Raw genomic sequence first — 57,671 nt, forward strand, 5'->3', positions numbered from 1 at the left:
TGAAAATTTGCGAGCCGCTTTTGCGGCTACGGCGGATTTATTTTGCTGGCTCTATCCTGATCTCTGCGTCTTTCGCGACCAAGCCTACATCGCCCTCGATCACGCCCAAGCGCACGATGCCATCGTAATAGGGCTGATAGCCGTAGTAGATGACGAAGTTATTCCACGGAGCAAAGTACGAGATCTCGCCCTTTTTGCCATCGCGTCCTTTTGGCTCGCCGCTTACGTCAAGCGGTTTTGGCAGTTTGGCGACCTTTTCGTGTCCGCCGTAGTCGCTTAAATTTAGCGTTAGCGGTAGCTGTGCGGCAAAGCTCCTAGCCACTGCCGTGTCGTCTAAGACAGCAGTGGCTTCGCCGCTAGAGCTTTTTAGGACTATCTTCAAATTTTGCATTTTCTCCCCAGCCACTAAATTTAGCCCAACAAAAAGCATAAAGATGGCTAAAATTTTTCTCATTTTTACCTTCCTTATCTCTCGAATTTACCCCCGCAAGGTACAGGGGTAGCGGTTTATTTCAAATTCGCTTTGAAAAATTCCTCAAATTTATCGTATGGGATCTTGTTGTTTTTGTTATCGTATAGATCGGTATGCACGGCACCCGGAACGATAACTAGCTCTTTATTTTTGTTGCCAAGCGATTTAAAAGCATCCTCGCTAAAGTATCTTGAGTGCGCCTTTTCGCCGGCTACGATAAGAGTCGGAGTTCTCATCTCGCTTGCGTAAGCAAGGATCGGCATATTTGTAAACGAGATAAGATTTGTAACGATCCAGCCGCTCTCTCCGCTGTTTGAATTTACAGAGCGTTTGTGATATCCGCGCGGCGTGCGGTAAAAGTCCGCATATTCAGCTATAAACTGCGGCGTGCTTGCGTCTATCTTTTTTGGATCAACGTTTATCGCACCAGTAAGTGCCGGTTTGCCATTTTTAGCATCGACCCAGCGTTGCTCGGCTAGCTTCTTTTTATTTTCATGTCTCTCATCCACGCCTATGCTATCGTTGTAGCCTTTTGCTGCCACTCGCGTTATATCATACATCGTGCTGGTTGCAACTGCCTTTATGCGAGGATCGCTAAGAGCTGCATTTAGAGCAAAACCGCCAAAGCCGCATACGCCTAAAATGCCGATACGCTCGCGATCTACATTGTCTTGAAGCCCTAGAAAATCAACCGCCGCGCTAAAATCATCGGTATTTATCTCTGGGCTTGCTAAATTCCTCGGCACGCCACCGCTCTCGCCTGTGTAGCTTGGATCAAAGGCAAGCGTGATAAAGCTGCGCTCGGCTAAAGTTTGGGCGTAAAGACCGCTTGATTGCTCTTTGACTGCGCCAAAAGGTCCGCTAACTGCGATCGCAGCAGCTTTACCATGCAAATTTTTAGGCGTATAAAGATCGCCTACTAGCTCCACGCCGTAACGATTTTTAAATTTGACTTTCTTGTGATCTACCTTATCGCTTTTGGCAAAAATTTTATCCCACTCGCTAACCATAGAAACCGCCTCTAGCGGTGATTTTGCCACGTTTGCACCTGCCATTGCATTGCCTCCTAAAATAAAACTTGACGTCATAAGCGCCGCCGCAAATTTCTTAAGATACATCTTTGTCTTTTCGGTTTTGATTTAGCTTTACAAGCTGTTTTGTAATGTGCATTCTAGCAGGATTTTAAATTTTACGTTAGAACGATCCTCCAAATTTCATGCCTAATTCTGCAAAATTTCTAAAAAGGAGTATAATTTCATAAAATTTGAGGCGGAGAGCAAGATGAGTGAGCTAAATTTACTAAAAGAGCAGACAAAAGAGTTTTTACTAAATAGATACGGCGTAAACGGCCTTGTTCAAAGCGACATCGACTCGCTTGATTTTTACATCAGCGAAAAGACGCATGATTTTATCAATGTCATCTACAATCCATCTTTGTGCATTATACTTCAAGGGGCAAAGTCGGTGGGCTTTGGCGATGAGATGAGCGGATACAACGAGCAAAGGTATCTGCTCACATCGACCTATATGCCTCTAAGAGTGAGCCTAACCGACGCCTCAAAAGAGAGGCCATATATCTCGCTTACCCTTAATTTTAGCATGGATGAAATTTATGAAGTGCTAAAAAACGTCGAGATAAAAAAAGAAGATAACATGCAAAAGAGCCAAAAGGGGGTATTTTTCGGCGATCTTACGGAAGAGATACTAGAGCCTGTTTTGAGGTTTGTTTGGTTGCTAGAAAAGCCGAAAGAGAAGATCAAATTTCTCTCAGACCTCGCTAAAAAAGAGATACTTTACATGCTCACAACAAATGACAAAAGCGGCTATTTTTTAAGTAAATTTGCGATGCAAGGAAGCGTCTCGAATAAAATTTCAAAAGCCGTAGCAAAGATAAAAAACGAATTTTCACAAAAGCTAAATATGAAAGAGGTCGCGCGCGAATGCGATATGAGCGAATCGTCGTTCTATCATAACTTCAAAATCGTAACCTCGCTAAGCCCCATAGCTTTTCAAAAAAAGATCCGCCTTGAAGAGGCTAAAAACCTGCTCGCGACCAAAAATATCGGCGTAGCGCAGGCTGCCTTTGACGTAGGATACGAGAGCGCATCGCAGTTTAGCCGGAATACGCAAGGATGTTTGGCATGCCACCTAAAATTCACAGCGAAATTCTACGCTCCGGCGTGGCATGAGTTTAAATTTAGATCAAATTTAACGGCACAAAGGGCAGGGTAAAATTTCTACTGTCTAGCTTATAAATTTGCGCTAAAGTCTGCTTAAATTTAGCCGAAAACCCTTTTTAGATGCGCTTCGTAATCTTTCATAAAACGCTCTACGTTCGGGTTTTTAACGACGTCGTTACACATAAAAGTAGGCAGCCTTTTCGTGCCTAAAAACTCATTTGCCTTATGAAAATGCAGATAAACGCCGTCCACGCCCGCGCCCTCGAAAAAATCGCCCGGCTTGTTAAACGCCTGAAGCGGCGCATTCCAAGTAACGCTTAGCATGTGAGATTTGCCCTTTATCAGTCCACCCGTGCCGTAGCCGTCGTTTGGGCTCGCGCTGTGCCGTCCGTCGTTTGCCACTATCTTGCCTATGCCGCCCATAAACACCTCGTCCACGTACTTTTTGACTAGCCAAGGCTCGCCCATCCACCACGCGGGCATCTGCCAGATCACAGCATCCATCCATAGAAATTTTTCTACCTCAGCATCTATATCGTAGCCCTCAAATATCGTAGTTTCGCGCGTTTCATGCCCTAGGGCTTGTAGCGTTTTTTTGGCTAGCTCGTGCAGCGTCTTGCTTAGCTTGCCGCCTTTGCCGTTAAACGGCGCCCCACCATTGATAAGTAGTATTTTCATTTTGATCCTTTGATTAAATTTATTCGTTAGCGACTCACCGCGCCTAAGTTAAAATTTCACCTCGCAGCCCTATGCAAAAATATAAGTGTAAATTTTACGAAGCGTTTAATTACTAAATTTTACTTTTACGCTGCAGTTACCGCCCTAAAATTTCAAATTTATCGCCGTACACCGCGATCGCTTCGGCGTTATTTATCGGCACCAATTTTAACTTGCCGCCGTAAATTTTTAAAATTTCAGCCGCGCTTTGCACGAACGGCTCCTCGCCGTAGTGCGGTACGGGGTAAAATTTCACCAGATCAAGCCCTGTTTGCGCCGCAGCCCCGTAGTCGCCCGCATTGTCCATCGCGCTCGCATACTCCACGCTGGGTGCAGCGATCATCGCGCCTGCCGACTCGCCCACGTATACGAGCTCGCCGCTTCGGACGCGACTAGCGATGAGGCCTGCGAGATCCTTCTTTTTAAGCTCGCGCAAAAGATAAAAGGTGTTGCCGCCGCTTACGTAAAGCACCTGCGCTGCGCCGATTTTTGCCTTCGCTTCGGCCTCGCTCGCTTTGGAAACGTCTAAAATTTGAACCTCAAAACCCATTTTGGCAAACGCCTCTTTCGCCTCGTCCACGTAGTCTCGGTACTCCTCTACGTTTGCGGCGGTCGGGATAAAAAGCACCTCTTTAGCGCGGATATTTTGTCTCGCATAGTCCTCAAAAAGCGTCGCCGCACCCGCAAAATAGGAGCATAAAAACATCTCTATCATTGTTTTTCCTTTAATTAAATTTGCGCTGATTTAAAAGCGCTCGTAAAGCTTTGCCGCAATGACTGCGAGCAATGCGACCCAAACTAGCAGAGTAAATTCTACCGCGCCCACAAAGCAAGCGCACGATGAAAAATAGCGCGGACGGAATTTCGCCGATAAAAGGGCAAAATTTACCGCCGCAGCGATTACAAAATACGCCAAAACCCAAACGGCAACGCAAACCACTCTACAATCACCAACTGCCTGGCGATTTCAAACTTCACTGAAACGACGCGAGCCTGTTAGATTAAGCTAGCTAGAGGAGTCGATCAGAGCGAACGATCGAATCGATCAAGGCAAGTCAGCCAAGGCAAAACGGCTAGTGCTTTTTATCTTTAAAAAATCTAACGATCTTGGCCTGCAGCTTGAACCACTCACTAAGCTCCATTATAGGATGCCCTGCGTAGTTTTTGCCGCCCGCTAGATCCTTGCTTATGCCGCCGCGCGCCGCGATCTGAGTGAAATCGCCCACGCTTACGTGCCCGCCGCTGCCGCTCTGTCCGCCCATCACGACGTTACGCCCAAGCGTCGTCGAGCCCGCAAGTCCAACTTGAGAGACGATGAGGCAGTTTTGCCCAAGCTCGCAGTTGTGCCCGATTTGAACGAGATTGTCGATCTTGCTGCCCCGCCCAATTATCGTCGAGCCGAATACCGCGCGATCGATCGTCGTGCATGCGCCGATTTCGACCTCGTTTTGCAGCACGACGTTGCCGTTGTGATAAATTTTAACGTGCTCGCCCGTTTTGGTGTGCGCGTAGCCGAAGCCGTCGCTTCCGATGACGGCGTTTGCGTGGATAACGCAGCGCTCGCCGATGATCGCGTCGTTGTAGATGACGGCGTTTGCGTGGATCACGCAGCCGCTTCCGATATGCACGTCATCGCCGATATACGCGCCGCTTAAAATGACGCAATCCTCACCGATCGTGGAATTTACGCCGATATGCACGTTCTGCCCGATCTGCGCGCTAGCGGCAATTTTTGCGGGCGCGCCGCTGCGAATGAGTGGCTTAGCAAAATGCGCACTTAGGATCGCAAAGGCTAGGTGCGGATTTTCGCACTCCAGCGCTCGCACGCCGCTTGGGGCTGCGGTGCCGCACTTTAGCAACACGGCGGCTGCCTTGGTGGCGGATAAAAATTTCTCGTTTTTGTCGCTATCGCAGTAGCTTAGCTCGCTTTGCCTTGCGTTTTGAAGCGAATTTATCGCGGTGATCTCCGCGTCCGCTCCGTTAAGCTCTATGTTTAAAATTTCGGCAATTTTGGATAATTTCATTTGCGCTCCTTTGATTAAATTTTATCGCCGCTTACATATCCAGTGCGACGCTGCCGCCGCGTACGATGTCGATCGGATTGTATTTTTTTATCGTCTTTAAAAAGCCGTCGATGCGGTCTGCGTCGTCGCACGCCATGATGACGATCTTGCTGTCGTCGCTGTTTGCGATGCTGCCGTTGTAGGCTTTTAAAACTGCATCAAGCCCCGCTAAATTTTCGCCCAGCGCGATCTTTACCAAAACCATCTCCTTTTCGACGAATTTTGCATCATCGATGACCTTGTAGACGGGGATCAGCTTATGAAGCTGCTTAGTGATCTGCTCTATGACGCGCTCGTCGCCCGAAGTGACGATGCTAAGGCGCGATAGACCGGTATTTGGGATCGGCGCAACGGTGAGGCTGTCGATATTATAGCCGCGACCCGCAAAAAGCCCCGAGATCCGCGACAAAACGCCGTGCTCATCGGTAACGACGACCGAGATTACTCTTCTTATGCTATTCATCCTAAGACTCCTGCTCAAAAATCATATTATAAAGCGCGCCGCCTGCGGGCACCATCGGCCAGACGTTTTCGAAGCGATCGATCTTAGCCTCGATGACGCTCACCTTTTTGCTCGCAAGAGCCTGCTTCAGCGCGTCTTCAAATTCCGCTTTGGTGCTAACGCTAAAACCCACGCCGCCGAAGCCCCCCGCAATTTTTACGAAATCGGGCTGCGAGCTAAGATCGGTCGATGAGAAACGCTGCCCGTAAAATAGGCTCTGCCACTGCCGCACCATGCCTAAGAAATTGTTATTTAATACGATATTTACGACGTTTAGACCGCTCTCGCTCGCAGTCATCAGCTCTTGGATATTCATCAAAATCGAGCCGTCGCCGCTGAAATTTATAACCGGTCTATCTCCCGCATAGGCCTTCGCGCCCAATGCCGCAGGAAGGCCGTATCCCATCGTGCCCTGCCCGCCGCTACTTAGCAGAGTGCGTGGCTTGCAAAACGGATAAAACTGCGCGACCCACATCTGATGCTGTCCCACGTCCGTAGCGATGATAGCGTCCTCGCCCGCAATTTTCGCAGTACTTTGGATAACCCACTGCGGCTTTAAAATTTCATCGCTGTCGTTAAATTTAAGCGGGTGAATTTCATCGTATTTGCGGATGAGCTCGCGCCACTGCTCGAAATTTTGAGGGCTGACCTCGTTTTTAATGCGCGGCAGCATCTCCTCTAGCACCGATTTCACATCGCCCACGATCGGATAATCCGCGTTTATGATCTTTGAGATAGAGCTGGGATCGATATCTACGTGGATGATCTTTGCGTTTTTGCCGAATTCGCTAAGCTTGCCGGTGACGCGATCGTCAAATCTCGCGCCCAGGCAGATTATCAGATCCGACTCGCTAAGCGCCATATTTGCGGCGTAGCTGCCATGCATTCCTACCATACCGAGGCGGTTTTTATCATCGCTTCGCATAGCCCCCAGCGCCATAAGGGTTTCAACGACAGGGATCTGCGCAAACTCGCTAAGCTCGCGTACCAGCTCGCTTGCGCCCGCGCTGATGACGCCGCCTCCGATGTAGAGGATAGGCTTTTTGCAGCTTGCGATTAGCTCGACGGCTTTTTTGATCTGCTTAGCGTTGCCCTTATAATTCGGCTTGTAAGTCTGCATCTTGATTTCGCTAGGATATTCAAAAACGCCAAGCTTCGCCGTTACGTCCTTCGGCACATCGACATGCACGGGCCCAGGTCTGCCGCTGCGAGCGATATAGAAGGCTTCTTTTAAAATTCTAGGCAGCTCTTCGATCGTCTTAACTAGATAGTTGTGCTTGACGCAGGGGCGCGAAATTCCGATCGCATCGATCTCTTGAAAGGCGTCGGTACCGATAAGCGATGTCGCCACCTGCCCGCTGATAAGCACGATCGGGATGCTATCGCTATACGCCGTAGCAAGCCCCGTAAGCGCGTTAGTAAATCCAGGACCGCTCGTGACGACGGCCACGCCGACCTTGCCGCTAGCGCGCGCGTATCCGTCCGCAGCCATAGCCGCAGCCTGCTCGTGGCGCACCAAAATGTGTCTGAAGTATTTTTGTTTGTAAATTTCATCGTATATGTTAAGCGCCGCGCCGCCCGGGTAGCCGAAAACCACCTCGACCCCCTCCTGCCGCAACGCCTCCACGATCATCTGCGATCCGCTAATTTCTTTCATACGCCCATCCTGTTTCGTTGGAATAATTTTGTGATTATATTATTTTGTAAATTAAATTTTACGAATTTAAGGCAGTATATCGAGTAAAATTTTAAATTTAATAACGGCATAGACCAAGCAAAATTTCTAAATTTAACAATGGTAGAAAAGTAAAATTTTAAAATTTAGCCATAAATTTAAAACGGACGGGATGTTCGGATTTAAAATTTTAAAGTACAGATTTTATCTTGACCAAACGCGGCGCATAAGTTTGAACGTAAAATTTTGGCTTGAAATTTTACCACGCGAGGCTCGATTAAATTTATAAAATTCTTTGAAATTTTATCGTAGCGCAGAGCAACTCCTGTGTAAATTTTAAATTCTACACTACCAAAATTTTAAAATTTAGCTGTAAATTTAGGGCGGGCGGAATCTCGATTATAAAATTCTAAAATCCCGCCCGCATAAAATTAAATTTTAAAACCCTCTATCTACCTGCACGCCTACGCCCACGCTAGCGCAGTTACCGCTTTGCGGATCGCAGTCGCCGAAGCTTGTGACGTTACTGGATCTTTTCGAGCGGATCGTTCCCATATGCATAGGCACCGGCATGTTACGGCGCGAGCTTCCGCCGATTTCGCTATCGCTCATACTATTAGAACTTCTCCTGCGAGAATAATCATCGCGCGGAGGTGGCGGTGGCGGAGGAGGTGGTTTTATACCTCCCGGAGGTGGTGGCATACCGCCAGGAGGTGGGGGAGGCGGCGGCATCATGCCGCCGTGCCTACCATATCCTCGCGGAGGAGGCGGAGGCAAAGTACCGGTCTCGGTGATCGTGATGCCGTTTCCGTAATTTTCAACGCGTTTGTAAGTAGAGCCTCCGTAAACCGTGCGGGTGCGGGTCTTTTCGACCACGACTATGTCGCGATCAGGCTGCACCGGCTGCTGCACGTTAGCTCTAGGCGATATTTCAAAGCTCTTCTGCAGTTTAGCGGTATCGTAACTTGCAAAGCCGTTGATACCCTTTAGCTCATCTGCACTTGAAATTTCGCGCTTTTGGCGGTATTGCATAAGCATATCCGCCCTACCCGCATCAAGCCCGCCGATCGTCATCAGCTCGTAGCGACTAGCTTCGTTTATGTTGATTTTAGCCGCGGCGAGGCTCACTAAAAGAGCCAAAATCACTAAATTTTTCATGTGTGCTCCTTTGTTGGAAGTTATCAAATTCTAAACCCTCACGATAAATCTTTGATTAACACGCAAGCAAAATTTTGCTACAATTGCCTATCTTATTTCAAAGGATCAACCGATGAACGGAATTTTGCTCCTATGCGACGAACCCGCCGCTTACCAATCCGAGCTAAAAAAACTAGATAAAATTTTATCCATGGGCTTTCACAACGTTTTGCAACTTTGCATCGCTGGCGACAATGCCCTTTTTAGCAGGAGCGAGCTTGAAAAAGCGCTTGCAAACGGGCAGGATGAGCGCGTGCGAAAGACGGCGATAGAGCGCTTTGCACAAATTTTAGAGCAGTGTAATTTTGTGCTGGTTCGCGGCGTAGCGGGAGCCGATCTGCGCGAGCTAAATTTACAAATCGCAAAGGATCTAAATATCCCCGTTTGCGGATTTTATCCTAATGAAGTTGCCGCGCGCATCGGCGCACGCTTGATCACCGCAGCAAAAGCGATAAGCTTTGCCAGCGTATATGAGGATAAAATTTCATTTTCCGCGCTAAGACCTGCACAAGATGGCGCAAATTCTAAAAAATCGGAGCTTTGCGGCAAAAATTCCGCCTGCGAAAAGGGCGCAAAATTTCACGACGAAAATTCCGCTTGCCAAAGCGGCGCGATAGAGCTTGATAAAGTCATTGCCGACAAAAGCTACTTCACGGACGCCGCAAACTCCACGCGCTGTGAAATTCTAACCCCATTGAAATTTGAAAGCAAGCTCTACGCCAAGGCTCGCGCGAACGTTAAAACCGTCGTGCTTCCAGAAAGCGACGACGAGAGAATTCTGCGCGCGGCTGCAATTATAAAGCAAAGCGGTGCGGCGAATTTAATCCTTCTGGGGCAGCAAGACGAAGTGCAAAAAAGCGCAAGCAAGCTAGGTCTCGATCTAGCGGGCGTTAAAATTTTAGATCCGCAGACGGATGCGAGCTTGGAAAAATTTGCGCGCGATCTTTATGAGCTTCGCAAGGCAAAGGGTATGAGCGAGGCACAGGCGCGCGATTTAGTGCGCGATCGCACCTATTTCGGCACGATGCTCGTGTATGAAGGGCTAGCCGATGCGATGGTAAGCGGTGCCGGCACGACTACTGCGGAGACGATCCGCCCTGCGCTTCAGATCATCAAGACAAAGCCGGGCATCGCTACCGTTAGCGGCGCGTTTATAATGTGCCTGGATACTCAGGCTCTGCTTTTTGCCGACTGCGCCGTAGCGCCTAGCCCTAGCGCGGAGTATCTGGCAGGTATCGCGATCTCAAGCGCCGCGACCGCAAAGGCGTTCGGGTTTGAGCCGCGTGTGGCGATGCTAAGCTACTCCAGCGGCGATAGCGGCAGCGGCGATAGCGTAGAATTCATAAAAACTGCAACGCAAAAAGCGCGCGAAAAGGCGCCTGATCTCACAATCGACGGGCCGCTGCAATTCGATGCCGCAGTCGATGCGGCGGTTGCTAAGAAAAAAATGCCGGGCTCTTCGGTCGCAGGGCGTGCGAACGTATTTATCTTCCCTGATCTTAACTGCGGAAATATCTGTTATAAGGCCGTTCAGCGCACCGCAGGCGCTGTGGCGATCGGACCGATTTTACAGGGCTTAAAAAAGCCGGTAAACGATCTAAGTCGCGGCTGCGAGGTTGCAGACGTCGTAAACACCATCCTAATAAGCGCAATTCAAGCAGGAGATAATTAAATGGATATCCTGGTCATAAATTCCGGCTCGAGCTCGGTTAAATTTAAATTCCACGATATGCTAAATCACGCCTGCATCGCAAGTGGGCTCATCGAGGAGATCGGCTCGACGCACGCAAGCGGAAGCATCAATTGCGCCAACGGACGAAGCATAAAGGTTGAAAATGAGCAAATTCCAAATCACGAAACCGCGATCGCAATCGCGATTGATCTTTTAAAACAAAGCGGAGTAATCAAAGATCTAACTCAAGTAGGCGGCATCGGGCATAGAATAGTCCAAGGTGCGGATTATTTCGACGCTCCTGCGCTCATAGATGAAGACGTAATGGCTAAAATCGCCGAGCTTGCGCCGCTTGCACCACTACACAATCCCGCAAATTTAGCGGGCATCAAATCCTGCCTAAAAATCGCTCCTAAAATTCCAAACGTCGCGGTTTTCGATACGATCTTTCATCAAAGCATCCCGCCTTATGCGTATATGTACGCGCTGCCGTATGAATTCTACGAAAAATATAAGGTTCGCCGCTACGGCGCGCACGGCACATCGCATTGGTTTGTCTCGACGATGGGGGCGAAATTTTTACGTAAGAAATACGAAAACTTCAATGCCATTACGCTACATCTTGGCAACGGCTCGAGCGTGAGCGCCATAGAAAACGGCAAATGCATCGACACCTCAATGGGGCTAACGCCGCTTGAGGGGATCATCATGGGCACCAGATGCGGCTCGATCGATCCTGCGATCATCCCATACATCGAGCGAGTCGCGGGCTACAACGCGCAGGATATGGACGTCATAATGAACAAAAAAAGCGGACTGCTCGGCATCTGCGGCGCAAGCGATCTGCGAAAAGTATATGAAAAGATGGAAGGCGGCGAGCCGCGCGCGAAACTCGCGTTTGAGATGCTCGTGTACAGCGTCGTTAAGATGATCGGAGCGTATTATGCCGTGCTTGGGCGCGTGGACGCTTTGATCTTTACCGGCGGTATCGGCGAGAATGCGCCGCATTTTAGACAAAATGTTTGCGAGAAGCTCGCTCATATCGGCATCGAAATCGATGCGACAAAAAACGCAAAAAATACCGGCTCGATTAGAAATTTAAGCGCGGTAGATAGCAAAATCAAAACGCTCGTAATCCCTACCAACGAGGAGCTGGCGATCGCCGAAGCTACGGTCGATACGATCAACAAAAACTCCGCGCAGATCGACTATCAGAAATACTCGGAATTTTAAATTTGATCTAGTGGGATTCCGCGGTTATTTTGCGAGTAGCGATACCAACTGCCTTTTTCGTTAGGCAATTAAATTTTGGGTCTTGGCTGCAAGTCTACGCTAAATGAAAGAGCCTTTTATTTTAGAGGCTTTCTGGCTAAGACGATACGAGAAATTGCTACGCTACGCGCGGGTTTAAATTTTATTTGTCGCTTCCGATAAGGCTTAAATTCTTGCTCGGAAGAGGCGGAGCGGAAGGGGCTATACTTGTGAAGCGCCCTTTTACTTTGCCTCGGCTAGCAACCGCAAGCAGGTCTACCGCCCAAACCCCGCCTAGATCACTACGCGTTAGAAGCGGCGAGATTTTATTTTTAAACAAAGCTTTGCTGGTTAAATTTAATAAATTTGGTTTCAAATTAGACCGTAAAAATTCCAAAACAGGTCCTTATTGTGAAATTTACCGAACGATAAGGCATAAAATTTTAAAATTTAGCGCAAGCTGGGTTTTGACACGCAAACTTTATAAAAGGAGCGAACGATGAGCGATTTGCCGAATTCACAAGTCACGCAAGAGCAAGAGGCGCCGTATCCCGATACGAAATTTACTAAATTTTTCGGGCGACTTTACGCGGCGGTTTTTGTGCTGTTTGCGATCACGGCGCTTAGCGTATTCGTGCTACCCGAAAATATTTTAGACGTAAGCGCAGCATGCGCGGACTTCGTTGGATTTATGAAGCGGTTTTTTCCAAACATCGCCGCAATTGGCAAAATAAGCCCACATACGCAACTTGCGGAATTTTACGTCGCGGCGATGTGGATGCCTATTTTAACGGCTTTCGCGCTAAGCTGCGTGTATTGTCCGATCGCCGCATTCTTATACAAAAAAGAGCTTCCCGCCGTCAAAACGCAGATATTTGTGCTTATCGGCATACCTTTCGCTTACTGGGCATTAAACAATTATTTCTACGCCGATTTCGCCGTAAACGGCATCCCACACAGAGTGGGCAACGGGCGGACATTTCCAACTTTTGCGAGCAGAGAGAGCCTGTTTGGTTGGCTATCGTTTTTTGGAGGCGGCTCAATGTTTTTTGGTATGTCTGTTCCGATTTTATTCAGTAATATAGTCCACTGGATATATCTATCGAGAAATAAAAGCTAAATTTTATGAAATCGCGGACGAATAAAATTCCGCACCAATAACTTTCAGGGTCATTTTACGAGCGCAAAGCGGACGACCGATAAAATTCCGCGCTCCGTTTTAGAACAAAAACAAGCGACGATTAAATTTAAACGCTCCGGTAATTAGAGCTTTTTTGCGCGGAATTTAAGCGACCGAGCGACGATTAAATTTAAACCGCAGGCGGTCGCTTTTAAATTTTAAATTTCACTAAATTTTAAAATTTTATTCGCGCCACGTAAGGCGGAAGGTCGTTATCTCGCCCGGCACGCTGTCGTAAGAAATAGAAAAGGAGTATTTTTTGCAGACCTCGCTTACGATGCTAAGCCCGATTCCAAAGCCGCCCTCGCTTGAGTTAAAACGCGCAAAGCGCCTGAAAATTTCGTCGCCTTTTTTCCTGTCGATCCCCTCGCCGCTGTTTGAGATCGCTAGCTCGCCGTGCCTTAGCCGCACATCCACGTAGCCGCCTGCATCGGCGTATTTTACGGCATTACTTAGCAGATTGTCGATCAGGCGCGAAATTTCATAGACGTTTGCGTTCATGCTCGCATCCGCAAGATCGGTTTTAAGGCTTAGTCTACGCTTTTGAATAAACGGCGCGAAGTATTCGCAGCGCGAAGCGACGAGGCTTTTTAGATCGATCGAGCTAATCTCGCCGTCCTTATTCATACCGAAGGTCAAAAACACGAGATCCTCGTAGATGCGCGAAAGCGTCTTAGCGGCAAGATCGATATTAGCGACGCGCTTGGCGTTGTATTCTCCAAGCTCTGCGTGCCGCATCGTCTCGACGCTCATGGAGATAATGCTAAGCGGAGTATTGATCTCGTGGGTGCTATCCTTGATGAAGCGATTTAGCGTGTCGATCTTATCGTAAAGCGGCTTGGTGCCTAGCCGAACCAGATAAAACGCCACGGCTAATATCACGCCTAAAAGCGCTATCATCATCGCTGCGGTTTTGATACGAAGCGTTAAAATTTCGCCCTGCACGCTACTTCCAAGCAGAATGATTTTAGCCTTGGAAAAGGCGTTTCGCTCCTCCATATTTTGCAGATTCTCATAAATTCCCAGCCTTCCGCCACTTATAAATTCCGCCTTTAGCTTTGCTTTATCAAGAGCGCCAAGTTCGCCGTCGCAGCCGTAAATTTCATCAGAGTTTGGCTTAAATATACACGCATTCACACCCTTTTCGCGCTCGAAGTCCGCTAGCGATTCCAGCCCGTCCATACTTGCTTTCATATAGATCATCATTTTGATCTCTTTTAGCTCTTTTATCCTGTGCGAAAGTAGCGCGGCTTCGTTCATCCTGTAATTTATCTTGAAAAAATATCCTAAAAACAACGCACTTGAAATGAGATATAAAGATAGAATTTTAAGCGTTAAAGCAGTCTTTTCAGACATACAGATACCCTGCGTTGCGGCGGTTTATGATGTGTTCTTCGCCTAGGACGTGGCGCAAATTTTTGATATAAGTTCGCAGCGCTTCCTCGCTCGGAGTTTCGTCAAAAGCGTAGATCGCGGAGAAAATTTCATCCTTGCTTAAAAGCCTATTTTTATTTTGCAAAAAAAGCGCCAGCAGCTCGCGCTCTTTGTTTGAAAGCGCGACGGGTACGCCCGATCTGCGAAGCTCCTTGCTTGCAAAATAAAATTTAAACTCGTCGTCAATAGTTACAAAATCATCAAAATTGTGACTGAAGTTTCGCTTTATGAGTGAATTAACGCGCAGCATCAGCTCTTTTAGTTCATACGGTTTTTTGAGATAGTCGTCGCAGCCGCTTTTAAAACCAACCTCAAGATCATCAAGCGTATTTAGCGACGTGGCGAATATCGCGGGGGTGCGATCGCCGCTCTTGCGAAGCTCTTTTAAAAGTGAAAAACCGTCGCCTTTGGGGATTTTTACGTCAAAGATAAAAAGATCAAATTTTTGCTCATAAGCAAGATCCGCGGCGCTTTGAGCGTCGCTGCAAACGCATACGTCAAAGCCCGCGTCTTTTAGATATTCACCGATGAGATCGCAAAGGGTCTCATCGTCCTCTACGAGTAAAATTTTACTCACTACATCTCTTTTTTCATCTCTTTTTTCATCTCGCCTTTCATCTCATCCTTCATATGTTTACCCTCTTTCATAGCATCCTTGTGCATATCTTTCATGTCGCCCTTCATCTCTTTCGCACCATTATGCATTGATGTATTGGCGTCCTTCATCTCATCTTTCATGCCCATGTCGGCAGCTACGGCAAAAGTGCCAGCAAATAGCGCACTAAGCGCAAACAAAGTAAGTTTTTTCATTACGTACTCCTTAAAAGAAATTAGCGGAATTATACTTCCGTAAAAGTGAAGTATGTGTGAAATTCCGAAAAAATTCAAATTTAAATTTAAACGCCTGTAAATTCAAATGCGGCGCGGTTTAAATGCGCTCGGTCGCCAGTGATCCCTGAAATTTAGACCATCTCGCTATGGCTAGTCGAATTCTAAACGCGAATCAAAGCTAGCCAGAGCGCACGCCAACAGTGCATCGCCGAGCTTACTTTACCGCGGCGAGATAAAAATTTAAACCGCCGGCGAAACTGATTAAATTTTATAATGCCACGGCTCGGTCGTCAAATCAAAAATGCCGAGCCAGCCTTTGAGTTCGCGACCTCGCGTGAGCTTTTAAATTCGCCATGCCGCGTAAGCCCTTAAATTTAGTGCGGCGCGAGCGCACAGGGCACGAAATCGCACCTAGATCGCGGCGCAGCTTTTGATCTCGTCCTCGCTTACGATCTCATAGATCACGCCCGCGTTTTTGATAAACTCCTCCACGCGCGCGACGTGTGCGGGCTCTACGTTGATCACGAGGCTTCCGACGACGTTTTTATCGAGGCGCTCGAGCTTGCCCCAGACGATGTTAAAATTTATCTCCAAAGCGCGCGCCATATGCGTGATCACGCTGTCAAACGCGACCGCGGGCGGGAAAAAGAGCCTGATATTCACGCCGCTTGCGGGCAGCACCTCCTCCTCGCCCAAAAACTCCTTCATATTCTCATCCGGATGCAAAAACAGCGAGACGATATCGCCCGAGCTGCTCACGCGCCCGCCCTTAAGCAGGATTGCACGCTGCGCGATGCCCTTTACGACCTCCATCTCATGCGTGACGAGCACGATCGTGATGCCTAGCGTATTGTTTATGCGGCGCAGAAGCGATAAAATTTGCGCGGTGGTATTTGGATCAAGCGCCGAGGTCGCCTCGTCGGAAAGCAAAATTTTAGGGCTTAATGCAAGCGCGCGCGCAATCGCCACGCGCTGCTTCTGTCCGCCGCTAAGCTCGCTAGGATAGGCGTTTGCTTTATCCGCAAGCCCCACGAGCTCCAAAAGCTCGGCTACGCGGCGCTTCGTGCGATCCTCGGGATGACCCCAAAACGCAAGCGGCGTGGCGACGTTTTGCGCGACGCTGCGGCGGCTCATCAGTGCAAAGTGCTGAAAAATCATACCGATATTTTTGCGCAGCTCGCGGATCTGAGTGGCGCTTAGCTCTCTTACCTCCCTGCCCTCTACCTTAAGGCTTCCTTCTTGATAGTCCTCAAGGCCGTTTATGCAGCGCAGCAGAGTGCTTTTACCCGCGCCGCTGCGACCGACGATGGCAAAAATTTCGCCCTGTTTCACCTCCAGGCTCACATCGTCGATCACGCAGGTTTTTCCGTAAAATTTCTTTAAATTTTCTATCTTTATCACTCAGATTTCCTCGTTCATAATTCCGCCGAAACGCCCCAGAAATTTATAAAATTTCGCGCCTTAGCTCATCTGCGCTCTTTGGCGAAAGAAGCGCCGGAGCGATGTCAAACACGCTAAATGCGCCGCGCTCGCCCTTTTGCGCCAAGCGATACACTGCGCGGGCGTAGGCTACGAGCACGCTTGCGGTAAATTCGGGATTTGAATCAAGCTTTAGCGAAAACTCGATCAAGTGTTTATTTTCGCCGTGCTCGCCAGTCGCTCCGCTTCGCAGGACGAATCCTCCGTGAGGGATGCCGCCGTGCTCTTTTTTAAGCGTTGCAAGACCCACGAAATGCACGCTCGTGTCGTAGTCGGCGAAGTAGTTTGGCATCGTTTTTATCTCGTGCTCGATGCGCGCTTTATCGGCGCCCTCTTCGGCCACGACGTAGCACTCGCGCAGATGTTTTTCACGCGTAGTTAAATTTGGATTTTCGCCCGCGCGAACTCGCTCCAAGGCGCTTTCTATCGGCACGGTATATTGGCGCGCATCCACGACGCCCTCGATCCTGCGGATGGCGTCTGAGTGGCCTTGGCTTACGCCTTTACCCCAAAACGTATAACTGCTGCCGTTTTCTAGCACGCTCTCGCCAAATAATCTATTTAGCGAAAACAGTCCCGGATCCCAGCCCACGGCGATGATGCCTACGTTTCCGCCCGCTTTGGCTGCGGCGTCTACCGCGGCGAAGTGCTCAGGGATTTTTGCGTGCGTATCAAAGCTATCGACGACGTTAAAATCTTTTGCAAACTCCGGCGTCTGCGTCGGAAGATCCGTCGCGCTGCCGCCGCAAAGCACCAAAACGTCAAATTTGCCCTTGTGCGATAAAATTTCATCTGCGCTAAATACCGGCGCGCCGCACGTTTTCACGCTGTGCGGCTCGCGGCGAGAAAACACCGCCGAAAGCTGCAAATCCTTGCTATTTCGCACGGCAAGCTCTACGCCGCGACCTAAATTTCCATATCCCAAAACCGCTATTTTTATTTTTTCGCTCATTTTTTATCCTTCAAATTTTAAAATTTAGCGCGTAAAACGGCGCGCCGCCGATGAAATTTTACCTCAGTAAGAAATAATAAATCACGTATAACCAACTTAAAAATCCGTGGATTATCGCCCACATTATGCTTTTATTGACTCCCCATGATAGTGCGACGGCTATGACCGTGCCTAACGTAAATCCACCGATACTACCTTTTGACATATTTTTCTCCTTAATTTAAAATTTAAGCTCAAACTAGCGGGCTACTCGCCAAACGCCTTTAGCTCGTCGCATACTTTGGCGAATTTTTCCTGCGCGCTTTGCAACCCTTCGCGGTTTGCGGCGACGACGGCGGCAGGCGCGGAGGAAATAAATTTTTCATTGCCAAGCATTGCAGAGAGCTTTTCGATCTCTTTTTGCAGCTTTGCTTTTTGCGCGTTAAGGCGCGAAATCACGCCGCTAAGATCGACCCCCTCAAGCGGCACGAAGCTTTCTAAATTCTCGCTTACGTCGCGGGCGGAATTTGCGATATTTTGCTGCGTAAATTCCACTTCATTTACCTTGGCAAGCGTTTTGATATAATCCGCGGCGGCGCTTAGATCGACTGCGGATTTGACGTAGGCTTTGGCTACGCGCACATTGCCGAGCTCGATCGTCGCCTTTGCGCGGCGAATGCTAACGATCGCTTCGATAAGAAGCGAAAATAACTCTTCGATCCGCTCGTCGCGCTCGCCTGGCCGCGGGTATCTCATCACCATGATGGAGCGCGCGTCTTGCAGCTTCGTGCCGCTTAGCTCCTGATACAGATACTCGCTTAGAAACGGCATAAACGGGCTTAGCAGCTTCATCGCTTCTTTAAAAATCATCCCTAGCTCGCCTATCGCGGCCTTGTCCGCCTTGCTAAGCTCAATGCCCCAGTCGCAAAACTCGTCCCAAAAAAACTTATAAAGCTCGGTCGCAGCGTCGTTGAAGCGGTATTCGTCCAAATTTTCCCGCACCGCGCCCACGCAGCAGTTAAAGCGCGAAAGCATATATTTGCCGAGGCTCGTTTTGATCCGCGCCGCGTCTAAATCGTCAAATTTAGAAGCGTTTAAAAGCAAAAATTTGCTCGCGTTATAAAGCTTATTCGTAAAATTTCGATATATCAAAAGCTTATCGTCGCTAAGGCGCAGATCGCGCCCCTGCACGCACAAAATCGTAAGCGTAAAGCGCAAAATATCGGCGCTAAATTCATCGATTTTTAGCAGCGGATCGACTACGTTTTTGCTCGATTTGCTCATCTTTTTGCCGTCTTTGTCCTTAACTAAGGCGTGCAGATAGATGTCGCGAAACGGCAGCTCGCCCATGGCGTTTTGGCACTGAAACATCATGCGCGCGACCCAGAAAAACAAAATGTCAAAGCCCGTAATCAGCATGGTATTCGGATAAAATTCGCTCAAATCCTCCTCAAACCACTTCTCGTTTTTTAGCGCCTCGCCGTTGCCCCAGCCAAGCGTGCTGATCGGCCAAAGACCGCTTGAAAACCACGTGTCGAGCACGTCGGGATCTTGGGTAAAATTTTTACCGCCGCATTTCGGGCAGACATCGGGATATTCTCGCTCATCCGCCCACTGATGACCACAGTCGCAGTAAAACACGGGAATTCTATGCCCCCACCACAGCTGGCGACTGATGCACCAGTCCTTCAGCTCGCGCATCCAGGCGTTGAAGCTGTTGATCCAGTGCTTCGGGAAAAATTCCGCCTCGCCCGCATTTACTCTGGCGATCGCATCTTTTGCGATATCTGCGCGCACGAACCACTGCTGCGAGATGTACGGCTCGACAACGTTTTTGCAGCGGTAGCAATAGCCGACTTGATTTTCGTAATCCTCGATTTTTTCGATAAAGCCCAGCCTATCAAGCTCTGCTACGATCTGATCGCGCGCGGCAAGTCGCTCTAAGCCTTTGAATTTACCGCACTGCTCGTTTAAAACTCCTTTTTCGTCAAAAACGGTGATAAACTCCAGCTCGTGGCGCTTGCCGACCTCGTAGTCGTTGGTATCGTGCGCCGGCGTGACCTTCACGGCGCCCGTTCCAAAGCTCATATCGACGTATTCGTCGGCGATGATCTCGATCTCGCGGCCGATTAGCGGCAACACGACTTTTTTGCCGATCAAATTTTTATAGCGCTCGTCCGCAGGATTTACCATTACGGCGGTATCACCGAAGTAGGTCTCAGGGCGCGTAGTAGCGACCACGATAAATTTATCTTGTCCGTCCGCAAAGTAATAACGCAAATGATAGAGTTTACCCTTGTTCTCCTTATGCTCTACCTCCACGTCGCTTAGCGCGCCGTCGTGCGTGCACCAATTTACCATGTAGTTTCCGCGCACGATGAGCCCCGCGTCGTATAAGCTTACGAAGGCTTTGCGAACGGCGTTTTTAAGCCCTTCGTCCATCGTGAAGCGCTGTCTGCTCCACGCGGGCGTGACGCCCAGGCGCTTCATCTGCTTTACGATCTGCCCGCCGCTTTGCTCTTTCCAGTGCCAAACGTGCTTTAAAAACTCCTCGCGCCCTATCTCTTCTTTTTTAATCCCTTGCGTCAAAAGCTCGCGCTCGACGACGTTTTGCGTCGCGATGCCTGCGTGGTCTAACCCCGGTTGCCAAAGCGTACGGTAGCCGTCCATTCGCTTGTATCGCGTCATAATGTCTTGCAGCGTATAAGTGAGCGAGTGCCCGATATGAAGCACTCCGGTGACGTTTGGAGGGGGCATCATAATGCAAAAGTTTTTGCCTTTTTGCTGGATATCTTTATTGCCGTCGATCTCGAAGTAGCCGCGCTGCTCCCAAATTTTATAAAAGCTCTCCTCTACGGCTTTCGCGTCGTAAAAATCTGCCATTTTCAGCCTTTTTTTAAAATTTTAAATTTTGCGATTTTAGCGGAATTTATGTAAAGCGCTCATTAAAGCGTGCCAATTCTGCATTATACAATAAAATGTAGTATTTAAATATATATATAAATATCGAATTTTAGAATATTTTAGATAAAATTTTAAAAAATCATATAAAAACACTTGACATTAAAAATTCTACCTGCTATAATACCGCGAAATTTTAACCAAAAGGATTAAATATGAAGAAATTTCTTCTCGCTTCGCTTCTTAGCGCCAGCGTCGTCAGCTTCGCTCTTGCCGAAAAAATCGTAGTCGCCGCTACTCCGATACCGCATGCCGAAATTTTAGAGCAGATCAAGCCTGATCTAAAAGCCCAAGGTTACGATCTTGAGGTCAAGGTTTTTAACGACTACGTAACCCCGAACCTCGCTACCGATAGCGGCGACGTGGATGCCGGATTTTTCCAGCACGTGCCGTATATGGAGGAATTTAACGCCAACAAAGGCACGAAGTTAAAAGCGACCGTGGGCGTACATTTAGAGCCGATGGGCATCTACAGCCATAAGATTAAAAATTTAAAAGATCTTAAAAACGGTGCCAAAGTTGCCGTGCCGAACGATCCGACTAACGAAAGCCGCGCTCTTGATCTGCTCGTAGCCGCAGGGCTCATCGAAGTTGATCAAAACGCCAAGCTTCGCACGCCGTTAGATGTCACGAAAAACCCTAAAAATTTAGAAATTTTAGAGCTTGAAGGCGCCGCGCTTCCACGCACCCTGGGCGATGTCGATATTGCAGTCATCAACTCAAATTTTGCCTTTAACGCAAATTTAAACCCGATCAAAGATTCGCTATTTTTAGAAAAGGCTGAGGGCAACCCTTATACAAATGTTATTAGCGTTAAAGAAGGCAACGAAAACAGCCCTAAAATCAAGGCGCTAGATAAAGCGATTCAAAGCGAGAAAGTGAAAAAATTTATCGAGACGCAATATAAAGGCGCAATCATCCCGTCGTTTTAACTCCCCTCTTTTTAAAATTCGGCGCAGGATTCGCGCCGAATTTGCTAGCATTCGCTATTTTGTTTACTATCTTTTTTTATAATTGCGCGAAATTTACCGAATAAAGGAAAAATAATGAAAAGAATTTTATCTTTCAGCTTTGTTGCCGCTATGGCTATATCTTCGCTTAATGCAGGCGTTTTAGCTACTGCAAAAGACGCAAATATCACTATTACGGATGAGGATGTCGCACCGTTTTTAGCTCAAGGTATGCAGCACGGCGGACAGGAACCGACCGCCGATGAGAAGAAAAAACTAATCGATGATCTAATCAAATACAAACTTCTAATCGCAGAGGCGAAAAAATCAGGTATTGAAAACAGCGACGAATATAAACATCAGCTAGAGCTTGCTAAAGATGGCATTGCATTTAATCTATGGCAACGCGAGCAAGCTAAAGACGTAAGCGTCAGCGACGAGGAAGCTAAAAAAATTTATGATGAAAATAAACAGAATTTCATGCAACCAGATTCCGTTACCGCAAGTCATATCTTAGTAGCAGACGAAAAGGCTGCTAAAAACGCGATTGCGAAGCTATCAAAAGTCAAAAAAGAGAATTTAAAAGAGGAATTTAATAAGCTAGCCAAAGAAATTTCAATCGATCCAAGTGCGAAAGAAAACGGTGGCGATTTGGGCTCTTTTGGCAAAGGGATGATGGTGCCGGAGTTTGAAAAAGCAGCGTTTGCACTAAAAGATGGTGAGATGAGCAAAACGCCGGTAAAGACACAATTCGGATATCATGTAATCTACAAAGAAAGCAGCAAAAAGGCCGAGACTATGCCGTTTGAAAAGGTAAAAGATCTCATCAAAAATCAGCTACTTCCAAGCAAAGTAAACAAAAAAATCGATGACAAGGCTAATGAGCTATTCGGCAAACTAAACATCGAATACGCAAAATAGTTTAATTTTAAGGCGCGAGGCTATTAAATTTATATGCAAGTTCGCTGCGGCGCAACTTGCAGGGATAAATTTTAGCCCGCGCCTTTGTTTTATATACGCTAAATTTCGCGAAATTTTAAGCTCACTCTTGTATCGCCGGATTGTTAAATTCTAAACTTATTCGCTCTGCCGATGTTAAATTTTGCGGAATTTTAAGCGCAGCTGGTTTTTACACATTAAATCAAGGAATTCAAATGCTTTCTAATATCGTAAATTTTATCGTAGAATTTGTCGCGGGCTGGGGATACCTTGGCGTTTTTGTGATGATGTTTTTAGAAAGCAGCTTCTTTCCTTTCCCAAGTGAAGTCGTGATGATCCCTGCGGGCTATCTGGCCTCAAAATCGCAGATGAGCTTTGTTGCGGCATTTGTTTGTGGGCTTGGTGGTAGCATTACCGGCGCGCTGTTTAATTACTATCTATGCTACTTTTTTGGACGTAAGATTATCGCTAAATACGGCAAATACGTAGGCATCACCGAGGAGAAATTTGCAAAATTCGAAGCGTTTTTTAACCGCCATGGCGAAATTTCAACGTTTAACTGCCGCCTAATCCCTGGCATCCGTCAATACATCAGCCTTCCTGCGGGGCTTGCAAAGATGAATGTCGCGCGCTTCGTGCTATTTACCGGGCTTGGAGCTGCGATTTGGACATTAATACTGATGAGCTTAGGATATTTCATCGGCGAAAACGAGGAGCTAATCAAGCAAGATCTGCATCTAATTACGATCGCTTTGTTCGCCATCGTCATTATAATCTCGCTTCTATATGTTTATTTTATAAAACGCAAAAAATAGTTCCACGCCAGTAAATACAAATACAATGAAAAATTCCGCCTTTACCTCCTTTAACTTCAAATTTTTCAAATTATAATTTAAGCTAAACAAGAATTTTTATAATTTCACTTTCATAATCTGCGTGCGATACGATATTTCTGTTAAAGTGCAATTATGCCTTAGTATCGAATTCCAAAATATTTTTTAAGTAAAATTCTATTTAAAGTCTTAAACAATCATACTAATTTCTAAATTTTAATTTTTCGTTACGTTTTAAGCTGCTTTTAATACTAAAAGCTTTAAAATTCCATTAACAATTTCAACGAAAGGACTTATTATGGCAAAGACCAGAAAAGAACACGATTTCATCGGTGAATTAGAAATTTCCGACGATTTTTACTACGGTGTGCAAACATTTAGGGCACTAGAGAACTTCCATCTAAGCGGACGAGCGCTCAAAGACTATCCGTTTTTTATCAAAGCATTTGCGCAAATCAAAAAAGCAGCTGCACTAGCCAATAAAGAGGTCGGCGTCCTAGACGCACAAAAAGCCGATGCGATCGCAAAAGCTTGCGACAGGCTCATCGCAGGAGAGTTCAGAGATCAATTTGTAGTCGATATGATCCAAGGCGGCGCCGGAACTTCGACGAATATGAATACCAACGAGGTCATCACCAACATAGCTTTGGAGAGTATGGGACATAAAAAGGGCGAATACCAATTCCTTCATCCAAACGACCACACAAATTTGGGTCAAAGCACCAACGATACCTATCCTAGCTCGATCAAAGTCGCCGCTTACGCCAAGCTAACCGATCTACTAAAAGCTATGGAAAATTTGAAAAAAGAGCTTGAAGTTAAAGCCAAAGAATACAAAGATGTCATCAAAATGGGAAGGACGGAGCTTGAGGACGCCGTTCCTACTACTCTTGGAAACACTTTCAACGCTTTTGCTACTTACATCAAAACCGATATCGCGCTTATCAAAGCCGCTAGAGAGTCGATGACTTACCTAAATATGGGCGCTACGGCGATTGGTACGGGCATCAACTGCCACCCTGATTACAAAAACGTAGTCGAGAAAAAACTAGGCGAAATCACCGGCGTTAAATTTAAAGCCGCAGAGGATTTCATCGCCGCTACGCAAGACACTGCGGACTTCGTCCACGTTAGTGGCGCATTAAAAACAGCAGCCGTCCGCCTAAGTAAAATCGCAAACGACCTACGTCTTATGAACTCCGGTCCTAGATGCGGACTAGGCGAAATCGAGCTTCCTAAGATGCAACCAGGCAGCTCCATCATGCCGGGCAAAGTAAACCCAGTCATCGCCGAGGTCGTAGGCGAGGCTTGCTACGAGGTTATCGGCAACGACGTTACGATTATGCTTTGCTCAGAGCGCGGAGAATTCGAGCTTAATGCGTTTGAGCCTGGCATCGCATATGCGTTATTTAACTCGATCGTGCTTTTGGAAAATGCGATGAATACACTAGCTGAAAAAGCTATCAAACACCTAAAAGCAAACCCTGAAGCTTGCCTAAAATCGGTGTTAAATTCCGTCGGTATCGTTACGGCGTTTAATCCTTACATTGGCTACGAGAAATCCGCAAGTATCGCCAAAGAGGCACTTCAGACCGGAAAATCTGTCGGCGAAATCTGCCTAGAGCGCGGATATTTGAAAAAAGAGGAGATCGATAAGATCCTAGAGCCTAAATCTATGCTCAACCCACATATGAGCAAAAAATAGTTCCAAACTAGGTGCGGCGCGGAATTTCGTCGGTTAATTTAATAGGCGAAATTCCACAAAGTAGAATTCTATTATAATATAGATAAGATTGATCGTGCAGAATTCCGTAGATGCAGAATTTCATCAAGTTAGATTTAGCTTCCGTGGAGTAAAATTCCACTTGCGAAATTTTAGGATAAAATTCCGCATAGAATTCCGACCACTGAATTATAAAGATAATTCGGATTTTACCTGCTGAAATCTTTAGAATTCTGCGCGCCGTTAAAAAAATTACTTTATAAGGAGTTTTGCAATGGACTTTATGGTGATATTGCAATTTATCGTTTTGCTAGGCGGCATCTACCTAGGCGTTAAGCTAGGCGGCATGGGCGTCGGTTATGCAGGCGGCTTGGGCGTTGTCATCCTAGCCATTTTGGGTATGAAGGTCGATATGAAGGATATCCCGATTGACGTTATTCTAATTATCGCATCGGTAATCTCCGCGATTACGGCGCTGCAAGTCGCAGGCGGACTTGATTATTTGGTTCAGGTAGCATCTAAAATTTTAAGGAAAAATCCTAAGCAGATCAACTTCCTAGCGCCTATCGTTACCTATCTACTTACGATACTTGCGGGCACCGGACATACTGCATTTTCTATGATCCCGGTTATCGTCGAGGTCGCAAAGACGCAGAACATCAAACCTTCCGCTCCTCTTGCGCTCTCGGTCGTTTCATCTCAGGTAGCGATCACTGCGAGCCCTATTTCAGCGGCGTTCGTCGCCATGAGCGGCTTGTGCGAGAAGCTAGGCGTTAGCTATCCTAAACTTTTGTTTATCTGCATCTCTACTACCTTCGTAGCTATGATCATCACGGCTTTCATCGTAAATAAATTCTACGATCTTGATCTTTCAAAAGACCCTGTTTACAAAGAGAGGCTTTCAAAAGGTCTTGTAGCCGAGATCAAAGCCGAGGAGTATAAAGAGCCGAAGCCTTATGCGAAAAGATCGGTTGCGATATTTGCTGTCGGCGTTTTGATCGTCGTTTGCTATGCGCTTGCGATCTCAAAGAGCGTCGGTTTGGTGGAAAAACCAATCCTTTCAAGAGATAGCGCGATCATCAGCTTTATGCTAACTATCGGCTTTCTTATCGCTGTTTTGTGCAAGATCGATACGGGCAAACTGCTCTCTACCAGCACTTTCCAAAGCGGTATGAATGCGTGCATCTGCGTCATCGGTATCGCGTGGCTCGGTACTACTTTCGTAAACGGTCACATCGACAGCATCAAAGAGGTAGCTAAAAACGTCGTTACGCAGTATCCTTTCGTACTAGCCGTCGCGCTATACTTCCTAAGCTGCTTGCTATACTCACAGGCTGCGACCACAAAGGTTATGATGCCTGCTGTTGCCGCCGCGCTTGGAATGACTAGCCCTGAAAATTCCGGTCAAATTTGGATCTTGGTCGCATCGTTCGCAGCCGTTTCGGGCTTGTTCGTGCTCCCTACCTATCCTACGACGCTCGGCGCGATCGCAATGGACGATACCGGAACAACTAGAGTCGGTAAATTTGTATTTAACCACTCATTCTTCCTTCCGGGAACCATTATGGTTGCGCTTTCGGTTGCTCTAGGATTTATCGTAGCTCCTGCGCTAATCTAAGATTAGTATTCCTTTCATTTGCGCCGAATTTTTCGGCGCATTTTTCATACCATTTAAAATTTTTAATACAATTTAATAGATAAAATTCTATCGATTTTGGGGCCTGCCGTATTTGCTTATAAATTTAACTTCTAATCGCATGCAAAAAACTACAAGTCTTCCGGTAGTATTTGAGTGGAAGTAAAAATTTTATTTGAAATTTCATATCCATATTATGCTAGATGATAAATCAAAATTTCAGCCAAAAAACATATAATGTAAGAAATTTAAAACAAGGATAAAATATGAAAAATCTCATCATCATCGCTCATCCCGATATGGCAAGCTCGCACGCAAACAAGGCGTGGCGCGAGGTAGCCAAAAAGCAAGCGGATAAATTTGATATTCACGAAATTTACGCCGCTTATCCGAACGGCAAAATAAACGTAGCGCGCGAGCAGGAGTTACTTTTAAGCCACGATAAAATTATCATTCAGTTTCCACTTTATTGGTACAGCTATCCGCCGCTTTTAAAGCAATGGTTCGACGATGTATTTGCCTACGGCTGGGCTTACGGCAGCACCGGCGACAAGCTAAAAGGTAAAGAATTCGCCCTAGCGATCACTATCGGCGACGAGCGAAACAACTATAAAAAAGACGGCACGATCGGATTTAACATAGAGGAAGTTATCACGCCTTTTAAATGCGCTATGAATTTTACAGGCGCCAAGCTGCTGCCGTGCCACTTTGGCTATGGATTTTCATTTCATCCAGATAGCGAATATATCGCAAAAAGTGCAGAAAAATACGAAGAATTTTTAGCAAAATTTTAAAATTTACAAAGGCAAAATCGCTTTTTTAGTCGCGAAATTTTATTTTAAAAAGTGGCGGATGAAGATCATCTTTTCATCCACACTACTCGATACGCTTCCTGCATCGATATTTTTGTGTTGCACACGCAACCTGCTGACATAATCTCCCATCCTTTTGATCGTAAAATTTTATTCCCTTCTCCTCTCCCCCTAAATGGGCAAAGTTTACGTTAAAAATTTATACGAAATTTTTCCGTATAGAGCATGCTTTAGTGCAGCCATATAAAAATCAATGAGCATAAAATTTTACCTAAAAATTTGCACCCGCTCGCAATAATACTCGTCTTAAATTTACATAAGACGTTAAAAAACTATGCATGTCCCGTCGTAGCTACTGCTTCAAACTCTCCGTTAAAATTATATTAAACTCGTAAAGTCGCGCGTTCACTATACGCTACCGGGCTTGTATTGCACTCACCAAGCTCATCCTCATCAATGTCAAAACAACAATCACTCATCTTGCTAGAAAGTGCGTCAGCTGGCAGGTATCAAGGAGAGTTACTGCGAAAGCGGTGCAAAATACGATACTTCCGCGCCGAGCTGCTTAGCGCTTGCTACTCTGCGCGCGTGCAAGCCCAAGATCCAAAAAGAGATTTAAAGTAAAGTAGCGCCTGCCACCCTACGCGCGTGCAGATAGCTTAAAGCTGCCAAAAAGTTTGCGCTCACTTCGCCACTGAGCGCAATTTGCCTATTGCGCGCCTATTAATGCTTTCAGATTTCAACCTGTTCGCTTTTACTTTCCGTCTTTAAATGCCTGCATACAGCTAGCTGCAAAGACGTATTAGCTGGATATGCCTTGTAGCTCGCCCCCCTCATACCCTAGATAAAAATCCGCCGTAATTTATGTAGATATTTGACAGCAGGATCGTTTGAATACGATCTTTCATATGAAGCCCAAAAACGCTACGCCGATACAGATGCGCACCATTTTTTTGCTCTGCGCGCGCTGCCTGCGTCGCTGCGGTCACAATTTTTCTGATACGACACTTAAAGACAACCTATCGCCAAAACTACCGAAAAGCTTTTAGCCTTGTTTTTTGCTTTAGAATTTAGTCTCAATCAGTTCTTTGCTAATAAACCGACAGAACTTCCATGCGTTTGGTATATCAGCTCATCCACGCGGAATTTAGCTAAATTTTTATTTGGATTCTTAAAAACGTGCCAACTTTTCTATCGCGTCTTATTTCGGATAACAGCAAAATTCTACCCCCACACTGTAAAGAGTTAAATTCTATCGAGCAAATTTATTAAAAATTTTAAGAGTAGCAGAAGTAGTAATAGATGATTAATGCTTTTCTATATAGATACCGACGCCAAATTTTAATAAAAAGATATCCATTAAATTTGCGCTTTTTAAATTAGCCAGCAAAAGCTTAAATTTCAAGGTTTCCAGCAAAAGCAAACCCCGCAATACTTCATTAAGCGGCGCAAAAGCCGCTTTAAATTTTACTCTGCGACGCGATTTACCCAGATCAAAAACTCATCGCTTGGGTTCTCGTCGTCCAAATGCGCGGGCGTGACGAGCTCAAGCGCGGTTTGTGGGATCGTCGTTTTAAACCTGTCCTTGAGCCACTGCTGAAATTCTACGTTTGGATGCACGATAAAGTCGTCGCTGTTTGGCGGCGCGCTAAAATCCTCATCCCAGCAGATCTCATCGTATCCGACCGCGAGCAATCGCAAAAAATCAAGCCCGCTGCGAGCCAAAACGCAGGTCATGCTCGAGCCTGAGCCAGAGCCCATGTGCGGGGTCTAGTCTCGCCCGCATCGTCCAGCCACAGCGCGCACATCGAGCCTTCCGAGCCGCTGCCTGCGAACACGCAAAGCCGCTGCTTGATCTCCGCGGCAAGCTCGCGATCCTCGCCGTAAAACCAATACCTTAGCTCTTCGTCGCGATTTTTCGGCTCATCCGTGAAAAATACGATGTCCGTGCCGCCCTCGCGCTCATCGTCGCTCCAGCTCTGCCGTAGCCGATCCTGCGGGTAGAGATAGCCGCGTCTGCGCCCGCCCGCGTCGTCATAAAAGCCGTTTGCTTCGATCCACGCATAAAGCGCCTCAAGTTCGCTTGGCACGCGCATGTCCTGCGGTAGCGCCTCGCGCAACTGCACTAACAATAAATTTTCCACGATCGCTCCTTTTGCTAAATTTGCCGCTCAAATTTTACTCCGTTTTGGCTAAATTTACGAATATTTTGTCTAATATCTGCGGCGTTTTACGCGCCTCGTCGCCGCAAGCGCAAATCGGGCTCTTTAAATTTAGCCGATTTTCGTTGCTATACGTACGCGGCGTCGACGTGAGCGCATATTTAAAAAAGGGTATGAGAATTTTAAGTAGAAAAATGCGTAAAATTTTACGACTTAAATTTTACTATTTTAAGGCCTCTTTGTTTTTGCAGAAATTTGCGGTTTTAAATTTAGCTCGCCGCAAAGAGTAAAATTTTAGCGATACCTATAAATTTAAAATTTCTCGCGCCTTTCGTTTGCAAGCCTCAAATTTTTGCTCAAACTCCGCGCGCCTTTGCAGCTCGTTTTTCGCCCCCATTTTGGTGTATCCCGAGCCTTGCCCCAGAAAATATACATAGCCGGTATCTTTAAACTCCACCGCAAGCGGCATTTGCGCACCCTCTATGCCCTCGCAAATAAGCTGCGCAAGCGCATACTCCTTCAGCGCAAAGGCGTGCGGATACAGGCTTATCTTTTTTAGATTTTTAAGAGCGGCGAGCGGCAAGAGCGCCGGATATGGGGCCTTACACTTTATCCAGGTTAGTTTTAGCACTTCAAGACCGCATAGGCCTTTGAGAAACTCGAAATCTACAATCGGCTGATCCCAATCCAGCGTACCGTTAATACACAAATATCGCAGCGAGGCTATGCCGCTAAGCCCCGAAAAATCGCTCACTCTGCGTAAATTTTCAAAATGCGCCGATCTTAAGTTTTTCAGCTCGCACAGAGGCGAAAGATCGCAAAATCCCGATACGTATTCCAAAACGAGCTCCTGCAAAAGCGGCAGCTCGGCAAGAAAGTCGATATTTTTAACTTGAACCCTCGTAATGCGCAAACGCTTAAGCTGCCTAAGTCTCGGTAGTGCGGCGATCTGCTCCTTGCTCGGAAGATGCAAGGTAAGCTCCTGCAGATCCCCACACTCAAAAATCTGCTCCCAAAAAGGAGTATCTGCCTAGGTAGTAGCGATCTGCAAGCTCTGATTATCCGCCACGGGCCCGTTTAGCGCGAATGCAAAACGCTCGCGGTTGGGCACCATCGCCCAGTAATCATCCTTTCAGTCTAGCAGATACGCAAAGTGATGTATCATTTGCAATCTCCGTTTTTAAAATTTTAAAGTGCGTGATTTTATCGCGCAAGCGGTGCACTAAATTTAAGCCCGTCTATCGAGCTCGCAAAACTCCTTTTCAAACTATGCCGCCATAAAATTTAGGCTCGCTGCGGCTCGGCCCGCAAATACCTCCGCCGCCGCAATAACTCGCCGCAGTAGTTTGCCGCAGTAGTTTGCCTTTAAATTTAAGCCCGCCGGGCTCTAGTCAAATTTAAAGCCGCTCAAGCTTTTGTTAAATCAAACTCACGCGCTTCAAATTTGCAAATTTCACGCCGCTTGAGCGGGCGGACAAACAGAATTTAGTCTAAATTCCAAGCTCGGCTCTTACGAGCGCTTCGTTTTGCGGCGTCAAAAAGCCCGCGATATCCTGCCACATGGAGTGAAAGCCGTATCCGCCCTCTATCATCTCGCTGCGTGCGGCGTCCAGGCTCCAGCCCTGATAGATCACACGGTACATCGCCACCACAAGCCCCGTGCGATCGGCTCCGTGATAGCAGTGCACGAGCACGGCGCCCTCCTTTTGGCGCTTGCGAATAGTGCGCAAGACGTCCGCTATCTGCGCGGGCTTTATCTACCAGCTTTGAAGCGGCTTGTTCGCGAGCCAAAATTGATCCCCAAATGCCCTTCTATCGCCGCCTCTGCTAAAATGACGCAGATTTACGATGCTTTTGATACCAAGCTCGTGCAGCTTTGCGGCGTAGCTTCTATCAAGCTGAGCGCTGCGAAATAGCAGCTCGTCCACGCGGTAGAAATTTTTCGCTTCGTCGATGAGGGTTACTTTTTGCGATGAGTTTGGGTTTGTGCCGCGTGCTGCGGTACCTGCGTTTTCAAATCGCGCGTTTTGAAATTTGGCGTCTTTTGCGTCCGCGAGATTTTGCTCAGCGTCGCTCGTTTTTCTAAAATTTATGGAATTCGCTTCTGTCACAAGCTCCGCATTTACGCCGGTCGCAAAGCAAAATACAGCCGCTAGTGCAAGGGTTTTAAATTTCAAATTTCATCCTTTAAATTTGGCTAAATTTTATGATTTTTGTAAAATTTGACGCTAGACAGGTCAAAATGCAAAATGGCAAGCGCGCCTAAATTTAACGCAAAATTTGAGCGTCAAACCCGCCAAAATCGCCGCTAAATTTTGCCGCGAGCCCGCAAGTCGCGCCGATAAAATTAAAATTTCGTTTTAAAATTTCCCCGTTCCCACCCTTGGTATCGCTAGATCAGTACGCGGTAGTTACATTGCGTAGTTACATTGCCCCTGTAAATTTACTGAAAATAAATCGTAAAAGGGGTGCGCCCGTTTCCGCGAGCGCTGCCATAAACCTGCTTTGCAGGTGAGTTTCGTACTCGCCTCTTGCGATACTTACCCGAAATTTTTCTAAATTTTACGCTTTTAGCTTTCGATCAGATCGGTCTGCCAATTTGCGCCTTGCAGCGTCGTATCAAGCTGCCTGATCTGTCTAGCTAGCTCGTCCACCTGCTTTTGCAGCGCCGCGACGTCGACCGTGCTTAAAATTTTAATCTCGCTGCGCGAATACGCATCCACTTTTTGCGCGGCGACTTGTGCGAATGCACGCAGTGCGCCCGCTTTTAACGTGAGTATGTCGCGCTTGGCGATTAGCTCGGTTAGGCTCTTGCCGTCCGCTTTTGCGATGCAGTTGGTTAAATTTATCCGAACTATCAGGCGCTCAAGCTCGCCCGTGAGCGCATCCAGCTCGGCTAGCAACGCCTTTGGCTCTTCGCTAGGCTTTTCTCCCTCTTGCACCTTTGCGTTATCCGCGAGCCTTGATTTTAGCTGCTCGATGCGTTTTTGTATGTCGGCGCGCAGTATCAGCGCCTCGGCCAGTTTCATTTTCGTCCTTTTTAAAATTTATTTGCCGCCGCCAAGTTGTCGATCTTGTCCGTAGTGCGGTGAATACGGGCCGTAAAGCAAGCATTTGTTGCAGTTCTGGCCCAGTAGTATCGCATCTGCGCTCGCAGAGAGCTTGTATCCCGCGTCAGAGACGGTATCGCCGATCTGCTTGATGACCGCGGAGATCAGCATGCCTACAAGATCGCTACTGCCTCTGCTTGAGTCGTCGCTTACCTGTGCCGAGCCCTCCCAGAGCGTCGCGCCGCTTCGCAGATCTACGAGCTTGGCATTGACCGCCACGACGCTTACGCTATTTAGCAGCATATACGAAGTGCCGTATTTGACGACGTCCATGTATAGCACGGCGTCTGCGCCGAAAATTTGTCTTAGCTTGTGCATAGAGATGTTTTGGATCTCGCTCGCTTCGTAAATTCCGTTATTTTTGAAGGTCTCATGCACGAGCGCAGGCGAAAATACGTAATAGCCCGCCTCGCTTAGCGGATAGATCGCGTTGGCAAGCACAGCAGCGCTTGCGTCCACTTCGGTTGTTTCGTTACTCGGCATCAGCACCAAAATCGATCGCGGCTTAGCCTGCTGAAGCGCCGAGTAATCGTAAATTTCAGGCTCGCTTAGAGCGCACGCGTTAAAAAACAGCGCCACGAATACGCTAAAAATCGCTATTTGAGCTTTATTGTTCATTTTTTAGCCTTTTTATTCGTTTTGCCGCCCTGTTTCGCGGCAGCTTTGCCTTGCTTTGCAGAGGCTGCTTTGACGGCTTCGCGTCCGCTTGATCCTTGGGCTTTATCAGCGCCGGGCTTGGCCGCAGCCTCAGCTTTTTTAAGCGCGGCGGGGTTTGTAACGAAGGTCAAAAACGGCTTTGATTCAGGGAAAGCCTGAGCTTCTTTTTCGAAATTCTCCCTCGCCCTTGCGCCGTTGCCCGCGCTTAGATACAAAAGCCCCAGATGCGAATAAAGCCCCGGCGGGACTTTGAGCCCCTTTTCGTATGCCTTTTGGATAGATTTTTCAAGCGCTTCGATCTGCTCGCCTACGTCGCCTTCCTGCTTTAGATACTGATAGGTCGAGTCCGTGTAGCTGCCGTCCCAGTAATAAATTTGATTCCGGCTCCCGCCGCCGCAGCCGCAAAAGATCACGGCCGCAGCAGCAAGAGCAAAAGCGCTGCTCGCTTTCAAATTTAATCCTTATCTTACTTTAAACGCGCCGTTTTCAAGGCCGTTTACGAGATTATTGACCGCTTCGATGATCGCCAGGCTTAGCACCTTGCCGTTTAGCGTCGAATCATAGCCCGCAGTGCCGCCGAAACCTAGCACTTCGCGATTTGACAGCTCGTACTCGCCCGCACCCTGGGTCGAAAAGACCACCTCGGACGTTCTGACGTCAACGATGTTTAAATTTACTTTAGAATACGCGGTTTGGGTCTTTCCCTTGCCTAAAATTCCAAACAGCTGATGATCTCCGGTCGTCTTGCGGCCAAACTCAGTCACGTCGCCGGTGATAACGTATCTGGCGCCTTTTAAGTTTTGTGCGCTTTTGGAGATTGCGCTTTCCTCTTTGATGGCGCGCATATTCGTGCGATCAAGCACCGAGAAACGTCCTGTTTGTTGTAAGCTTGAGATCAAAATTGTCTGCGCTTGGTTGCCCAGTCTGTCCTCCCCGTCGGAGAACACCCCGTTGTTGTAAGAGGATTGGTTGTTAAAGCGTCCTACCGATACGGCGATCCTCTCGCCAGAGTAATTGGTATTTAGACTCGCTACCGTAGGGGTTTGCACTACGCGAGAGCTTTCTTTCGCGCATCCGCTAAATAGCGCCAGCACCGAAGCCGCAATAACGGCAACCGATATTGTTTTTTTGAAATTCATTCTTTACTCCTTAAGAAAAATTTTCCGTATGATAGCAAGAAATTCTTAAAAAACGGATGCGATTTGTTTTAAATTTAATCAATTTTTTCCTTCACAAAACGGTAAAAGTACGTCGCGTTAAAACTTTGGAAATTTGATAAAGATCGCGCAAATGGCGGCGCCGTTTTAAAGCAAGTAAATTTTAAAAGAGGCTCGCCGATGCGAAGCCGCTTTTAAAAAGCCCATAAAAAAACCGCACGCAAGTTCGGCCGCAATTTAAATTTAAACTCATCCGGTTGCGCGGAAATTTAGGAAAGTTTAAACGATATGTTTTTAAAATTCGGCTCATATTTTGCAAGGCGAAGCGCGCGCATTCAAATCCTGCGAAATTTTAAAATTTAAGAGGGGGCAGTCCGGATCGATCTTAAAAACGATAGAAGTTCAAATTTGAAAGGATCTCATATGCCAAAAAGCTACTTTAAAAATTTATACGCGGATTTGCGCGCAGGCAGGTTGCTGCTGCATCCGATTTTGGTGACGGCGGCATTCTTGGCGGCGCGCCGGCTTTGCTACTTTATAATTTTTCATTTTATTTTCGATCGCTGGTATGGCTGGGATTTCGTAGGAGAAGGGATATTCGTATTTATGCTTGAGTTCACGTGCTGCGCCTATTTTATCACTACTTGCACGCATTTTTTGCTCGTGCGAAAGATCAAATACTCTTTTGCGCTTATATGGGCGGCGCTTGCGGTTTTGCTCGTCGCAGCGTGCTTTTTGGGATATTATCGCGTAGATATCGATCATCAAAAAGAAGGCGTGTTATACTCCTTTTTCCTCGCATCCCTAATCGCCGCGAGCATCTATCTTTTGTTTTTATCGGTCGTATGTAAGCGATTTTTGCCGATTATTTACGCGGCGGTATTTGTCGTGAGCTACGCATTGGCGGTTTATATCGTTTTTAAGGCGCAATCGTTCGGCGCTTTCTCATCCGCTTGGGCGCTGTCGATCGTTTGTCCTTTGCTATGGGCGTTTTATTTCAAATTTGAGTTCAAAAGAATTTTCGCCTCAGAGGATAAAAACACGCAAATAAACGCACCTGCAAGTGGCGAGGAGTGAAAATTTATCCGTAACAAAATACCACAAAATTTTACTGCACGCACAAACGAGTAAAGCGGCAAATTTCACTGCCCAGGAGTACATTTGACAATGTGGCGATTAATTTTCGCCTTACAATCACGCCCGTTTATTTTGTCTGCTTGAAAATAAATTTGTTATAATCCCGAAAATTTAAAAAATCACAAAAGGGGTCGTATGTTTAATATCCTACTCGTCGAAGACGATGAGGCTTTGAGCTCGGCGATAAGAGAAAAACTACTTGATGAGGGCTTTAGCGTGAGCTGCGCCTTCGACGGCAAGCAGGCGGCAGAGGCGCTGGATGAGGCGCATTTCGATCTGATCATCTCGGACGTGATGATGCCCAAGATGGACGGCTTTGAGCTTAGCAGATACGTTAGGCGCGACGGCAAGAGCCAGCCGATACTGATCATAACGGCAAAAAGTGAGATCGAGGATATGCAGACGGGCTTTAAAAGCGGCGCGGACGATTATATGAGCAAGCCGATAAATTTAAAAGAGCTCGTGCTGCGCGTGCATGCGCTGCTAAGACGCGCAAAGATCGCGAACGAAAAGCGGCTACTCATCGGCGGAAGCGAGCTTGACTACGATACGCTTAGCGTCCGCACCGAGGGCGAGCGGATAAGCCTGGCGCCGAAGGAATTTCGTCTTTTGTTTTTGCTGCTAAGCTACGCGGGCAGAATTTTTACGAGATTTGAGATAATGAGCGAAATTTGGGGCTACGAAACGGACAGCGACGAGCGCGTCGTCGATACGCACATCAAAAAGCTACGGGCGAAATTTGAAAATTCCAAGGACTTTGAGATAATCACCGTGCGCGGGCTCGGCTACAAAGCCGTAAAAAAGGAGCGAGCGTGAAAAAATACCTCATCAGCCTCAAAAGCTTCATCGCGTTTTACTCTTCGCTCGCATTCGGCGTGATAAATTTTATCGTTTGCTTTGCGGTTTGCATGCTTTTTTACATAGGCATCGGCGGCAAGATCGGCGGGTTTTGGGACGGAGTGGCGCTTTGCGCGATCATCTGCCTAATCACGATGGCGCTAAATTTTACCCTGCTTTACTTCGGACTTAAAATTTTATTCCGCCCGATCAAGCGGCTACTAGACGCGATCACCGCGATCGCAAACGGCGATTTTGAGGCGCGCGCCGAGCGCAAGATACACAGGTACCGCACCGATTATGTCTATATGCACGAGCTGGACGAGCTTGTGGTAAACGTCAATAAAATGGCGCAGAAGCTGCAAAAGCACGAGCAGCTACAAAAGGAGTTCGTCTCAAACGTCTCGCACGAGATGAAAACGCCGATCTCCTCGATCGCCGCGTTAAGCGAGATGATAGAGGGCGGCGTGAGCGAGGAGCGCGCGGTGCGATACGCAGCCTCCATCGGCGCGGAAGCAAACCGCCTAAACAAGCTCTGCAGCGACATGCTAAAGCTAACGAGACTTGATAGCGGCGCGGCGATCCGCCTAGATGAGACAGTACGTATCGACGAGCAGCTGCGGCAATGCATCATATCGCTAAGCCAAAGCTACGAAGGGCACGAGTTTGAGCTAGATTTATCGCCGCTTAGCGTGCGATCAAACGCGGGGCTGCTAAATCAAATTTGGCGAAATTTAATCGAAAACGCGCTTAAGTACTCGCGTCAGGGCGGTAAAATTTTCATCCGTTGCCGTGCTTGCGACGGCTTTGCGCAGGTGAGCATCAAAGACGAAGGTATCGGCATCGCGCGCGAGAAGCTGGATAAAATTTTTGACCGATTTTATCAGTGCGAGGAATCGCATAAGGAGCTAGGCAGCGGACTTGGGCTTAGCATCGTACGCACGGCGGCGGGTCTTTTAGGCGGACAGATCGAATACGAAAGCGAACCCGGCATCGGAACCGAGGCGCGCGTTAAAATTCCGCTTTAAATTTCAGATCAAGACGGCGCGGATAAGCTGCGTCTTGCAATTCATAGCTCGCCGTAAAATTTTGCCCCACAGGCGCAAGTCGCGCCGATGTAAGCTTTAACGATACGGGCCCTGACGGCGCAAGTCGCGCCGATGCAAGCTTTAACGGCGTAAAAAAGCGTGGGCGTGTCGCGCACCGCATTTATATAAAATTCTGCTTTAAATTTTATATCGATTTGCCGCGGACGCCTCGCGCGCCGCGACGAGGTCGGAATTCTGCTTTAAAATTTACCGCGCATTACGACTTTACCGCGCATTACGGCGGGCGGCAGGCTCGCTTAAATTTACCGCGCCTTAACACAAGTAGCTGAATTTTGCCTGAAATCTGCCGCCGCTCGCTCGCGCTTTGCAACGGACGGAGAAATTTTGTCCTAAATTTCAAAAGACACATTAAGAACACAATCACCTTATATAATCCCGCCCATAGATCGATCGGGCACGCCCCTAGCAGTCCGAGCCGAGCAAATAAACAAAATAAAAACAAAGGAGAAGCGATGAGTAAAGCCGTACTTCACTCGGTGCTAGCGATAGAAGCCATTTTATGGGGGCTTTTGTCGGCCGTGATTATAGGTGCGTAAATTTTACGCTTTGAGCTAGGCGATCTGCCGAAATAATTTATAAAATTTACGAAATTTGCGCCCCGCTTCGCATCTGCCGAAAAAGGGGCGCACCTGCGCTAACTATCTAAACTAAAATTTAATCGACTCACTGCGTACACGCAAGTCCCGCTGCTAGCCGTTTTTGCGCGCAACCTCGCCGCGGATAAAGCAGCTGCGCAACTAAAAATCGAATAAAATTTTAAATGCTATGAGCGGACAGACAAGCTAGTTGATGCCCTATTTCATCCGCGCCTTTTTGCAATATGTGCTCGCTCACAAAACAGCTTGCGATAGGAAAATGATTTTAAGATGCGCGACCCGCTCCAAGCGCGCAAATTTACGCCTTTGCCGCTAAGCGATTTTTAAAAGCTATCAAGCTAAAATTTATCCCGATTTGAGATCAAATTTAAACTCGACCCAGACGGCGAAAATTTCACAAAAGACGCCGCAAGCAATGATGAAATTTTAAATAGTGCAAGCAGCGATGAAATTTCAAAAAGCAAAGCGCGCACGGAGAGTTAAATTTACAAAATTTCGCTGCAAAGGGCTAAATTTATGAAATTTCGCTAGGGTTAAATTTTAAAATTTACCGCGCGGCGCTTTTATCCTTTTATATCCTCGATCACCGCTTCTACGAAACGGGCCGTATCAATTAGCCTAAAGCCCCATACTTTGGGATCCGCCGTGATTTTATTATAAAAATCTTCCAATTCTTTCGCGGGAGACAATTCGCCCAATTTAAACGGGGCAAATTTTACTTTACCGATCTTTTTTAGATGAGGTAGCAGCTCCTTTAAATCCTTATGATTAAACCAGCGGTCCGCTCCAAGGAAGCCGCCGTTTTTCGAGCTCGCGATCTTGCTTTTTAAAAAATCATCCATTCCGGGCGGCTCTTTTTGCAGCAATCTCGTGCAGGCTAGGTGGTACTCGAGCTTTCTAGGCGTTTGATCTACCGCCGAGACAAAGCAAACGCCATATCCCTGCTGCATCTGGATAGACAAAACGTCGCCCTCCTCAAAATACGGCGTTTTTTGCTTCGAAATTTTGGCTCGCTTAAGCGGTCTAGGGTTTTCGCTTTTTAGCTGAAGCGCTAATTTATCAAGCGCTTTTTGGCGGCTCTTTTGAGATTTTTCAAAGACCTTGTTCCACATCTGGCTTGCGCCGTCTTTTATGATAGCAAGGGCTTTTTTGCGGATTTCGTCATTTAAAAAGCCGATCTTCCAAAGCGAATACGCCAGAGCCGTCCAATAAATCTCGCTATAAAGCTCATCGGTGCAGAAATTTTCCGCCTGCTCTAAAACGTCCCGCAGTATCGTTTCAACATTTTCGCCGTCCTTGTAGCGCTCTGTGATAGTCAAATAGATATCGTATCCGTCGTCGCTGTCGATAATTTTCACCCCGTCTATCGCCATTTTTTCTACTTTATCTTGATCTCTTTTCTGCCTCTTTAGCTGGGCTAAATTTTATCAAAATTTGAGCGCTTGAAAGACAAATTGCCATTGAAATTTCGCTTTAACGGCGGTGAGCTTTGCTTATAAATACAGCGCCGCCCAGTTTATAAAATTTAACTAGCTCAAAATTTGAATAAATTTTTAAAATTTCACTCGCAAGAGCGGCTATCTACCAAATTCAGGCCTTCAGACATTCTTAAATTTTAAGCTTTTCTCTTGGAGGCGGAAGGGGTTCTACTTACGAAGCGTCGCCTTCCTTTGCTTCGTCACCGCCTCGCAACTGCAAGCAGACCCGTCAAATCCTCACAATCTCGTTAAACATTAGCAGCGATTACGCCGATCTATCGTTTTTGTTAAGGGGGAAGGGGCTTAAATTACGAGGTCGCTCCCTTCCCCCTTAACAATCCTCCATCCCCGACGACGTTAGAGGTGGCGATGCTTTGTTAACGCAAAGCATCGCTGAGTTAAATTTAATAAATTTGCTTTAGATTTGAATATAAAATTCTAAAGCGAAGCACCCAAGATAAGGCGCAGTATTTTTGCGTTTAGACGAGGCAGAAACGACGGAGGCGAGGGAGCGTATGTAAAAATACGTGACCGAAGCCGACCGAGTTCCCAACGAAGTATAAACCAAAAAGACAAGCCTTAAAATCGCAAAATTTAACCCGAAATTTCCTTCTGCCAGTTCTCACCCCACACGGCATACGCCACGCTCTCTTTCGCGTGCTCCTGTAGCCCCGAGATCGCGCGCAGAAACAAAGCCTTGTTCGCGGGCCCCTTCATTAGCGCCTTAAAGCTTTTGTAAATTTTATCCTCCTGATAGGAGAGCAACCCCGCAACGATCACTTCTAAACTACGCTCGCTCATGCCGTAGCGATCGATAAACGCCTCGATAAATTTTATATGCGCGCTTTGATGTTCGGCATCCACAGCCTCAAAGTAGCGCTGCGCGAGACCAAAGTATTTTTCGCTCTTCAGCGCGAGGCCGAAAACTGCGTAACTGCCGCTCATCAGGCACTTTTCGCCGTCCGTGTCGGCGTAGAACTCGAATTTGTGTCTTAGCGCCTCGTTCGCGTAAAGCTCAAGCTCCCCGTCCAGCTCGTGCGCGAGCGCGGCGGCGAAAAAGCGGTGCGTGGGCGTAGGCGCAAGGCCTTTGATCGGCAGATAAACTTTCTGCGCCTTGGAGGAGCTAAGCTTTACGGCGTAGCTCGCAGCAAAGCCCGTTTGCAGAAGCTTTATGATGAAATTTAGCGCCTTTTTATACGCGCTCGCCGTTTCATTTTTGATTTTTACGCGAACCTGCGCAAAAACGTCGTTCGCCGAGCATTCCGTGTCCGCGTCTTTAAATTTTACTAGCTCGCCCTTAAGCTCGCCCGTGCCGTGGTCCAGATAGCTTTGCGCCTGAGCCGAGCCGAAAATCTTCGCCGCGCACTCCAAATCCTTGCGCGCAAGATTCACATCCCAACTATAGCGCTTAAATTTGATATTCCAAAACGCCGCTCGCACGAAAAACGCAAGCTCGCCCGCGTCCACGTTTTGCCGCGTAAAATCCTTTTTAAGCTCGTAATCTTTACTCCAGCCGTCATCACTAATATCGTAAAATTTCGGCAGGAATTTCTCCTCTTTCCAACGCTGTAGATTATTCTCTAGCGCGATGATAAAATCCCCCAAAAGCCACCTGTTTTTGACGTCTTGCACCGCGGCGATAACCCGCTCAAGCAGCGCCGCAAGCGCCGCTTCGTCGTAATCCATAAGCGAAAGATCGAAAATGCGGTCTATAAACACGAAAATCTCACGGCCGTCTTTGATCTTTTTATCGCGGCGGATAATGAGCTCGTCTATATAATCATCTATTTTGCGCTTTAGCTCGGCTTTTCGCGCAGCGTTTTCAAAATAAAATTTATGCTCGCAGCTGCGCTGCGCCAAGCTCTCGCTCGCGCCTTCAAATTTGACCGCCAAATCCAGCTTATACGCAAAAAAGGCAGATTTGCTTCGGCTAAAAACTCTTCCTCCGCGCTCTTTGCGATGAGCGGGACGATGGCCTCAAACTCCTCGCGCTCCAGCTCGTCTATTTCGGGCGCATCGGCTCTAAAGCTGTCCGCGCCAAAGTCGTGAAGGTAGAGCCTGATGCGTGATCTGCGACACTCCACGCCTAAAAAATCAAAATATCCCTCCTGCACGCAGCAGCCCGAATACGGCGCCTCGCCCTTGTACTGTGAGTCTAGCTTGCTAGCGATCAGGCGCTTTAGCGAGTCCGAAATTTTGTCCGCTAGCGAAATTTGAGCTTCGTTCATTGACGATCCTTTTAAATTTGAGTTAAATTTTGCGGCAAGGTGCCGCGACTAAATTTAGATCTAAATTTTAGCTTCGATTCGGCAAGCGCGCCTAGCTCAAAGCCAAAAATTTCCTAACCGTAATACAAAGTATCGTAACGATAAGTGCGATCATCCAGCGCTTTTGAGCCTTTTTGCCGATCTTGTGTGAGGTTTTGACGCCCGCATAAACGCCCGCTAGCGAGCCGATGCCTAGCAACGCGCCGATCTTATAGTACACGAGCCCGTGCGCGGCAAGACTAATAAAGCCCGCGCTTGAGGAAAATATCACGAAAAATAGCCCCGTACTGACGGCCTTTTTGATGTCGTAGTTTAAAAAGCTGATCAAAATAGGCATCACGAATACCGCGCCGCCGATACCCACGCTGATCGCCACGGCGCCGACGAGCAGCCCCACGATAAAAAGTAAAATTTTTGATTCGTTGGGCTCGCCGGTGGGCTCGGTCGGGGTTTTGAAGAGTTTGATTAAATTTATGATCTGTACCAAAATGAGCGTGCCGAGTAGAAATTTTGAGGAGAAATAGCTTACGATAAAGCCGCTGCTAAGCGCGCCGCAAAAGCCTCCAAGCCCCAGCACCAGCGCGGGCGCGACGTCTAGCATTTTGCTTTTAAAATTTACGAACGAGCCGAAAATCGAGCTGAAGATCATCTGCATGATGCTGATGCCGATGGCGTACTTGATGTCGTAGCCGAAGAGCATCATCACGGGCACCACGATCGTGCCGCCGCCGATGCCGAAAAATCCGCTGATAAAGCCTACGCAGGCGCCGATTAAAATGTATTCAAAAAACATCCGTATTCCTTATTTCAGCCCATTTGGTCTCTCTGAATTCCGCTTTTTGCGGCTTGTCGTTAAAATTTACTGCTTGCAAGCGTTTAAATTTAGGCGCGAAATTTAGCAAATTTAAAGCTTATAGTCGTTTTGATTCGCACATCCATTCGCGGTAGCGCTCGCGCGAAATTTTTATATTTTCATATCGCAAGGTGTCCGCGTGAAAGCATTTTAGGCTCAGTTCATTACCCTCAAAGCCCGCAAAATCAGCCTGCTCGTAGATGTCGTAACCGCCCTGCATGCAGTCTAAAACGTCTACATATCTCTGCTCTTCGCTCATCGGCTCGGCAAAGCTTACCAAATGCACGCCGTTTGGAGCACCCCAGTAGCAGCCGCTCGCGGCCAGCGCGTCCCAACCCCGCAGATAGTGCACGCCGTCCCAAATGAAGCTCTCCTTGCCGTCTAGCCAGGCGTCCGGCACGAAGCGCATGATCTGCGCTGAGGCTAGATCAAGCACGCTGTAGCCGTATAGATCCTGGCGAAAAACGAGGTAAAATTTGCCGTCTGCGTGGCGGATCAGACTAAAAAATTCCGCCCGATCGTCTATACAGCGCCAGCTTATTATCTGCGGTGCGCCAAACAGCGTATATTCGCCGCCGCCAAAGCTTGCCGCGCTGGGCCCATATGCGTCCTTTACGATCTCATATCCGCCGCTTAAATTTATCGTTTGACGCCGGGTAAAATTTCGCTCCTCGAAAAGAGTTTCCGCCTGTTTGATGCGCGCTTGGTACTGCGCGGAATTTACGGCATTTGCCATCGTGCGCTCCTTAAAATTTTATGCGGGCGGGTTAAATTTTGCGCTGCCTCAAACGGCTCGCACTTCCTGAATTTAATGCGAACCGAATAAATTTAGCCTCGCTAGTCTGCGAAATTTGACCGCTAGGCGGCGGAGCTCAAACATTCGGCGGCATCCTACAACTACTAAGTGCAATCCGTGAGCGCTATGTACCCGCGCCTAAATTTTACTTCGCCTTGCGAATTTTTTAAAATTTACCCGCAGTTTCGGCATCCTGCGGATATCTTGCAATACCGCACCGTCTTTAATGCTCACTCACGAGAGCCTGAAATTTTACGAGCGTTTAAAATTTCGAGGTATTTAAATTCCACGATATTTAAAATTTCGCGACGTTTTAAAATTCCACGAAAATCCGAAATTCCGCGAGTATTTGAAATTTCGCAACCTTTAAATTCCACTAGCGCCTTAAATTTATCCAAGTGCAGGCAGACAAACCGCCCGGACGAGCAGACCGCTTAAATTTGCTCGTCCCGCGCGGTACCGCTAGCTATTACTCAAATTTACTCTCCTCCGCAGCGCCGCTAGCGTATAAATTTAAAATTTTACTCGCCCGAGGCTGCGAATATTACTCGGATTTATCCCCCTCCTTGGCGCCCGAAATTTTATCCAGCACCTTTTTGCCGACCTCGCTTTGATTTAGCGCTTCGAGCATCGCGGCTAGCTGCGTGCCGCCCTTAGCGCTTAAAATTTCGCCGAATTTACTCATCCCCTCGCCCACGCTGCCTTCGTTTGCGATGATCTTAAGATCCGCCGCGCTTAGCGCCTTGGCCTGCTCCAGGCCGATGTCGCGGTTCGCTTCGATCTGTTTGATCGAAATGAGATAGGTCTGGTATCCCTGATTTTCGCCGATCTCGCGCGCCAGCTCGATCTGTGCGTTTACGGGCGCGAGCTCTTTTAGCCTAAGCGCCTCGGCCTCGGCAGAGCCTATCTTTAGCGTACCCTGCGCCTCTTTGTCCTTCATCTCCAAAAGCGCCGCGGCGGCGAGAAACTGCTTCTCTTTATCGCCCTGCGCTACTAAAATTTGATTTTCCTTGATCGCTTCGGCGTCGCGGATTTTGGCGTTTTTGCGCGCTTCGGCGTCGATCTCGATCTTGCGCTGCTCCTGCTCGGCCTTTACGATCTCCACTTGCTTTTTGATCTCGGCCTGCTTGACGTCGTTTACCCGCACGACCTCCATCGCCTTTTCCTGTGTGATCTTTTGCTGATCCTTGATGAGCTGCTCGGCCTGCTCCTTTGAGATCGCGACCTCTCGCTCGTTTTCGACGGTTTTAAGACCCACCATCTTATTGGCTTCCTGCTGGCGCACTTCGGTTGCCTGCGCGGCTTCGATCTCGGCGATCTGGGCAAGCTTGGTGTTGTTTGCGACCTCTACGCGGCTTTCCTTTTCGATCTGGGATTTTTTCTTCTCCATGATGTTTAAAATGACCTTGCTACCGCTGCTATCTCGGATATCCATCAGCTCGATGTTTTTAACGGGCTCGATACCCCAGTTTTCAAGCTGCGTCTTTACCGCCTTGGTAAAATCATCTCCGAGCTCGGAGCGGATCTGCAAGATGTCCTCAAGCACGCGGCTTGAGAGGATCGAACGGATCGAGCCTTGGATGATATTGGTAAGCTGGTTATTCAAATCTTGAAAATTATTGACGCGTTGTGCGGCTAAATTTGAATCCATAATCCTAAAAAACGCTGTGATATCGACGACGAAAGGAAGCCTGCCTAGATCATACGCCTCGTAATCCTCGATCTTGATACTAAAAACAGAGACGGGCAAAACGATCTTCGTAACGCCCAGCACCGGCACCCAGCTTGGGAATTCATAATAGCTGTTACCGTTGCCGGTATCTTTGCCGTAGCTCGTCGTCTTGCGCGCGCTTTGGACGATATGCACTTCGTTCGTCTCCACAATACGCCTGAAAAACAGCGGCACGATGATAAAAAGCACCACTAAAATCCCAGCGGCGGCGCCTATTAAATATAAAATTTCACCCATTTTATCTCCTTTAAAAATGCTAAATTTAAAATGGATTATATAAAAATTTACTTTGAAAAATAATAAATAATCGCGGCGGCGGCAGTTAAAATTTACGCAATTTTAATGAGGTTTTTTGTAATATCGCAGCGTATATTTCAATACCTTTTAGGAGAAAAAATGAAAAAATTTTTACTACTGCTTTTAGCGGGTGCGCTTTTTGCGAGCGCGGCAGAGCTTAGAACTATAAAGGATATGGATGGAGCTGAGGTCAAAATCCCCGCAAAAGTTGAGCGTATCGCGGCACTCTGGCACTCGAACAATCAAATTTTACTGGCCCTAGGAGGAGCGGACAAGATCGTCGCTACCACCGATAACATCAGCAAAAACGCATGGTTTCTTAAAATTTATCCGCGCCTAGCGCAGATCCCAGTACTGCTAAAAAATAACGACGTAAATTTGGAGGAGCTAATGAGCCGCAACCCCGACGTAGTCATCGTCCCAACCGCACTGGCGGGCGAAAATTTAGCTAAGCAGGGCTTTACCGTTTTAAAGGCGAGCTTTAGCGATTACGAGCAGATGAGGCGCAGCATCAGGATGTGCGGCGATATGCTAGGCGGCGACGCGCCGCAAAGAGCGAAGGATCTGATCGCAAATCTCGATAAAAATATCGCTTTGGTTAGCGGCCGCACCGCAAATTTAAGTCCCGACAAGCGTCCGCGCGTCCTTCACATCGTAGGCGGAAGCGATCTTTTAAAGATCGACGGCAAGGGCACGCTGATCGACTCATGGATAGAGCTAGCCGGCGGAACGAATGCGATCACCGCTACCAAAGGCCCGATGAAAACCATCACCGCCGAGGAGATCATTGCTAGCAACCCGCAGATCATAATCGTGGGCGGCGATCACAACGAAGATGCGGTAGAGAAGATCAAATCCAGCCCGGTTTACAGTGGCACGGATGCGGTCAAAAACGGGCGCGTTTACGGCAATCCGCGCGGGGTTTTCAACTGGGATCGATACGGCGCGGATACGGTGCTTCAAATTTTATGGGCAGCCAAAACCATCCAGCCGGAGCTTTTTGCGGACATCGACGTAAAGGCCGAAACTAAGGCGTTTTATAAAAAATTTATGAATTACGAGCTAAGCGACGAGGAATTTGGCTATATTTTAAAAGGACTTAACCCGGAGGGTAAATAAGACGCGGAACCGAAGCAACGACGTCGGCGCCGCACCTAGCAGGGAGCATCCGTGCCGAACGCTCATCGTTTAGTAGGCGGCGGATACATCGGCACAGAATGTTTCATCGTGCGACGCACATCGGTGCTGAGCAGACCGTCCGCTCTATCTCGACACCGGATAGACAAATCGTCTAGTCATACGGGCGTCGTCGTATCGTCAAAACAAGCGCCGCTATCTCGCATTTTTGGCGCGTTGAAATGCGGATGCCGTCTGCATAAAGCGTAGATTCCATCGGTGCCCGGCGCGTCGATACCTAAATGACGGCATCGTTGCCGAATTGTCCCAACTGAAGCGACATCCCTAGCACGCGACGTGCCGAGCAAACATAGCCACAGCATGTCAAACGGGCGGTGCGAGGCGAAGTAAAATTTAAACCCGCGGCGGGTGAAAAAGGACAAAGCAACGACAAGCAAACAAGGGCAAAACAAAGCTGCAAGATAAAATTTAAAGCCAAAGGGGCGGTCATGGAAATTTCATTTTTTACGACGCTTAAGCCTGCTCTAGCGGGTGCTTGGATACCCTCATTTGCGATGGTGCTGATACAGTTCGCGTATATGTTTATCTACAAGGAGGTCGGCAAACGCGCCACCGATACCTCGTGGTACACGCTCGCGGACAAGCGAAATGCGATCATAAGCTCGCTGCTGCAAGTAGCGCTGCTTATTTTGTCGGTATTCGTGCCGCTTAAGACGGGCAGCGCGTCGTTTTGGATCGGAGCGGTAATCTATGTAGCGGCTTTTGCGGGCTTCATCAAGGCGTTCTACGACTATGCGGCGGCCCCTGCGGACAAAGCCGCACAAGGCGGCATCTACCACCTATCGCGCAATCCGATGTATTTCTTTTATTTCCTCGGCATGGCGGGCGTTTGCGTCGCCTCGGCGTCGCTGTGGCTACTCATAGTGATAGTGCCCTTTGCCGTATACAACCATCTTGTGGTCCTGGGCGAGGAGCGCTACTGCGAGCAAGCCTACGGGCAGGAGTATCTAAAGTATAAGAGCAAAACGCCGAGATATTTTTTGTTTTTCTAAGGGGAGGGTAAAACCTAGGGCATGCCGCAGTTCTAGACGTTTTATAAAATTTTGGCACTAAGGAGAGAGTATGTTCGTAAGGAAAAATTTGGCGCTCGTCGCCGCTTTGTTTCTAGCGTTTTGTCTAAACGCCGCCGCGGGCGAGCCGAGAACGGCTAAAGATATGCGCGGAAACGTCGTCGAGCTACCGGAGAAAGTAAGCAAAGTAGCCTCGCTTTGCAACGCGAACAACCAAATCATCCTCGTAGGCGGCGCGGAGTTTGGATACATACTGCACGGCCTGGGTCCGGACGGCAAATGACGCACGCTCCCGCTTGCGGCGAAAAATAATAGCTTCGGCTGAAGTCTGGGTGCATTTAGAGCCGTCTGCACATTTAGCGGAAAAGCGTTTCTTAAAAATTTTAAGGGCCGAGCGAATGAAATTTTACCGGGCTCGCGACGGCTCCTTTAAAATTTCAAACGAAATTTTAAAGCAAAATTTTATTGGCGGCGCAAGGGCGCGCATATTGGCGATGAAGACACGAAATGTAAAATTTAGCGATGCGCCGAGTAGGCACGACGAAACGACAAACGCATCGCTAGTAAGAAATACGCAAGAGGCGATGTTTTAGACGAAGCGATTTGCAAGGGACGGCGGCGAGCGCGCTTATATTCGCGGGCTTCTATCCATAGCGGCGAGCAGTTCGCAGAGATATACGCAAGCAACGCGCCGCTTTCGATAGCGACGAGCAGTTCGCGCCTGCATACACAAACAAGACATCGTTTTTCTGTAGCGGCGACGGCTTGCACTCATCTCAGTAGCGCGCGGTCCGCTCTTTTTACATGCATCCGATTCTCGTCGCTTGCTTTTTCTGAGGCCATCGCCCATAGCCCACTCTCTATTTTTTACGAGGCAGCGTTTAATTTGCACCGAAATCCGCAGAGCCGAACTGATCGTCCAAAGCACCGTCCTCCTCGCCCGAAAGCACGCTCATCGCGCTGATACGCGAGATCAGCAGGCGATCCTCGGCGATGTCCGCGCGATCCGAGCCGATAGTAAGCGACGTAATCGCCGTGCGTCCGATGACTGCGCGCCCGCCGTCCATCGTGCGAAGCCCCCAGATATCGTGCAACACCGCAGGCTTGCCGTCCACCCGCCCTACGTAGAGCATCACGTGGCCGGGCATATACAGCAGGGTTTTATACGCTACGCCGTTTTTGCCGATAAAGCTAAGCTTTTCATCCGCGCTCATCCCTGCCAGCGAAAAACGCTCGCCGTGGCCCGATTGCGCCTTAGAATTTCGCGGCAGCCACAGCCCGAAATTTGCCAAAAAGTCTTTCGTCATAAGCGAGCAATCGCGAAGAAATTTATACCCGCCCCAGCCGTATTTTTGCCCGAGCAGGCTAGCGGCTACGATCTTTGAGTTTTGCTCATCAAGCGGCGCAGGCCAAAGCCTCGCATCCTCCGCGCTAACGAAATACCTCTTGCCGCCGAACTGCGTTAAAATTTCGCCGCTAAATACACTCCGCACGCCGAGCGTGCCGCCGAGATCGCGCTCGCCGCTAAAATCATACGGCAAAATCGTGCCGGTGCGCGCTCTAAAAAGCTCCGCGCCGCTTTCATCATAAATGGCGGCGCCGTCGCGCAGGATCGTTATAAATTTAGAATTTGCGTAGATATCCGCCTGCTGAGGGCTGATGCGTTTTATCGCGTCGCTTCTTATCCAGCTCCACACGCCGTCGTTACGCACGAACGCCCACGCGCCGTCTCTGCTGTAATGCGACAGCAGCATCGGATAGCCCACACCCACGGCGGAATTTGCGGCGTAATCAAACGGCTCGCCCTCCCCCGGCTCGCTCGGATCGCCGAAAATCGGCAGATCGCTTGGGATATTTCGCAGCAGTGCGTTTTTTACCGTTATAGCGGGCGCGGATATCAGCCCAAATGCCTCTTCATTGGCGTTTGCGCGAATGCTCTGATAGACCGCGTCGTTATATATCCTGCCTGCGGCGTCAAAGTGGCGCCCCTTGGCGTAATTAAGCCCCCAAAACGTATCGATTTCGGCTTTAATCGGCGCATCGTCAAACCAAATTTTAAAATAGCGACTCTTAAACGCGCTTCCGCTTATGTTTTGCACCGACGCAGGAGCGGGCAGCCGCTCGCTGTTTTGAGCGTATTCGAGATCTAAAACCGCGGGATTTTCCGGGATAAACTTGCGCGGGCCGACGGTTTCGCCGCAACCTGCGAGAACCAAAGCTGCGAAGATAAGAGATACTAGTCGTTTCAAACAAAATGCCTTTTAAAAAATTTTGGCTATAATTTTGCCAAAAAATAGGAAAAAACTTGATAAATTTCATAATCCAAAAGCTAAAAGATCGCAATATTTTCATCACGGGCGGCGCAGGCGTAGGCAAAAGCTACGTAATAAAAGAGCTCATCAAGGATTACCGCGCTCGTGGCAAGCTCGTCATCGTTCTGGGTAGCACCGGCATCAGCGCCGTAGAAATCGGCGGCGTGACCGCGCATAGCTTCTTCCGCTTCGGCATTTGCAAAAACCACGAGGAGCTAAAGGGCTTCGATCGCAAACAAAGCGGCAAGCTAAGCGAGCTGCGAAAAATTTTAGCCCTCGCGGATCTTATCGTGATCGATGAAATTTCGATGATCGGCGCCGAGCTTTTCGAGATGATCTATCTTAGAATTTCAAATTCTAAATTTAACGGACGGCTGCTCGTTACGGGCGATTTTTATCAACTTCCGCCGGTGCGCAAAGAGGGCGAGAGCGCGCCGCGCGCGAGCCTATTTAGCGACTCGGATTACGCCTTCGGCTCCTACGCGTGGAGGCAGTGCGAGTTTTTTTACGTCGAGATGATAGGCTCCAAGCGCACCGCGGATGCGGCGCTATACCGCCTGCTTTGCGAGCTACGGCTCGGCACCCCAAGCGAGCAGACGGCGGAGCTGATGCGATCTTTGCTCATCGATGCCGCGCAAGCTGAGCCGAACGCCACGATAATCTCGGGACGAAACGCCGAAGTAGATGCGATAAATAACGCCAGACTAGCTAAGCTTAATGCGCCGCAGAGCAGCTTTGAAGGCGTTTATGAGGCGCTGCAAAGCGGAGTGAGCGAGCAGAAAATTCAAAAATGGATCGCCTCGCTAAACGCACCGCAAAGTCTGACGCTAAAAGAGGGCGCGAAGGTGCTGTTTACCGCAAATAAAAGCGGCGAGTTTTTTAACGGCGAGCAAGGCGTCGTCGAAAAGATCGAAAAAAGCTCCGGCGACGAGATCGAAAGCGTGGTCGTAAAAAAGCCTTCGGGCATACTAAGCCGCGTGGGGCTGCAAACATACGAACTAAGCGAAATTGCCGCAAGCGGCACAGATGCCGAGCAGGTCGTGCTGGCGCGGTATTATCAGTTCCCGCTCAAGCTCGCATATGCCATCACGATCCACAAATCCCAAGGCATGAGCATCTCGCAGCTCATCTGCGACATCGACAGGATCTTTGCCAAGGGGCAGCTCTACGTGGCGCTTTCGCGAGCGACGAGCCTTGCGGGGCTCGGGGTGATATATACGCGCGCAGAGCCCTTGCTGCGGTATTTGCAGCGCAACGCAAGCGCGGACGAAGCCGTGGTGAAATTTTATCAAGAGAACGAATTTTATAAAATTTCGGATCAAAAAATTTAAGGAAACGCATGCAACTAGACAGGGCGATAGCGCTAAGTAGAGCCAAACAAAAAAAGTGTATTTGCAAGGTAGTGATGATCTATGCCAAGATAGTATTTTTGTATCTGTTCCCATTTATTATGATGTTTGCGATCGATGCGGTATTTAAAACAGACGATGATACGGATTACAAGATGATCGAAGTTTATCTTATCTACGCGGTGCTTTTGATTATTTATGTTGCTTGCATTTACGACGGCATTGCAGACGCCGCTTATGAATATAAACTATTTTACAAAAAAGTTTTGGTGCGCACGGCGATCTCGCAGGCGTATCCGCAGCTTACTTATTCGCCAGGACGTGGCATAAGCGCGAAGGAATTCAGGAGAGCAGGAATCTTTGCAAATTCCGATTTTATCAGCGAAGATGAGATAAAAGGCGAATGGGATGGGGTAAAATTTAGCTTCAGCGAGGCAATTAGAATCAAAAAGAACTACGATCTGGGCATAGACAATACCTATGTGAAGCTAGCTTCGCTTGCGATGAGCCTATATGATGCGTATATGGATTTTAGCGGTAGCGTGCTGATATGCGAATTCGGCAAGAGATTTTACGCCAAAACCATCTTAGCGAGCCGCGAGCTAAATACAAAAATTTTAGGCGAGAAGGAGCTAATGGACAACGTCGTTTTTAATAGCGAATTTCGCGTCTTTACCGGTGATAAAGTCGAAGCTCGCTATCTATTGACGCCTACGTTGATGGAGCGACTAAATGAGCTGAAGCGATACTACCATAAATTTAGTATAAGCGCGGCGTTTATGGATAATAAATTTTACCTATTTCTAAACGGCGCGCCGAACCGCTTCGAAACAGAGCTATTTAGCGTACCTCCAACTACCGGAACGGCGTATGCTCACCAATACGAACTGGCTGAAATTTTAGAATTAGTAAGCGAGCTGGGCCGCATAACCGGTGAGCTGGAAAGCAAAATTTAATCAGCCCGCGTAGTTTAAATTTAACGGGCTAAATTTGACCGCTCTATTGCAGTCCCGCTTCGGCCCTTAGCCGCGCGGCGTACATCTCGCGCAGGCGCGGTACGTATTTGCCGACCGCACCGCCTCCGATCGCTCTGCCGTCAGCTTTTACGATCGGCAGCACCATCAGCGTCGCCGCGCTGATAAAGGCTTCATCGGCTTCGTAAACCTCGCTCATTCCAAACGCCCGCTGCTGCACGCTAAGCCCCGCCTGCTCGGCAAGACCCAAGATCACCTTGCGGCGAATGCCGGGCAGTATGTCGTTTGAAAGCGGACGCGTGATGAGGACGTCATCTTTGATGATAAATGCGCTGGAGCTCGAACACTCGGTAACGAGCCCGTCCTCGATCAAAAAGCACTCATAAGCGCCCGCCTTGTGGGCCTCATGCTTTAAGATGCACTGAGCTAAAAGCGAGATCGATTTTATATCGCGCCTATGCCAGCGGATCTCGGGCAGGCTTACGATCTCGATCCCCTCTTTTGCGAGCGGATTATCAAAAATTTGCGTATGATAGACGAAAGCAAAGACGCTAGGCTCTATACCGCGGACGTAATCAAAATCCCGCATCGCCGCGCCTCTTGTGATCTGAGTGTAGAAAGCGCCCTCTTTTACGCCGCCCTGCGCGATGAGCTCATATAAAATTTCCTCATATTTTTCGCGAGAATACGGAATCTTTAGCTCGATCTGCGCGGCGCTGCGCTCAAAGCGCTCCCAAAAATCCGCTCTGTCGCAAATTTTAGAATTTACCACGGGAGCTACTTCATAGATGCCGTCTCCAAGCACGAAACCGCGATCAAAAGGGCTTATTGCGGCTTCTTTGGCCTTACAAAGCTTGCCGTTAATATAGACTATCTCATCGCCGCTCATTCCGCTGATTTCAAACATAATCGCTCCTTGAAATTTCGCGCTATTTTATCTTATAACAATTTAATTTAAGATATAATGCCGCAAAAATCGAAGGAACCCCGATGGATAGGTCAAATTTTAAAGGCAAGCTTTTAGATATTATGTTTCATGTATCGCATAAACCCGTGCTTTTCCGCGATCTGCTCGAAGCCAATGCCGAATTTAACGACGGAATGCTCGTCGATCCTTCGAAGCTAAATTTTAAATTTAACTACGGCAAATCCTACGTTATCTTCGCTTGCTTCGCATTCGTCTGCGTTATGTTTCTGATAACGCTGACGCACGCGATGTTTGAAAAGATCGACTTTCACTTCTCCATTTTATTTACGATCATAGCGACGTCGGCGGTTTTTATCGGCTTTGATTGCTTCAAAGCGTGGGCTAGAAAAAAGCTAACCCACGAGCTCATCAAACGCGCTTGGGCGAACCATTTCCTCTACTTTCCTTACGAAAAATACAGCCGCATAGTCGAAAATATCTACAACGAAGCGCTCAAAAATGACGTGCCTAGACGCGAGCTAGAACAATACGTGCTAAGCAAAATCGTAGAAGTTGGCGAAAAATAGTTTTAAAATACCGCAAAATTCTATAACACAAAACAGCATTTCAACCCAAGCAAATTTTATACTTTCCTGCGCCACATTTCGCTACGGCTAAATTTCACTTCATAAAATTTATCTATCGCTTCTTAAATTATAAATCTCGTTCGCTTACTACCGATTTAGCAATCCGTATTATGTAATTGAAGTTATGTTTAACTATTTTAGGGTAAAATCACGCAATATCTAAGGGATAATATTAAATTTAAGAAAAGGATAGTTTATGAAGCTACTTTTTTGCATTATTTTTGCACTTTGCAGCAGTGTTTTTGCGGGCAGTTTGGAGCAGATCAGATCTGCCGGAGTCGTTAAAATCGGTGTTCGTGATGGTAGGCCACCTTTTAGTGATGAAAAAAGTGGTAATTTCGAAGGCTTTGAAATCAACCTTGCAGATGCTATAGCTAAGAGCATATTCGGTGATAAGCGCGGTAGAGTCGAGTTCGTCCCTTTAAATGCCAGCGATAGGATCTCTGCATTACAAAATGATAAGGTAGATCTTGCAGTCGCGACCATCACGATAACGCAAGATAGAAAAAGGCAAATCGACTTTTCGTATCCATATTTTTCGATGAGTTTGGGAGTTTTGACACGTAAAAGCGACGGCATCAAAAGTATAGACGATCTTTCAAACAAAAAGGTCCTAGTAGAGGGTAGCGGGACTACGGCAGAAAATTTTTAGTATAAAAATAAAATCCACAATCTAATCCATTGCTCCATTACTACCGAATGCTACGATATGCTTAAGCAAGGCAAAGCCGATGCTTACGTTAACGATAATCTCATTGTACTAGCTTATTCCATTATCGATGATAACTTAGAAGTAGCAATCCAAAATCTAGGCAATCCGGAATTCTTAGGCATTGGGGTGCGCAAAGGTAATACCGAATTGCTTGATCTGATAAATAAAGAGCTTGTTACACTTAGCAAGCAGGGCTTTTTCGAACGTTCTTATGATGAAACTTTCAAGCCATTTTATCAAGGCGCTGCAGATAAAAAATATTTCTTACTAGATGGGCTCTATGCTATATTTTAGGACGGAATTTAGCAGTGTTTTATCTAACGCCTTCGACTAAAATGCCATTTATTATAAGCGGATAATATGCGAAATCCCATTTTAAGGACATAAAATGAAACTACTTTTTATAGCAGCTCTATTTTGTGCGGCGCTTTTTGCCGATAGCCTAGATCAAATCAGACAAAACGGCGTCATTCGCATCGGAGTGCGCGACGCCCATCCACCGCTTTGCGAGTCTAATGGCGGCAAATTTGAAGGATTTGAAATCGATCTTGCAAACGCTATTGCTAAAGAAATTTTCGGCAAAAAAGAGGGCAAAATCGAGTTCATCCCACTAAGCGTAAATGACAGAATTCCATTTTTAGAGGCAAATAAGCTTGATTTGGTGATCGGTCTATTTAGCATCACAAACGAACGAAAAAGAAAGATCGATTTCTCCCTCCCCTACCTCTCCGTAAATTTGGGCGTATTAACGCGCAAAGCCGACGCTTTTACCGATATCGCACAGCTTCATGATAAAAAGATCGTATTCGAAGGCGATGCGACAGTAGCCGAGAAATTTTTCAAAACCAAGGGATTTAAAAATTTAGGCCATTGCGCTTCGGCTAAGGAATGCTACGAAATGATTCGAAATGGCGATGCGGACGGCTATATAAACGACAATCTCATCGTGCTTGCATATTCCGTCATCGATGATACTTTGGAAGTGCCGTTTAAAAACCTAGGCCCTAGCGATTTCATCGGCATCGGCGTGCAGAAAGACAACAAAGAACTACTTGATTTCGTCAATGCAGAGCTCATCAAGCTGAGCAAAGAGGGCTTTTTCAAAAAGGCCTACGAGCAGAGCTTTGATCCATTCTATCGCGGTACAGCGGATAAGAAATATTTTCTGCTAGATGGAATTTACAATATGCTCTAAGAGCTTGCTTTAAATTTTGAGTCCGGCTTTTAGAATTTTAGTAAATAAAACTTTCTGCTTAGTTTGAAAGCGGAAGAGAGATTAAATTTAAGGATTTGCCATGAAATTGCTTCTTGCAATGTTGCTACCATTTATCGTTGCTTTCGCCGATAGTTTGGAACAGATCAGATCAAAAGGCGTCGTTCGCATCGGCGTTTACGACGGACAGCCTCCTTTTAGTGAGCTAAACGATGGAACTTTCGAGGGCTTTGAAGTTACGATGGCGCAGGCCATAGCAAATGATCTTTTCGGCGAAAAAGGCGGCAGAATCGAACTTGTGCCGATGAAGGTCGAGGATAGAATTCCAGCATTAGTAAACAACCGCGTAGATATCGTCATCGCTACGATTACCATTACGCCTGAACGCGCGCAGCAGATCGATTTTTCAACACCGTATTTTTCGGTAAATCTTGGAGTTTTAACCCGCAAAGCCGATAGAATAAAATCCTTAGCCGATCTGAAAGAGAAAAGAATTTTGCTCGAAAGCGGCGGTACAGGCGAGGCATTTTTTAAACAAGAAGGCTTTGGAAATTTTACATTTTGTAAGATCGCCAGGGAGTGCTACCGCATGCTAAAAGACGGCGACGTGGACGCCTACGCGACCGATAATCTCATCGCAATGGCATATCCGGTAGTCGATAGCGAGGTAGAAGTACCGCTTAAAACTCTAGGCAAGCCCGATTTTATGGGTATTGGAGTGCAGAAGGGCAATAAAGAGCTACTAGACTTCGTCAATGCAGAGCTTATAAAGCTAAGCAAAGAGGGCTTTTTTGAAAAGGCATACGAGGGGACTTTTAACCCATTTTATCACGGCGCTGCGGATAAAAGGTATTTCTTGCTAGATGGAATTTACAGCTTCTTGTAGGATTTGCGGCTTATTTTAAAATTTATCACGCAAGATTTATCACGCAAGATTTATCACGTAAATTTTATCTCCTGCTTGCTATGCTTTAGCTCTTGCAGCGGGGATCACATAAAATTTATCGCGCAATCTTGCTCGTTTAAATTTTTCAAAAAAGCTTTTTCGCGGGCGAAACGGCATTTATATAAAATTTCGCTCGTTTAAAATTTATCCTGCATAAATTCTACGTAGGTTTTGCAGCGCGCAGACTTTTGTTTCGTCCTTTTAAAATTTTCCCTGCATAAATTTTACCGTAGCTTGGAATTGCTAAAATAAATTTAGCTCAGATTTTTATTATTTCAAATTTTACTAAAAATCCTCTTGCTAGGATTTTTTACCACTTGTAATCCGCTCAAAATGCCCCCCCACTAAAAAAAGGTTAAATTTTTCAGCCAGGAATTTATTCTGCACAAAGAGTGAATTTTTATTACTTAAAATTAAAAATGTAGCCCCCTCTTTTAAAAACCGATCAGTGATTTTCATATTGCAAACTGATCTATTTTTATGTATAATCGCAAACTTTATGAATTTCAAAGGATCAATATATGAAAAAATCCATCTGCTCCTCTATGCTTAGCCTCGCAGCGGTGCTCGCACTAGCGCCCGCACAAGCGCTTTGTAACGCAGATTCTAATCCGCCGCTTATCCATACCCATAATAACCTCTATTCAGCGGGATTTAGCGGCAATACTAGCGGCAGCGGAAGTACCAGCCCAAACGGCAATATTACGACGATTACGGGCGTTGCAAGCGGCGGGACGGATTATTCCGGCAGCGTGGTTTATGGCGGAGGAAGCGGCGA

At 47.5% G+C, this 57,671-nt stretch carries 57 protein-coding genes and 1 pseudogene (1 of these 58 running past the window's edge); 24 read left to right on the forward strand and 34 right to left on the reverse strand.

What is annotated here, in order from left to right; genetic code table 11:
- Positions 1–37 precede the first annotated feature (37 nt).
- Together Q0174_RS01385 and Q0174_RS01390 are read right to left on the reverse strand one after the other, a co-directional pair.
- Positions 38–454: a cyclophilin-like fold protein gene (locus Q0174_RS01385; RefSeq protein ID WP_298041166.1), complete on the reverse strand. Its 417-nt coding sequence runs from the start codon at positions 452–454 to the stop codon at positions 38–40.
- 53 nt (positions 455–507) lie between these two features.
- Positions 508–1,527, reverse strand: coding sequence for an alpha/beta hydrolase (locus Q0174_RS01390; protein ID WP_298041168.1), 1,020 nt, complete (start codon positions 1,525–1,527; stop codon positions 508–510).
- Positions 1,528–1,753: 226 nt separating this feature from the next.
- Here Q0174_RS01390 and Q0174_RS01395 point away from each other — a divergent pair, with 226 nt between their 5' ends.
- A complete protein-coding gene (locus tag Q0174_RS01395) occupies positions 1,754–2,704 on the forward strand; it encodes an AraC family transcriptional regulator (protein WP_298041170.1) in 951 nt (316 codons plus the stop codon).
- A gap of 47 nt (positions 2,705–2,751) precedes the next feature.
- Here the strand turns inward: Q0174_RS01395 and Q0174_RS01400 are convergent, their stop codons facing one another.
- The 6 genes from Q0174_RS01400 to Q0174_RS01425 form a co-directional block, all read right to left on the reverse strand.
- On the reverse strand, positions 2,752–3,330 hold the full coding sequence (locus tag Q0174_RS01400; RefSeq protein WP_298041172.1) for an NAD(P)H-dependent oxidoreductase: 579 nt from the start codon (positions 3,328–3,330) through the stop codon (positions 2,752–2,754).
- 136 nt (positions 3,331–3,466) lie between these two features.
- Positions 3,467–4,084 carry a Type 1 glutamine amidotransferase-like domain-containing protein gene (locus Q0174_RS01405; protein ID WP_298041174.1) on the reverse strand — a complete coding sequence of 206 codons (618 nt, stop codon included), beginning with the start codon at positions 4,082–4,084 and terminating at the stop codon, positions 3,467–3,469.
- A gap of 358 nt (positions 4,085–4,442) precedes the next feature.
- Positions 4,443–5,393, reverse strand: coding sequence for a UDP-3-O-(3-hydroxymyristoyl)glucosamine N-acyltransferase (gene lpxD / locus Q0174_RS01410; protein WP_298041176.1), 951 nt, complete (start codon positions 5,391–5,393; stop codon positions 4,443–4,445).
- 31 nt (positions 5,394–5,424) lie between these two features.
- Positions 5,425–5,895 (reverse strand): acetolactate synthase small subunit, encoded by a 471-nt coding sequence (ilvN, locus tag Q0174_RS01415; RefSeq protein ID WP_297916700.1) that lies wholly within the window; start codon positions 5,893–5,895, stop codon positions 5,425–5,427.
- 1 nt (position 5,896) lies between these two features.
- Positions 5,897–7,591 carry an acetolactate synthase large subunit gene (locus Q0174_RS01420; protein ID WP_298041178.1) on the reverse strand — a complete coding sequence of 565 codons (1,695 nt, stop codon included), beginning with the start codon at positions 7,589–7,591 and terminating at the stop codon, positions 5,897–5,899.
- Between the two features lie 456 nt (positions 7,592–8,047).
- Entirely contained in the window at positions 8,048–8,767 is a 720-nt protein-coding gene (locus Q0174_RS01425; RefSeq protein ID WP_298041179.1) for a helix-hairpin-helix domain-containing protein, read from the reverse strand.
- 112 nt (positions 8,768–8,879) lie between these two features.
- Between Q0174_RS01425 and pta the strand changes: the two genes are divergently transcribed.
- Positions 8,880–10,478, forward strand: coding sequence for a phosphate acetyltransferase (gene pta, locus Q0174_RS01430; protein WP_298041181.1), 1,599 nt, complete (start codon positions 8,880–8,882; stop codon positions 10,476–10,478).
- A complete protein-coding gene (locus Q0174_RS01435) occupies positions 10,479–11,711 on the forward strand; it encodes an acetate kinase (protein ID WP_297879890.1) in 1,233 nt (410 codons plus the stop codon).
- 181 nt (positions 11,712–11,892) lie between these two features.
- On the opposite strand, the gene Q0174_RS01440 is transcribed toward Q0174_RS01435, so the two are convergent.
- Positions 11,893–12,126: a hypothetical protein gene (locus tag Q0174_RS01440; protein WP_298041183.1), complete on the reverse strand. Its 234-nt coding sequence runs from the start codon at positions 12,124–12,126 to the stop codon at positions 11,893–11,895.
- Between the two features lie 102 nt (positions 12,127–12,228).
- On the opposite strand from Q0174_RS01440, the gene Q0174_RS01445 reads away from it, so the two are divergent.
- Positions 12,229–12,849, forward strand: coding sequence for a hypothetical protein (locus Q0174_RS01445; RefSeq protein WP_298041185.1), 621 nt, complete (start codon positions 12,229–12,231; stop codon positions 12,847–12,849).
- Between the two features lie 243 nt (positions 12,850–13,092).
- Here the strand turns inward: Q0174_RS01445 and Q0174_RS01450 are convergent, their stop codons facing one another.
- The 7 genes from Q0174_RS01450 to Q0174_RS01480 form a co-directional block, all read right to left on the reverse strand.
- On the reverse strand, positions 13,093–14,265 hold the full coding sequence (locus Q0174_RS01450) for a HAMP domain-containing sensor histidine kinase (RefSeq protein WP_298041187.1): 1,173 nt from the start codon (positions 14,263–14,265) through the stop codon (positions 13,093–13,095).
- Positions 14,258–14,920, reverse strand: a complete 663-nt coding sequence (locus Q0174_RS01455) for a response regulator transcription factor (protein WP_298041189.1) — start codon at positions 14,918–14,920, stop codon at positions 14,258–14,260. The genes Q0174_RS01450 and Q0174_RS01455 overlap by 8 nt, the downstream gene beginning before the upstream one ends.
- Complete coding sequence (locus Q0174_RS01460) at positions 14,920–15,153, reverse strand: hypothetical protein (protein WP_291936948.1); 234 nt, start codon at positions 15,151–15,153, stop codon at positions 14,920–14,922. The genes Q0174_RS01455 and Q0174_RS01460 overlap by 1 nt, the downstream gene beginning before the upstream one ends.
- Positions 15,154–15,585: 432 nt before the next feature.
- Positions 15,586–16,575 (reverse strand): methionine ABC transporter ATP-binding protein, encoded by a 990-nt coding sequence (locus Q0174_RS01465; RefSeq protein ID WP_298041192.1) that lies wholly within the window; start codon positions 16,573–16,575, stop codon positions 15,586–15,588.
- A 43-nt stretch (positions 16,576–16,618) separates the two neighbouring features.
- A complete protein-coding gene (locus Q0174_RS01470; protein WP_298041194.1) occupies positions 16,619–17,605 on the reverse strand; it encodes a diaminopimelate dehydrogenase in 987 nt (328 codons plus the stop codon).
- 58 nt (positions 17,606–17,663) lie between these two features.
- Complete coding sequence (locus tag Q0174_RS01475) at positions 17,664–17,810, reverse strand: hypothetical protein (protein WP_297880516.1); 147 nt, start codon at positions 17,808–17,810, stop codon at positions 17,664–17,666.
- 41 nt (positions 17,811–17,851) lie between these two features.
- A complete protein-coding gene (locus tag Q0174_RS01480; RefSeq protein WP_298041196.1) occupies positions 17,852–20,467 on the reverse strand; it encodes a valine--tRNA ligase in 2,616 nt (871 codons plus the stop codon).
- 233 nt (positions 20,468–20,700) lie between these two features.
- Here Q0174_RS01480 and Q0174_RS01485 point away from each other — a divergent pair, with 233 nt between their 5' ends.
- The 6 genes from Q0174_RS01485 (at position 20,701) to Q0174_RS01510 (ending at position 27,420) form a co-directional block, all read left to right on the forward strand.
- Entirely contained in the window at positions 20,701–21,477 is a 777-nt protein-coding gene (locus tag Q0174_RS01485) for a MetQ/NlpA family ABC transporter substrate-binding protein (RefSeq protein ID WP_005870677.1), read from the forward strand.
- Between the two features lie 114 nt (positions 21,478–21,591).
- Positions 21,592–22,416 carry a peptidyl-prolyl cis-trans isomerase gene (locus Q0174_RS01490; protein WP_005870679.1) on the forward strand — a complete coding sequence of 275 codons (825 nt, stop codon included), beginning with the start codon at positions 21,592–21,594 and terminating at the stop codon, positions 22,414–22,416.
- Between the two features lie 233 nt (positions 22,417–22,649).
- Positions 22,650–23,249, forward strand: coding sequence for a DedA family protein (locus tag Q0174_RS01495; RefSeq protein WP_298041198.1), 600 nt, complete (start codon positions 22,650–22,652; stop codon positions 23,247–23,249).
- 316 nt (positions 23,250–23,565) lie between these two features.
- Positions 23,566–24,972, forward strand: coding sequence for an aspartate ammonia-lyase (locus tag Q0174_RS01500; protein ID WP_298041200.1), 1,407 nt, complete (start codon positions 23,566–23,568; stop codon positions 24,970–24,972).
- Between the two features lie 292 nt (positions 24,973–25,264).
- On the forward strand, positions 25,265–26,608 hold the full coding sequence (locus Q0174_RS01505) for an anaerobic C4-dicarboxylate transporter (protein ID WP_298041202.1): 1,344 nt from the start codon (positions 25,265–25,267) through the stop codon (positions 26,606–26,608).
- 284 nt (positions 26,609–26,892) lie between these two features.
- Positions 26,893–27,420, forward strand: a complete 528-nt coding sequence (locus Q0174_RS01510; RefSeq protein ID WP_298041204.1) for an NAD(P)H-dependent oxidoreductase — start codon at positions 26,893–26,895, stop codon at positions 27,418–27,420.
- Positions 27,421–28,905: 1,485 nt separating this feature from the next.
- Here Q0174_RS01510 and Q0174_RS01515 read toward each other — a convergent pair.
- The 9 genes from Q0174_RS01515 to Q0174_RS01555 form a co-directional block, all read right to left on the reverse strand.
- Positions 28,906–29,175 carry a hypothetical protein gene (locus Q0174_RS01515; RefSeq protein ID WP_298041206.1) on the reverse strand — a complete coding sequence of 90 codons (270 nt, stop codon included), beginning with the start codon at positions 29,173–29,175 and terminating at the stop codon, positions 28,906–28,908.
- Complete coding sequence (locus Q0174_RS01520; protein WP_298041207.1) at positions 29,172–29,582, reverse strand: hypothetical protein; 411 nt, start codon at positions 29,580–29,582, stop codon at positions 29,172–29,174. The genes Q0174_RS01515 and Q0174_RS01520 overlap by 4 nt, the downstream gene beginning before the upstream one ends.
- 322 nt (positions 29,583–29,904) lie before the next feature.
- Positions 29,905–30,573: a hypothetical protein gene (locus Q0174_RS01525; protein ID WP_298041209.1), complete on the reverse strand. Its 669-nt coding sequence runs from the start codon at positions 30,571–30,573 to the stop codon at positions 29,905–29,907.
- A 517-nt stretch (positions 30,574–31,090) separates the two neighbouring features.
- Positions 31,091–31,357 carry a tyrosine-protein phosphatase gene (locus Q0174_RS01530; protein ID WP_366112438.1) on the reverse strand — a complete coding sequence of 89 codons (267 nt, stop codon included), beginning with the start codon at positions 31,355–31,357 and terminating at the stop codon, positions 31,091–31,093.
- Complete coding sequence (locus Q0174_RS01535; protein WP_298041211.1) at positions 31,358–31,777, reverse strand: hypothetical protein; 420 nt, start codon at positions 31,775–31,777, stop codon at positions 31,358–31,360.
- Positions 31,778–32,170: 393 nt separating this feature from the next.
- Positions 32,171–32,629 (reverse strand): DIP1984 family protein, encoded by a 459-nt coding sequence (locus Q0174_RS01540; protein WP_298041213.1) that lies wholly within the window; start codon positions 32,627–32,629, stop codon positions 32,171–32,173.
- Positions 32,630–32,647: 18 nt separating this feature from the next.
- Positions 32,648–33,328, reverse strand: a complete 681-nt coding sequence (locus Q0174_RS01545) for a DUF799 domain-containing protein (protein ID WP_298041215.1) — start codon at positions 33,326–33,328, stop codon at positions 32,648–32,650.
- A complete protein-coding gene (locus Q0174_RS01550; RefSeq protein ID WP_298041217.1) occupies positions 33,325–33,819 on the reverse strand; it encodes a DUF4810 domain-containing protein in 495 nt (164 codons plus the stop codon). Before Q0174_RS01550 ends, Q0174_RS01545 begins: the two co-directional genes overlap by 4 nt.
- 9 nt (positions 33,820–33,828) lie before the next feature.
- A complete protein-coding gene (locus tag Q0174_RS01555; protein ID WP_005870708.1) occupies positions 33,829–34,506 on the reverse strand; it encodes a CsgG/HfaB family protein in 678 nt (225 codons plus the stop codon).
- Positions 34,507–34,947: 441 nt separating this feature from the next.
- On the opposite strand from Q0174_RS01555, the gene Q0174_RS01560 reads away from it, so the two are divergent.
- The 3 genes from Q0174_RS01560 (at position 34,948) to Q0174_RS01570 (ending at position 37,526) form a co-directional block, all read left to right on the forward strand.
- Positions 34,948–35,601 (forward strand): hypothetical protein, encoded by a 654-nt coding sequence (locus tag Q0174_RS01560; RefSeq protein WP_298041219.1) that lies wholly within the window; start codon positions 34,948–34,950, stop codon positions 35,599–35,601.
- Between the two features lie 195 nt (positions 35,602–35,796).
- Positions 35,797–36,477: a response regulator transcription factor gene (locus Q0174_RS01565; protein WP_298041221.1), complete on the forward strand. Its 681-nt coding sequence runs from the start codon at positions 35,797–35,799 to the stop codon at positions 36,475–36,477.
- On the forward strand, positions 36,474–37,526 hold the full coding sequence (locus tag Q0174_RS01570) for a HAMP domain-containing sensor histidine kinase (protein ID WP_298041223.1): 1,053 nt from the start codon (positions 36,474–36,476) through the stop codon (positions 37,524–37,526). Before Q0174_RS01565 ends, Q0174_RS01570 begins: the two co-directional genes overlap by 4 nt.
- Positions 37,527–38,766: 1,240 nt before the next feature.
- Here Q0174_RS01570 and Q0174_RS01575 read toward each other — a convergent pair.
- The 7 genes from Q0174_RS01575 to Q0174_RS01605 form a co-directional block, all read right to left on the reverse strand.
- On the reverse strand, positions 38,767–39,576 hold the full coding sequence (locus Q0174_RS01575; RefSeq protein ID WP_298041225.1) for a hypothetical protein: 810 nt from the start codon (positions 39,574–39,576) through the stop codon (positions 38,767–38,769).
- A 699-nt stretch (positions 39,577–40,275) separates the two neighbouring features.
- Positions 40,276–41,574: a DUF6138 family protein gene (locus tag Q0174_RS01580; protein WP_298041227.1), complete on the reverse strand. Its 1,299-nt coding sequence runs from the start codon at positions 41,572–41,574 to the stop codon at positions 40,276–40,278.
- Positions 41,478–41,909: a hypothetical protein gene (locus Q0174_RS01585; RefSeq protein ID WP_297943057.1), complete on the reverse strand. Its 432-nt coding sequence runs from the start codon at positions 41,907–41,909 to the stop codon at positions 41,478–41,480. Before Q0174_RS01585 ends, Q0174_RS01580 begins: the two co-directional genes overlap by 97 nt.
- A gap of 91 nt (positions 41,910–42,000) precedes the next feature.
- Positions 42,001–42,741, reverse strand: coding sequence for a sulfite exporter TauE/SafE family protein (locus Q0174_RS01590; protein ID WP_298041229.1), 741 nt, complete (start codon positions 42,739–42,741; stop codon positions 42,001–42,003).
- 118 nt (positions 42,742–42,859) lie between these two features.
- Positions 42,860–43,537: a hypothetical protein gene (locus Q0174_RS01595; protein WP_298041231.1), complete on the reverse strand. Its 678-nt coding sequence runs from the start codon at positions 43,535–43,537 to the stop codon at positions 42,860–42,862.
- Between the two features lie 290 nt (positions 43,538–43,827).
- Positions 43,828–43,974, reverse strand: coding sequence for a hypothetical protein (locus Q0174_RS01600; protein ID WP_298041233.1), 147 nt, complete (start codon positions 43,972–43,974; stop codon positions 43,828–43,830).
- Between the two features lie 167 nt (positions 43,975–44,141).
- Entirely contained in the window at positions 44,142–45,566 is a 1,425-nt protein-coding gene (locus Q0174_RS01605) for an SPFH domain-containing protein (protein ID WP_298041235.1), read from the reverse strand.
- A 159-nt stretch (positions 45,567–45,725) separates the two neighbouring features.
- Here Q0174_RS01605 and Q0174_RS01610 point away from each other — a divergent pair, with 159 nt between their 5' ends.
- The 4 genes from Q0174_RS01610 to Q0174_RS01625 all read left to right on the forward strand — a co-directional run bounded on the left by Q0174_RS01610 (position 45,726) and on the right by Q0174_RS01625 (position 48,426).
- Positions 45,726–46,745 carry an ABC transporter substrate-binding protein gene (locus Q0174_RS01610; protein WP_298041237.1) on the forward strand — a complete coding sequence of 340 codons (1,020 nt, stop codon included), beginning with the start codon at positions 45,726–45,728 and terminating at the stop codon, positions 46,743–46,745.
- Between the two features lie 392 nt (positions 46,746–47,137).
- Positions 47,138–47,815: an isoprenylcysteine carboxylmethyltransferase family protein gene (locus Q0174_RS01615; protein WP_298041239.1), complete on the forward strand. Its 678-nt coding sequence runs from the start codon at positions 47,138–47,140 to the stop codon at positions 47,813–47,815.
- Positions 47,816–47,885: 70 nt separating this feature from the next.
- On the forward strand, positions 47,886–48,116 hold the full coding sequence (locus Q0174_RS01620; RefSeq protein ID WP_298041241.1) for a hypothetical protein: 231 nt from the start codon (positions 47,886–47,888) through the stop codon (positions 48,114–48,116).
- Positions 48,117–48,231: 115 nt separating this feature from the next.
- Positions 48,232–48,426, forward strand: coding sequence for a hypothetical protein (locus tag Q0174_RS01625; protein ID WP_298041242.1), 195 nt, complete (start codon positions 48,232–48,234; stop codon positions 48,424–48,426).
- 288 nt (positions 48,427–48,714) lie between these two features.
- On the opposite strand, the gene Q0174_RS01630 is transcribed toward Q0174_RS01625, so the two are convergent.
- Positions 48,715–50,082 carry an SH3 domain-containing C40 family peptidase gene (locus tag Q0174_RS01630; RefSeq protein ID WP_298041244.1) on the reverse strand — a complete coding sequence of 456 codons (1,368 nt, stop codon included), beginning with the start codon at positions 50,080–50,082 and terminating at the stop codon, positions 48,715–48,717.
- 56 nt (positions 50,083–50,138) lie between these two features.
- Between Q0174_RS01630 and Q0174_RS01635 the strand changes: the two genes are divergently transcribed.
- Both Q0174_RS01635 and Q0174_RS01640 read left to right on the forward strand, forming a co-directional pair.
- Positions 50,139–51,476, forward strand: a complete 1,338-nt coding sequence (locus Q0174_RS01635; protein ID WP_298041247.1) for an AAA family ATPase — start codon at positions 50,139–50,141, stop codon at positions 51,474–51,476.
- Positions 51,477–51,484: 8 nt separating this feature from the next.
- Positions 51,485–52,450: a DUF3137 domain-containing protein gene (locus Q0174_RS01640; protein ID WP_298041249.1), complete on the forward strand. Its 966-nt coding sequence runs from the start codon at positions 51,485–51,487 to the stop codon at positions 52,448–52,450.
- 43 nt (positions 52,451–52,493) lie between these two features.
- Here the strand turns inward: Q0174_RS01640 and Q0174_RS01645 are convergent, their stop codons facing one another.
- Entirely contained in the window at positions 52,494–53,375 is an 882-nt protein-coding gene (locus tag Q0174_RS01645; protein ID WP_298041252.1) for an aminotransferase class IV, read from the reverse strand.
- A gap of 83 nt (positions 53,376–53,458) precedes the next feature.
- On the opposite strand from Q0174_RS01645, the gene Q0174_RS01650 reads away from it, so the two are divergent.
- The 5 genes and pseudogenes from Q0174_RS01650 to Q0174_RS01670 form a co-directional block, all read left to right on the forward strand.
- Positions 53,459–53,962, forward strand: a complete 504-nt coding sequence (locus Q0174_RS01650) for a hypothetical protein (protein WP_298041254.1) — start codon at positions 53,459–53,461, stop codon at positions 53,960–53,962.
- A gap of 256 nt (positions 53,963–54,218) precedes the next feature.
- Positions 54,219–55,028, forward strand: a pseudogene (locus Q0174_RS01655) (transporter substrate-binding domain-containing protein).
- 94 nt (positions 55,029–55,122) lie between these two features.
- Positions 55,123–55,929 (forward strand): transporter substrate-binding domain-containing protein, encoded by an 807-nt coding sequence (locus tag Q0174_RS01660; RefSeq protein WP_297904974.1) that lies wholly within the window; start codon positions 55,123–55,125, stop codon positions 55,927–55,929.
- A 100-nt stretch (positions 55,930–56,029) separates the two neighbouring features.
- The gene (locus Q0174_RS01665) at positions 56,030–56,833 is read left to right on the forward strand and encodes a transporter substrate-binding domain-containing protein (protein WP_291936842.1); all 804 of its coding nucleotides are present in this window, start codon (positions 56,030–56,032) and stop codon (positions 56,831–56,833) included.
- A 581-nt stretch (positions 56,834–57,414) separates the two neighbouring features.
- Positions 57,415–57,671: part of a hypothetical protein coding region (locus Q0174_RS01670; protein ID WP_298041256.1), annotated on the forward strand (this coding region is incomplete at its 3' end). Its footprint extends 701 nt past the window's final position; the window shows 257 of its 958 annotated nt.

It is taken from the genome of uncultured Campylobacter sp., from assembly GCF_937996225.1.
Lineage (GTDB): Bacteria > Campylobacterota > Campylobacteria > Campylobacterales > Campylobacteraceae > Campylobacter_B.

Excerpts from the sequence above, each read along its gene's own strand:
- Q0174_RS01405 (WP_298041174.1), bottom strand. The coding sequence starts at position 4,084 with ATGATAGAGATGTTTTTATGCTCCTATTTTGCGGGTGCGGCGACGCTT.
- Q0174_RS01390 (WP_298041168.1), bottom strand. The coding sequence starts at position 1,527 with ATGGCAGGTGCAAACGTGGCAAAATCACCGCTAGAGGCGGTTTCTATG.
- Q0174_RS01545 (WP_298041215.1), bottom strand. The coding sequence starts at position 33,328 with ATGAACAATAAAGCTCAAATAGCGATTTTTAGCGTATTCGTGGCGCTG.
- Q0174_RS01475 (WP_297880516.1), bottom strand. The coding sequence starts at position 17,810 with ATGTCAAAAGGTAGTATCGGTGGATTTACGTTAGGCACGGTCATAGCC.
- Q0174_RS01435 (WP_297879890.1), top strand. The coding sequence starts at position 10,479 with ATGGATATCCTGGTCATAAATTCCGGCTCGAGCTCGGTTAAATTTAAA.
- Q0174_RS01605 (WP_298041235.1), bottom strand. The coding sequence starts at position 45,566 with ATGGGTGAAATTTTATATTTAATAGGCGCCGCCGCTGGGATTTTAGTG.
- Q0174_RS01585 (WP_297943057.1), bottom strand. The coding sequence starts at position 41,909 with ATGAACGAAGCTCAAATTTCGCTAGCGGACAAAATTTCGGACTCGCTA.
- Q0174_RS01450 (WP_298041187.1), bottom strand. The coding sequence starts at position 14,265 with ATGTCTGAAAAGACTGCTTTAACGCTTAAAATTCTATCTTTATATCTC.
- lpxD (WP_298041176.1), bottom strand. The coding sequence starts at position 5,393 with ATGAAATTATCCAAAATTGCCGAAATTTTAAACATAGAGCTTAACGGA.
- Q0174_RS01515 (WP_298041206.1), bottom strand. The coding sequence starts at position 29,175 with ATGACCTGCGTTTTGGCTCGCAGCGGGCTTGATTTTTTGCGATTGCTC.
- Q0174_RS01420 (WP_298041178.1), bottom strand. The coding sequence starts at position 7,591 with ATGAAAGAAATTAGCGGATCGCAGATGATCGTGGAGGCGTTGCGGCAG.
- Q0174_RS01460 (WP_291936948.1), bottom strand. The coding sequence starts at position 15,153 with ATGAAAAAACTTACTTTGTTTGCGCTTAGTGCGCTATTTGCTGGCACT.
- Q0174_RS01395 (WP_298041170.1), top strand. The coding sequence starts at position 1,754 with ATGAGTGAGCTAAATTTACTAAAAGAGCAGACAAAAGAGTTTTTACTA.
- Q0174_RS01495 (WP_298041198.1), top strand. The coding sequence starts at position 22,650 with ATGCTTTCTAATATCGTAAATTTTATCGTAGAATTTGTCGCGGGCTGG.
- Q0174_RS01575 (WP_298041225.1), bottom strand. The coding sequence starts at position 39,576 with ATGGCGATAGACGGGGTGAAAATTATCGACAGCGACGACGGATACGAT.
- Q0174_RS01565 (WP_298041221.1), top strand. The coding sequence starts at position 35,797 with ATGTTTAATATCCTACTCGTCGAAGACGATGAGGCTTTGAGCTCGGCG.
- ilvN (WP_297916700.1), bottom strand. The coding sequence starts at position 5,895 with ATGAATAGCATAAGAAGAGTAATCTCGGTCGTCGTTACCGATGAGCAC.
- Q0174_RS01490 (WP_005870679.1), top strand. The coding sequence starts at position 21,592 with ATGAAAAGAATTTTATCTTTCAGCTTTGTTGCCGCTATGGCTATATCT.
- Q0174_RS01620 (WP_298041241.1), top strand. The coding sequence starts at position 47,886 with ATGTTCGTAAGGAAAAATTTGGCGCTCGTCGCCGCTTTGTTTCTAGCG.
- Q0174_RS01560 (WP_298041219.1), top strand. The coding sequence starts at position 34,948 with ATGCCAAAAAGCTACTTTAAAAATTTATACGCGGATTTGCGCGCAGGC.
- Q0174_RS01445 (WP_298041185.1), top strand. The coding sequence starts at position 12,229 with ATGAGCGATTTGCCGAATTCACAAGTCACGCAAGAGCAAGAGGCGCCG.
- pta (WP_298041181.1), top strand. The coding sequence starts at position 8,880 with ATGAACGGAATTTTGCTCCTATGCGACGAACCCGCCGCTTACCAATCC.
- Q0174_RS01665 (WP_291936842.1), top strand. The coding sequence starts at position 56,030 with ATGAAATTGCTTCTTGCAATGTTGCTACCATTTATCGTTGCTTTCGCC.
- Q0174_RS01485 (WP_005870677.1), top strand. The coding sequence starts at position 20,701 with ATGAAGAAATTTCTTCTCGCTTCGCTTCTTAGCGCCAGCGTCGTCAGC.
- Q0174_RS01590 (WP_298041229.1), bottom strand. The coding sequence starts at position 42,741 with ATGTTTTTTGAATACATTTTAATCGGCGCCTGCGTAGGCTTTATCAGC.
- Q0174_RS01645 (WP_298041252.1), bottom strand. The coding sequence starts at position 53,375 with ATGTTTGAAATCAGCGGAATGAGCGGCGATGAGATAGTCTATATTAAC.
- Q0174_RS01650 (WP_298041254.1), top strand. The coding sequence starts at position 53,459 with ATGGATAGGTCAAATTTTAAAGGCAAGCTTTTAGATATTATGTTTCAT.
- Q0174_RS01500 (WP_298041200.1), top strand. The coding sequence starts at position 23,566 with ATGGCAAAGACCAGAAAAGAACACGATTTCATCGGTGAATTAGAAATT.
- Q0174_RS01385 (WP_298041166.1), bottom strand. The coding sequence starts at position 454 with ATGAGAAAAATTTTAGCCATCTTTATGCTTTTTGTTGGGCTAAATTTA.
- Q0174_RS01480 (WP_298041196.1), bottom strand. The coding sequence starts at position 20,467 with ATGGCAGATTTTTACGACGCGAAAGCCGTAGAGGAGAGCTTTTATAAA.
- Q0174_RS01625 (WP_298041242.1), top strand. The coding sequence starts at position 48,232 with ATGAAATTTTACCGGGCTCGCGACGGCTCCTTTAAAATTTCAAACGAA.
- Q0174_RS01640 (WP_298041249.1), top strand. The coding sequence starts at position 51,485 with ATGCAACTAGACAGGGCGATAGCGCTAAGTAGAGCCAAACAAAAAAAG.
- Q0174_RS01660 (WP_297904974.1), top strand. The coding sequence starts at position 55,123 with ATGAAACTACTTTTTATAGCAGCTCTATTTTGTGCGGCGCTTTTTGCC.
- Q0174_RS01425 (WP_298041179.1), bottom strand. The coding sequence starts at position 8,767 with ATGAAAAATTTAGTGATTTTGGCTCTTTTAGTGAGCCTCGCCGCGGCT.
- Q0174_RS01505 (WP_298041202.1), top strand. The coding sequence starts at position 25,265 with ATGGACTTTATGGTGATATTGCAATTTATCGTTTTGCTAGGCGGCATC.
- Q0174_RS01595 (WP_298041231.1), bottom strand. The coding sequence starts at position 43,537 with ATGGCAAATGCCGTAAATTCCGCGCAGTACCAAGCGCGCATCAAACAG.
- Q0174_RS01555 (WP_005870708.1), bottom strand. The coding sequence starts at position 34,506 with ATGAATTTCAAAAAAACAATATCGGTTGCCGTTATTGCGGCTTCGGTG.
- Q0174_RS01470 (WP_298041194.1), bottom strand. The coding sequence starts at position 17,605 with ATGAGCGAAAAAATAAAAATAGCGGTTTTGGGATATGGAAATTTAGGT.
- Q0174_RS01510 (WP_298041204.1), top strand. The coding sequence starts at position 26,893 with ATGAAAAATCTCATCATCATCGCTCATCCCGATATGGCAAGCTCGCAC.
- Q0174_RS01400 (WP_298041172.1), bottom strand. The coding sequence starts at position 3,330 with ATGAAAATACTACTTATCAATGGTGGGGCGCCGTTTAACGGCAAAGGC.
- Q0174_RS01610 (WP_298041237.1), top strand. The coding sequence starts at position 45,726 with ATGAAAAAATTTTTACTACTGCTTTTAGCGGGTGCGCTTTTTGCGAGC.
- Q0174_RS01540 (WP_298041213.1), bottom strand. The coding sequence starts at position 32,629 with ATGAAACTGGCCGAGGCGCTGATACTGCGCGCCGACATACAAAAACGC.